The following is a 57,671-nucleotide window of genomic DNA, read 5'->3' on the forward strand; positions in this document are numbered from 1 at the left end:
TTTGGGGTGGGAGAGCCACTTGGTTTGGGTGGTAAATAAGGGTCTGGCAACCACGCTATCTGTATGCAAATCGCCTACCCGAAAGGCAAAATCTATGCCATCTTCCACCAAATCCAGCACACGGTCGGTAACTTCCAAATGCACACTAACCTTTGGATTTAACACGCAAAACTCATCAAGCAAATCCCACACTTCGCTCATCGCGGTTACCGTAGAAATGCGTAATTTGCCTGTCAGCTCGCTACTCTCGGCAGAAAAATGTTGGGCGATTTGGGTTAGGTTATCCACACTTAACGCAATTTGTTCATAAAACTGTTGCCCCGCCATTGTCGGCTTGACCCCTGTTTTGTGGCGGTCAAACAGTTGTACGCCCAGCGATTTTTCAAGCTCCACAATCTGACGGCTGATGGTGGCAATCGGCACGCCTGTCTGCTCGGCAGTTTTAGAAAGTGAGCCTGTTTGGATAATGTGGGTGAATAGGGGGAGGGTGTTGAGGTTCATAGAGTTTTCGCTTTTGATAAGATTGGGTTATTTTAATCAATTTACCTTTCATTTTTCAATGATTTTTTAAGTCAGTCCAATCATTAAATTTTCCAAATACGAAAACCATCTTCCCATTTTTCGTCATTCTCATTCCCTATCCAAAACCCTATAATACCTCTATCTATTTATCCAAAAGAGCAATGTTATGAACCGCATTACCCAAATTTTAAATATCAAGCACCCTATTATCCAAGCCCCAATGTCGTGGCTGACCGATGCAAAACTTGTGGCAAGCGTGGCGGAGGCTGGCGGACTGGGCTTTTTAGCCCCACACGCAGGACAGACGACCAACCCCACTTCAAGCGATGAAGTTTTAGAGCGTATGCGTAACGAAATCCGCAAAGTCAAAGCCTTGACCGATAAGCCGTTTGGCGTGCCGTTTATTTTGTCTTACGATTTTTCGCTGATTCCGTTAATGGTAGATTTGCTGATTGAAGAGCGTGTACCTGTGGTGCTGGATAATGGTTGGCTTGATAAAGAGATTTATACCAAATTCAAACAAGCTGGGATTAAAATCATCTGCCGCCTGCCTAACCCTAATTTGGCGGACGCTTTAAAGGCACAAGATCTGGGAGCAGATATTTTGGTTCTGACAGGCTTTGATGAAGGCGGTACTTTGCCGATGAAAGAAGTGGGCAGTTTTAGCGTTTTGGCGGAATTTGTCGGTAAGGTGGATTTGCCGATAATGCTGGCGGGTGGGATTGCCGACAAACGCAGTGTTCAGGCAGCCTTAAACTTGGGGGCGGAAGGCGTATGGGTTGGCACAGCGTTTATAGCCACGACAGAGTGCCGAGCAAGCGAAAAAGTCAAAGAATGGATTGTCAGTGCAACGGCTAATGATTTGTTATTGTTCCGCACCGAGCCGTATTATTACCGCTCTTTGCCAACCGAACTTGCCAAAAAATGCTTTGAAATGAGCGAAAACGGGGAAAATCGCTCTGAAATCGCCAAAGTGATGAACGCTGGCACAGGAATGCGTTTGGGTATGCTGGAAGGCGATTTTGATAATGGTTATGTGTCGGTGGGCAATGGCATTTCACAAATTAACAAAATCAAAAGCGTGAAAGAATTGATTGATGAGTTGATGGGGGATTTTAGATAGGTTTTAAACACCGTTTTTATTGGGTTAAAAGCGGTGGTTTTTTATCTAAATTTTGCAAAATTATTTTCAGACAGCCTGAAAATTAAAATTTCCAAATCCGAAAACCACCTTCCCATTTTTCGCCATTCAAATTTTAAAAAATTAAACCTTATAATACGCTTATCCTATTCAAGCAAAAGAGAAAATTGATGAAAAAACTCACCACCACCGTCCTTGCCCTAACCCTTGCCACGCTTGCTGTTGCTTGCACCCCAATCCTGCCAAAGTGGTCGCCACCACACGGCTTAATTATGGCGTGTTTGATAATCTGCATTGGGCGGGCGATAAGCTCGTTACCGCAGGTTCGCAGACGGTAACTTGTGGCGAGATGATGTCGTTTGACTGTTTAAAAGATTATCACATCACCACCATCACCCCTGATAATTTGGCGTTTCTACCGTTTTACCAGTTGGCAACACTTATTATTTAGGCTCGTTTTATCGGGATAAATTGGCGTATTTTGAAGGGAAGTGATGGATTTGGGATCCCGCAGGCAGAAAGAATGATAGAACTTTGTCATTTAGCTCGCAGTCAGTTCCTAGCATTGGAAAACTTGAATTTGAGTCAGCTAATGAAAGCAGAATAGCACTAAAATAAGCGGTCGTTTTTTAGCAAAATTTTGCAAAAAGTTGAGTAAAAATGACCGCTTGTTATGACTAGAAATGATATTAGTATTTTAATACTTCACTTTCATTTGGTACGGCAACACGTTTTTCAAATGCTTTGCCGCTGATGAAAGCTCGCATATCGGCTTTGCTGGTTTTGCCGTGATTTACAGTATCCATATGTACGGTAATAATTGAGGCATTTGGCATCACTTCTGCCATTTTTGCTACATCATTCGTACCCATAATAATGCTATTAGAAGAGTCTGCTAATTCTGCGTGTCCCATATTCATTACAATCACCTCAGGTTTATGTTGATTTAATGCCGTTTCTACCTGCTCATTCCAAATAGTATCGCCTACAATATAAAGGGTTTTCTCATTTTCAGATTTGAATACAACACCCATTGCATTACCTAATAATTCAGCTAAAGCTGGGTTGGAATACATCGCATCTTGCACAAAAATTGGTAAGTTTTTATCAATCAGCTTTTGAGCCACTTCGTCCCAATGATCATCGTGAGTGTGCGTAACTATAACCGCATCAATATCTTTTAATATTGATTCCACAGGCTCTGCAAGCTCAATTAGTGGGTTGCGTTGCTCACTATTTTTAGTGCCGGCAAAACCTGCATATCTACCTTTTTCAGCTAAGTAAGGATCAACTAAAAAAGTGGCATCGCCATAAGTTATTTTTGCCGTAGCGTTACGAATATGTTGATAACTGATCTCAGCATTTGCTGTGCTGATAAGCATTGAACTTAACGTGAGGGAAGCAAGAGTAGCTTTTAATTTCATTGTGTTTCCTTTTATGTATGTAAAATTTTAATAAAAAATGACCGCTTGTTGATAGAGGCTATTATCGGCAAAAATAGCAGTAAGAAATATTGACTCTTAGAGCAGTAATCGAAAGAATTGGGTCAATTTTATTTGTTAGGGGAAAATGATGTATTTACCTAAAGTTGCTTTCGTACTTTACCCAAATTTCAATCCGATTGTTCTTGTGCCGCCACAAATGATTTTTATGTCGGAGATAGACGGATTGCCACTTTTTGAATGCAAAATGGTTTCGGAGGGAGAGCTACAAGCGGTCGGAAATGGTGGAAAAATTACCATTTCTGCTGATGAGGATCTAAATTACTTTGATGAAGCTGATCTGATTGTTATTGCAGGTTGGGCGGATCTGGATACGCCACCTAGTTCTCTATTTAGAGATGCTTTACAACGAAACTATCAGCGTGGTGCAACAATTATAGGGCTGTGCTATGGCACTTATGCGTTGGCTTATAGCGGTTTATTAAACGGCAAAACGGCGGCAACACATTGGCTTGCAGAGGCAGATTTTAGCCAGTGTTTTCCACAAGTGAAATTAGATTTAAATACCCTTTATGTTGAGCAAGACAGATTAATTACCTCTGGGTTCAATGGCTAGTCTAGATTGTTGCTTGGCGATTTTACGAAAATTTCACGGTGTGAAAATAAGTAATCGTTTAGCCAGAATGCTGGTTTCTGCTCCTCATCGAGAAGGTGGGCAGGCACAATTTATTGAGCAGCCGATTGCAATGCGAACCAATAATCAAACTATTAATCAACTACTGGATTTTCTAAGGGAAAATTTAGATAGTCTCCATACTATCGATGAACTGACTGAACGTTTAGCAATGAGCCGCAGCACATTTACTCGCCATTTTCGTAAAGCAACAGGTATGGCGGTAGGAGAATGGCTAATTGAGACAAAATTACAAAAAGGTCGGGAATTGTTAGAAAGCAGTGATTTGAATATAGAGCAAATTGCGGAACAAATCGGCTTTCAAACGGCTATTTCTTTCCGCCAACATTTTAAAGCTAAACATTTTATTAGCCCAAGCCAATGGGGGCGGAATTTCGGCAGTTTAACCCTCTAGCACAATAAAAATTGCCATTAATAATGGTGCAGCGAGATTAACAATAAACCCAAAACTAATTGCCAATGGCACAATTTGAATACCGCCTGATTTTTGAATGATAGGGAGCATACAATCTAGCGAAGTTGCACCACCAAGCCCTACAGCCGTAGAGGGAAATCTTTTCATAAAAATAGGAATTAAAAATAGGCATAAAATTTCACGGGAAATATCGTTAAAAAAGGCGATACTACCGTAAATTGGGCCCCAAGCATCATTAACTAGCACGCTCGAAAGTGAATACCAACCAAATGCGGAAGCAAGGGTTAAGCCTTTAGCAAGAGATAAATCCAGTACAAATGATGCGATCACACCGCCAACCAGTGAGCTTGCGACCATCACAAGAGAGGTATAAATGCCTCGTTTGTTGAAAAATACTTCACGCAGGGGAATACCACTATTACGAAGCTGAATCCCTACGCCGAAAATCATTACTTCTAAAATGTAAGTACTTGAGTGTAAAGGAAAATCTACCGTACCTTTTGTGAAATAACCGATAATGCCACCGAGTAATGTTACCCCGATTAATTTTAAAGAGTCGAGCAATAGATGCAGGCGAGAAGGGAGTTCGTCTTGGCTGACTAGCTCTCTTTTCATTGGTTGTAGTTTGTCATAAATGATTAATCCTACAATATTGGCGAGGAGCAAAATAGCAAGTAAGCTAAATGCCATTCCACCGATTTGTGGGAGCTCAGTCAAGATATTATCAATTTGCCCGAGTGAGATCCCCATTACCAATAAAATCAGGTAAAGGCAGATATTCACCACTTTATTGACGATTGCCATATAGCGGTGATTTTTAACCCTAATTAAGTAGCCGAGAAAAAGCGGAATCAGCACAATGGCTAAACCGTAGAGCATTTTTTATCCTTATTATTTGTATTGATTTAAAACTTGAAATTGTAGCAATAAGGGCATAAAATAAAACTGTTTTTATATACAGTTATTTGGCTGTAAGCGGTCATTTTTAGGGAAAATTTTGCAGATGGCAACTCAATTTCAACGGAAAATTATTCACATTGATATGGACTGCTTTTATGCTGCGGTAGAAATGCGAGAAAATCCTTCGTTGGTAGGAAAACCTATTGCGGTAGGAGGAAGTCCGAATCAGCGAGGCGTGCTAGCCACTTGCAATTATGAAGCGAGAAAATTTGGTCTGCACAGTGCAATGGCAACCGCAACCGCCTTGAAAAAATGCCCGAATTTAGTGTTGCTGCCTGTTAATATGCCGTTATATAAAGCGGTTTCTGCACAAATCCACGAAATTTTTCACCGTTATACTGATGTGATTGAAGCCCTTTCGCTCGATGAGGCTTATTTAGACGTAAGCGACTGCGAGCTTCATTCAGGCTCTGCCACTTGGATTGCACAGGCGATTCGGAACGATATTTTCAATGAACTAAAATTAACCGCCTCTGCTGGCGTTGCTCCACTCAAATTTTTAGCAAAGATCGCCTCCGATCAAAATAAACCAAACGGACAATTTGTAATAAAGCCTGATGATGTGCAAAATTTTGTGAAAAATCTACCGCTTGCAAAAATTCCCGGCGTGGGCAAAGTAACCAATGAAAAGCTAAAACAGCTCGGTTTTGAAACTTGTGGCGATATTCAGCAAACAGAGAAAGCGATGATTTACCGTGAATTTGGTAAATTTGGGCAACGGCTATGGGATTTTAGTCACGGCATAGACGAAAGAGCAGTAGAGCCTTATCGCCGAAGAAAATCATTAGCGGTGGAAAACACGCTACTTGATGATATTTGGACGCTTGAACAAGCTAAGTTTGTTATTGCAGAACTATTTGATAAATTAACATTTAGGATTCAGCGAAATGTTCCTGATACTCCATTATCTGAATTTAAAAAATTAGGCTTAAAACTTAAATTTGATGACTTTACTCAAACCACGCTTGAACGGACTACAGAAGGTTTTTCCTACCCGCGGTTTGAAGAATTATTAGAGCAAATATTTGTGCGTAGAAATGAGCGAAAAATCCGATTAATCGGGCTAAATGTGCATTTCTCTGAGAAAAAAGTAAATAAACAGTTAAATTTGTGGGAATAATTGTGAACAAACTCTTGAATTAGCTGACAAAATCATTATCTTAATTAGGCATTAGTGCATCTATTATTTTTTGGAGACTTAACAGATTATGGCAAAACGTGTCATTCTATTTTTATTAACTAACTTAGCGATCACCTTTGTTTTAGGAATCGTTTTAAACATTATTTTTAATGTAACCGGCATTCAAGGTCAAAGTGTTGGCGGCATTTTAATTCTTTCTTTACTGTTTGGTTTTAGTGGTTCTTTAATTTCATTGTTCTTATCTAAATCAATGGCATTACGTTCTGTTGGTGCAGAGGTCATTAAACAGCCTCGTAATGAAGCAGAGCAATGGTTATTCAATACCGTTCAACACCAAGCACAGCAAGCAAATATCCCGATGCCGGACATTGCAATTTACCACTCAGCAGACGTAAACGCATTCGCAACAGGGGCAACGAAAAAGAATTCATTAGTTGCGGTAAGTACAGGCTTACTTAACTCAATGACCCAAGATGAAGCGGAAGCGGTTGTGGCACACGAAGTAGCACACATTGCGAATGGCGATATGGTAACAATGACATTGTTACAAGGTGTATTAAATACCTTCGTGATTTTCTTGGCTCGTATTATTTCAACCGCTGCGGCAAGTTCTCGTGACGAAAACGGTAACTCAAGCACCAACACATTAGTGTTTTGGGTTGTGGATATTGCGTTACAGATGATCTTCGGTGTATTAGCTACAATGATTGCAATGTGGTTCTCTCGCCAACGTGAATTCCGTGCAGATGCAGGCTCAGCTCAATTAGTGGGTAAAGAGAAAATGATTGCAGCTTTACAACGTTTACAACGTATCCATGAGCCACAAGAATTACACGGTTCTCTTGCCGCATTTATGATTAACGGCACACGTGGTAAAGAATTATTTATGAGCCACCCGCCGTTAGAAAAACATATCGAGGCGTTAAGAGCTTTATAGCCAAATACAAGCGGTTGTTTTTAGTAAAAAATTTACTAAAAACAACCGCTTTGTTCTTTATAAAAAATATTTCAAAACAGGGTAGAGCGTTGCCAGTAGAAAGAGGTATCGCAATAGCTTGCCAATCATAATCAAAATAATGCTTTGCCAAAGGCTAAACCTGAGCCAGCCTGCAATACCGCAGAAAATATCGCCAACAATGGGTAGCCAACTAAAAAGCAAGACTAAAACGCCATATTTTTTACTTTTTTCTAATGCCCATTTGGTGTAACGATTGTCTGCTTTTTTCGGACGGGGCAGTAATAAGCCCATTGCATAAGTAATTAAGCTTCCCAAGCTATTTCCTAAGGTAGCAACAATGACCAAAGCAGTTAGCGAAGAAGTTGGTATTTCATTTGTAACGATGTATTGGCTGGCAAGGGTGGTAAAAATAATTTCAGAATTTCCTGGCAATAGAGTTGAGCTGAGTAATCCACTCAAAAACATTGTGATGAGTTGATTTTGTTCAGAGAAAAACAAACTGAAAAATGAAGCCAGATATTCTGTCATAAATTTATTGTTAATTTGTTAAAACTTTGTTTGCTTAAATTTTATTAAATGTTATGTTTTTAGAGGATTTTGTTCTATGTCAAAAAAATGGGTAGAAGTACCTCTGATTGTGTAAGATTTTATTTAAAGATGAACTGAAGAGGTCTATAATTTCTACATAATATATCGGTTTTTCAATTCTCATTGTTAAGGTTGTCTGATGTTTTCTCCTGCTGAAATGGCAAAAATCGCAGAAGATGGTGCGGTTTATAAAGCAACAAAAAATCAATTATATTCCTTTCTCTCTGCCATTACTGCGGGCGGTTTTATTGCAATAGCATTCGTATTTTATACTACAACCCAAGTGGGTGCGAGCGAAATGCCTTGGGGTATGGCGAAACTAATTGGCGGTTTGGTATTCTCACTCGGCGTGATTATGTGTGTAGTGTTTGGGGCAGAACTTTTTACCTCATCAACACTTACGATTGTAGCCAGAGCGAGCCAAAGAATTAACTGGTTACAGATGTTTAAAAACTGGGTAGTGGTGTATTTCGGTAATTTTGTGGGGGCAATCTCCATTGTATTGTTGATTTGGTTTAGCGGTCAGATTATGGCGGCGAAAGGGCAATGGGGCTTGGTTATTTTAAATACGGCACAGCATAAAATTCATCACGCTTGGTTTGAGGCATTTTGCTTAGGTGTTTTTTGTAACATTATGGTATGTATTGCGGTGTGGATGTCTTACGCAGGTAAAAGCCTAACCGATAAAGCCTTTATTATGATGTTGCCGATTGCAATGTTCGTTGCTTCAGGCTTTGAACACTGCGTGGCAAATATGTTTATGATTCCAATGGGAATTACAATTTCTCACTTTGCCGGTCCTGAATTTTGGACGGCAATTAATGTTGATCCTGCACAATTTGCGGATTTAGATTTGTATCACTTTGTTTTTAAGAACCTGATTCCAGCCACACTGGGCAATATTGCTGGTGGTGTGTTTTTTATTGGTTTAATGCAGTGGTTCTTATACATTAGAAAGCACTAGATTTTAGAATCAAGCGGTCAAATTTTTGCAAAATTTTACCAAAAATTAACCGCTTTCCCGTTTTAACTTACTAACATAGAGGACTTAAAATGACTCAATTAACAGACGCTCAACAAAAAGCGTGGGAAGGTTTTGCCGGTGGCGATTGGCAAACTGAAGTAAATGTGCGTGATTTTATCCAAAAAAACTACACACCTTATGAAGGCGATGAATCTTTTCTGGCTGAAGTAACACCTGCAACAAGTAAATTGTGGGCAGATGTAATGGAAATGATCAAAGTAGAAAACAAAACGCACGAACCGTACGATATTGATTGCGACACGCCATCAACCATTACTTCACACGCACCGGGTTATATTGATAAATCATTAGAGAAAATCGTGGGTCTTCAAACTGATGCACCATTAAAACGTGCCATTATGCCGTTTGGTGGTATCAATATGGTAAAAGGTTCTTGTAAAGTTTATCGCCGTGAATTAAAACCTGAAGTAGAGCAAATTTTTACTGAATACCGCAAAACTCACAACCAAGGTGTATTTGATGTTTACACTCCAGATATTTTACGCTGCCGTAAATCGGGCGTAATTACAGGCTTACCAGATGCCTATGGTCGTGGTCGTATCATTGGTGACTACCGCCGTATGGCTCTTTACGGTGCAGATTTCTTAATGAAAGACAAACAACGTCAGTTTGCTTCATTACAGGCTCGTTTAGAATCGGGTGAAGATATTCAAGCAACCATTCAATTACGTGAAGAAATTGCCGAGCAACACCGTGCATTAGGCAAAATGAAAGAGATGGCGGCAAGCTATGGCTTTGATATTTCAGGCCCTGCAACCAACGCACAAGAAGCGGTGCAATGGACTTATTTTGCTTATCTTGCAGCAGTTAAATCACAAAACGGTGCGGCAATGTCATTCGGTCGTGTATCTTCATTCTTAGATATTTATATCGAGCGTGATTTAAAAGCGGGCAAAATTACCGAGCAAGAAGCCCAAGAGTTAATCGACCACTTAGTAATGAAATTGCGTATGGTACGCTTCTTGCGTACACCTGAATACGATCAATTATTCTCAGGTGACCCAATGTGGGCAACTGAAACCTTAGCAGGTATGGGTTTAGATGGTCGTACATTAGTAACGAAAAACAGTTTCCGTATTTTACACACGCTTTATACAATGGGGCCTTCGCCAGAGCCAAACTTAACGATTCTTTGGTCTGAGCAATTACCAGATGCGTTCAAACGTTATTGTGCGAAAGTTTCTATTGATACCTCATCAGTACAATATGAAAACGATGACTTAATGCGTCCTGATTTCCAAAACGATGACTATGCGATTGCGTGCTGTGTAAGCCCAATGATTGTCGGTAAAATGATGCAATTCTTTGGTGCTCGTGCAAACTTAGCGAAAACCTTATTATACGCAATCAATGGCGGTATTGATGAGAAATCAGGCGATCAAGTAGGGCCAAAATCTGAAGCAATCACAAGTGAATACTTAGATTACGATGATGTAATGACTCGCTTAGACAGCTTTATGGACTGGTTAGCAACCCAATATGTGACGGCGTTAAATATCATTCACTTTATGCACGATAAATATGCATACGAAGCAGCATTAATGGCTCTTCACGATCGTGATGTATTCCGTACGATGGCGTGTGGTATTGCTGGATTATCGGTTGCAGCAGACTCACTTTCAGCCATTAAATATGCGAAAGTAAAACCAATTCGTAGTGATATTGAAATTAAAAACAAAGCGGGTGAAGTTGTTGGTGTGACGAAAAACGTGGCGACTGACTTTGAAATTGAAGGCGAATATCCACAATTTGGTAACAATGATAACCGTGTAGACGAAATTGCTGTCGATTTAGTTGAGCGTTTTATGAAAAAAATTCAAAAACTCAACACATACCGCAATGCAACGCCAACTCAATCTGTACTTACTATCACATCTAATGTGGTTTATGGTAAGAAAACAGGTAATACCCCAGATGGTCGTCGTAGCGGTGCACCATTTGGACCAGGTGCGAATCCAATGCACGGACGTGACCAAAAAGGTGCGGTTGCTTCACTTACTTCTGTGGCTAAATTGCCATTTGCGTATGCGAAAGATGGTATCTCTTATACCTTCTCAATCGTACCAAATGCGTTAGGTAAAGATTACGAAGCACAAAAACGTAACCTTGCAGGTTTAATGGATGGCTACTTCCACCACGAAGCAACAGTAGAAGGTGGTCAGCACTTAAATGTGAACGTATTAAATCGCGATACATTATTAGATGCGGTAGAACACCCAGAGAAATATCCACAATTAACCATTCGTGTATCAGGTTACGCGGTACGTTTCAACTCTTTAACTAAAGAGCAACAAATGGACGTAATTACCCGTACCTTTACTGAAAGTATGTAATAGCAATTTGCAAAACTTTTAGCCACAAAACGCATTGCGTTTTGAACGTTGGCTTTGCCGACGGCTCCGTAGGAGCGAACAAAATTGGAAACAATTTTGTGAGTAATAATCAACCGCTTGTAGCATTTATGCCGCAAGCGGTTTTTTTGTGATCTCGCTCGAAAAATTGGCTATTCATTGACACAGCTCTTACAATATTGTTTATAATTACAGTATTCTATATGGGAGAAAGAGATGTCTAAGCAAGATTTAATTCGTTCCTCTGTGGCGGAATACCTCACTTTTATTACAGCCAGCGGCGAAAGCCAGGCTGATGCCATTTACGCCGATGAAAATGTCTGGCTCAGCCAAAAAATGATGGCGGTGTTGTATGATGTTGATGTACGAACCATTAGCTATCATCTCAAAAAAATCTTTAGTGACAATGAGTTAGCTGAAAATTCAGTTATCCAATTTTTTTGGATAACTGCCCAAGACGGCAAAAACTACCACACCAAGCATTATAATCTGTCGGCAATTATTGCGGTGGGTTATAAAGTCAATTCCGAGCGAGCAGTGCAGTTTCGCAAATGGGCGACCGAAATTGTGCAGAGTTTTGCGATTAAAGGCTTTGCGATGGACGATGAACGGCTGAAAAATGACGGCACGATTTTGGGCAAAAAATACTTTGAAGAACAGCTTGCCCGGATTCGGGAAATTCGCTTATCCGAACGCAAGTTCTACCAGAAAATTACTGACATCTACGCCACTGCCGTGGACTACGACCGCACTGCAACCGCCACCAAGCGTTTTTTTGCGACCGTGCAGAACAAGCTCCATTGGGCAATTCACGGACACACCGCCGCCGAACTGATTATGGCACGAGCCAACGCTGAAAAACCAAATATGTGGCTGACGAATTGGAAAGACGCTCCGCAAGGCAAAATTTACCCTTTCGATGTAGTGGTTGCCAAAAATTATTTATCGGATAACGAATTGGCACAATTACAACGGCTGGTCTCAGCCTATTTGGATATGGCAGAAGATATGGCAGAACGACAAATTCCGATGACAATGGCAGATTGGGAAACCCGCCTCAACCGCTTTCTTGCCGCCACCGACCGAGAAATCTTACAAGATGCTGGCAAAGTTACCGCTGAAATCGCTAAATCTTTCGCCCTCAGCGAATTTGAAAAATACCGAGTTAAACAAGATCTCACCTACGAAAGCGATTTCGATTTACTGGTAAAAGAGGTCGCCGCCAAGTACCACGCTGGCTAGGTTTGCAAAGTTTTCAGAAAAACCGACTGCTTGCAAGCGGTCGAAATAGTTTTAAAAAATGCAAAAATTTAAATATAGCGTATAATTCCAATATGTTATTAATTTGTTTATATAAGGTTTCTTTAATGTATCAAAATTTTTCTGCTGAATTAAATTGGGCAACACTACATATGACCCGTACACGTGCGGCTGTTGAGGCTTTACCTGATTTATCTCACGTCCGCTTGGCGTGCAATATGCACTTAGATTTGAAAATGGCTCCGTTAGTGAAAGGTTTGCTAGATAAAGGGGCAAAAGTGTTTTTAACCACTTGCAACCCAACCACCGTACAAGATGATGTTGTAGCCTATTTAGTGGAGCAAGGAGCAGAAGCCTATGCTTGGCGAAATATGTCACACTCGGATTGGCACGACAGTTTTCAAAAAGCGATTGATTGGCAACCAACTCATTTATGTGAGATGGGATCAGATTTAACCTCATTAATCCACTCTAAAGGTTTAAAAACAGCGGTAAAAGCAGGTTTAGAAGCAACCGGATCAGGCGTGAATCGTTTAAATGGCTTGAAGCCAAATTACCCCATTTTTAACTGGGACGACTTACCCGTAAAAGAGGGCTTACATAACCGCCATATGGTAGGTTTAACGGCGTGGCATACTTTCTTTAATACTACCCATTTAAGTTTACACGAGAAAACCGTTGTCGTAATTGGCTATGGCTTAGTTGGACAAGGTGTTGCAGCATCAGCCAAAGCCTATGGCGGAAAAGTGATTATTGCTGAAATTGATAAAGCTCGTGCATTACAAGCCGAATATGACGGTTGGCAAGTAATGCCATTAGCAGAAGCGGTAAAAATTGCTGATGTGATTGTCACTGCAACAGGGGCAAAAAATGTATTGAGTGGCAAGCTACTTGAGCAAGCAAAATCAGGTTTATTTATTTTAAATGTCGGACACGTTGCAGAAGAAATTGATGTACCTTTCTTAAAACAGTACCCGATGAGCGAGCCTATTCCCTATGTGAATGCTTACCGAGTCGGAGATAAAACGATTTACTTGCTGGCTGATGGCTCTATGTTTAACCTCACGGCAGGTTACGGCGATAGTATCAACGCCTTTGACGTTACCCTTGCGGTAATGACAAGCGGTATTGGACATATTGTCGGCGAAGGGGAAAAAGCAGAAAAAGAGGTTTATCTACTGCCGCAAGGCGTTTGGCAAAAAGTTCTTTAAAAATAACCGCTTGCAAGCGGTCGAAATAGCTTTAAAAATTGCAAAAATTTAAACATATTCGCTTGATATGTTGATGGCGTAAACATATCGCCAAAATAGGTTTAAAAAAGTCGATTTTTTAAAGATGAGGTTTGAAGTGTAAAGCAAAACAGCCCTGAATTGGGCTGTTTATTAAAATGAGAGCTAAATACAATAAACTTGTTTTACACCTTTAGCTTTGGGCTGATAGCACTGCCCTCTAAAGTTAGTAGGAATTCCTTTTAAGCGTTTGGTTTCTTTTGCTTCTTTCCCATTGATATAAACATCAGTTTGATAGCCATTTCCACCTGTTGTCATAGCTAAGTTTATATTGATAAAACTTACCATAGTAACATCATCAAAAGTATGGCTCTGTTCTTGCATTCCATTTGAACAATTTTCTACCTTGCTTTTGGTTAGCTTACCATTTTTAAGATAGTAACCTGTAGAGTAACGTTGACCCTGACCGTAATCTTCATCGCAGGCGAGGGCTTGGGTAGAGAGAGTAAAAGCAATTAGGCTCAGTAGATATTTTTTCATTAGCTATCCTTATATTAAAAAGTTAATTAAAAACTATCGTTTCAATAAATAACGACATTTTTTATAGGCTTCTAGTTTAGAGGCATATTTATGATCTTCAAGATATGCATCAACACAACGAGTTGTATCTGTTTTCCGAAAGGTAGCATTTACTATAGAATATATAGTTACACAAAATATAAGACTAATACCTAAGATGATTGCAATTTTTACATTGGGATTTTGTTGGTTAAAATTGAACATAGTATTCCTACTTAATCTTCAATATCAAAAAACTTATCAACAAATAAACCTAGACAAAGGCATATAAAATACCCTGTAAGTTTAAGCATACCTCAAAAGCCAAAATTTAGATCAAGTGATAAAAACCAAATAAATATACCAATGAAAGTAATAAACATTAGAGTTCTTACTACATTGATGGTAGTTTTTGTATGGCTGGGAGCTAAAAAGATAATTGGAAGTATAAAACCCGAACTAAAGATAATGCTTCTTAAACATTCATAGAAATAGGTATCAAAGCTGGTGATTTCATAGGAACCAGCACCGACTCGAAATAATCTTCCTTCATCGAATCCCACAAATATACTAGCAATTATATATAATATAAATGGACATATAATGCACATAAAAGGAAGTAATAACCAACGGATAGCTGGATTCCAAGATGTTAAAATTTTATCAGACATCTTTTATTTTCCTTTTGCAAATAGTGAAAAGAATAATCCAAGTAAAATATCTATTCCAAAACGTATCACGAATGCAATAATATAAACACCCATACTAAATCCAAGAAATCTAATAAAACTTTCTGGTTGAAAATAAGTATAAATTGCTGGAGCAAGAATAAATACTGCTATTCCTTCTGGAATAATACTGCTTGGGTAGCCTTGTATCAGATTTCCTAAAATAGAACCAATAAGTAATGCAACCAAGAATGAAGTAGAACTTGGTTCAATAAAATAAGCAATGGCTAATGTGATAAATGAAAGCATAATAAAAACTCCTATAATCCAAATAATTTTGTGAAAAATCCTTTTTTTTTTCTCTTTTTTAGGTAGTCCTGTATCAGGATGACCATAAGCTTGTTCTATATTTCCAATATATTTTTGTTCACCTGTAAAATTAATATAATCAGCTATAACTTCTCCTAAAAAAGAGCTGATCTCACTTTCAGGTAAGATATCGACAGATAATTCACCACAGTTATATCTGTGACCGTTAAAAAATAGTCCTATCATTATTGGTGGATTTTTTCCTAATATTTCTACTATTTGTTTATTATTTGGATGTTCTACATTCATTTGTTCTAATGTAGCTATAGCAATCGGAAGTAAAGATGCCTTTGGGTTAATATCCCTACGTTCGAAAACTGAAAGAGAATAAAGGTATTTTAAAGGAGAATCGCTAGTTCTTTTGGCATAGATTGGCAAGGGATTTTTTTGTAACTGTAACCAAAAATTCCCCCAACTGAATATTAAGCCACTATCATCGAAAGGATAACAAACAGGAGATGTTGGAAATTCTGTTTTAGATATAGGAATTAAATTTCTCATAGATAACACCATAAATGAATAATTTATTAAAATTTTAATCCTTTATGTTTCTTCTTGCAAGCATAAAAAACTCTAAGAATATGCAATTAATGAATAATTTTAGAGAGTATAGTTATGGCAAAGTTTGTGCCAAGTAACATAGATCGGCTAATAGGTCAACGCATTCAACAAAAACGTAGAGAAATGGGGTATTCGGCAGAAAGGCTGTCAGAGTATGTGGATATTTCCCAGCCGCAGCTTTCACGCTATGAGCGAGGGGCGAATAAGATCAATGTGGCACATTTGGTGGCGATTGCGACCTTTTTGAAAACACCGATTAGCTACTTTTTTGCCGATTGTATGGAAGGGTTTGATTGGAACAGCGATGAAGCCGACCGCTATTGGCAGGAATTAACCCAAACGCAAAAATCGTTATTTATTGATTTTCTGAAAGAGATCAAAAAATAGTATGAATTTCTCCTTTCTTAAAATATACCGGCGTGATTTATTTCTGCGAACAACATAAAAATTTGCTACAATTTCTCAAAATTTTTTGAGGGTTGAGGTGACAAATGTCTGTTGTTGGACGTATCCATTCTTTCGAATCCTGCGGTACGGTAGATGGACCGGGGATTCGTTTTATTCTGTTCTTGCAAGGCTGTTTGATGCGGTGCAAATATTGTCATAATCGTGATACTTGGGATCTTGATGGTGGCAAAGAAATTACGGTTGAAGAGCTGATGAAAGAAGTCACGACTTATAAGCATTTTATGAAAGCGACCGGCGGTGGTGTCACGGCTTCGGGTGGGGAAGCGGTGCTGCAAATGGAGTTTGTGCGGGATTGGTTCCGTGCCTGTAAAGCGGAGGGCATTAATACCTGCTTAGATACCAATGGGTTTGTTCGCCATTATAGCCCGGTGGTTGATGAAATGCTTGAAGTGACCGATTTGGTTTTGCTGGATTTAAAACAGCTCAATGATGAAGTTCACCAAGATTTAGTCGGGGTATCGAATAAGCGTACCCTTGATTTCGCCCGTTATCTGCACAAATTAAATAAACCGACTTGGGTTCGCTATGTGGTCGTGCCGGGTTATACTGATGACGATGATTCTGCCCATCGTTTAGGGCAGTTTATTCAAGGAATGGATAACATTGAGAAAGTGGAACTTCTGCCTTATCATCGTTTAGGGGCTCACAAATGGGAAACCTTAGGCTATAAATATGAGCTGGAAGGGGTAATGCCACCGCCTAAAGAGGATTTAGAGCGTATCCAAAAAATCATTGAAAGTTACGGGCATACAGTCAAATTCTAAAGACAAGCGGTCATATTTTGTGATTTTTTTGCAAAAAATTATTGAAATATGACCGCCTGTTTTCTTTTCTCTCTCACTTTGTGTATTATCTTGATACGAATTTTCATTTTGACCATAAAAGGAAAAAATAATGTCTAACCCTCTTTTAAATTACACAGGCTTGCCTGCGTTCTCACAAATCAAACCTGAACATATCAAACCGGCGGTAGAAGCGGTGATCAAAGAATGCCGTGAAACCGTTGAAAAAGTCGCACAAATTGAAAACCCGACGTGGGAAAATTTCTATATGCCACAAGCAATGGCAGGGGATAAATTCTCCCGTGCGTGGTCACCGGTAGGGCATTTGAATGCGGTGAAAAATTCCCCAGAGTTGCGTGAGGCTTACCAAGCGTGCTTGCCGTTATTATCGGAATACAGCACTTGGGCGGGGCAACATCAGGGGTTATATCAAGGCTACTTAAAATTAAAAAACAGCCCTGAATTTGAAACTTATTCGACTGCACAGAAAAAAGCGATTGAAAACAGCCTACAAGATTTTGAATTATCGGGTATTTCTCTGCCAGCAGATAAACAAAAACGCTATGGCGAAATTTCTGCACGCTTATCTGAACTCAATTCGCAATTTAGCAATAATGTGCTAGACGCAACGATGGGTTGGGATATTGTGATTACTGACGAAGCACAATTAAAAGGCTTACCAGAATCTGCATTAGAGGCAGCAAAATTATCGGCAGAAAGTAAAGGCAAAAAAGGCTATCGCTTTACCCTTGAAATTCCAAGCTATTTGCCAGTAATGACTTACTGTGAAAACAAAGCCTTGCGTGAAGAAATGTACCGTGCTTATGTAACCCGTGCCTCTGATCAAGGCCCGAATGCAGGCAAGTGGGATAACAGTGCGATTATTGATGAAATTCTTAAACTTCGCCACGAAAGATCGCAACTGCTTGGCTTTAAAACCTATTCTGACTACTCATTAGCCACTAAAATGGCGGAAAATCCGCAGCAAGTGCTGGATTTCTTAAATGATTTAGCCACTCGCTCAAAAGCACAAGGCAAAAATGAATTATGCGAGCTGAAAAAATTTGCGAAAGAGCATTTTGGCGTAGAACATCTGGATTTATGGGATATTACCTTCTACAGCGAAAAACAAAAACAAGCGTTATATTCAGTGAATGACGAAGAGCTTCGCCCATATTTCCCAGAAAACCGTGTTTTATCAGGCTTATTTGAAGTGATGAAACGTGTTTTCGGTATGCGAGTAGAAGAGCAACAAGGTGTAGATGTTTGGCACAAAGACGTGCGTTTTTTCAATATTTTTGATAAAAATGACCGCTTGCGTGGTTCGTTCTACCTTGATTTATACGCTCGTGAAAATAAGCGTGGCGGTGCGTGGATGGACGATTGCATCAATCAAAAACGCTTGGCAGACGGCACATTACAAAAACCGGTTGCCTATTTAACTTGTAACTTCAATAAACCGATTGGCGACAAACCAGCGTTATTCACTCACGATGAAGTAACCACTTTATTCCACGAGTTCGGACACGGTATTCACCATATGCTGACCGAAATTGATGTGGGCGATGTAGCAGGTATTAACGGTGTGCCGTGGGACGCGGTTGAATTACCAAGCCAATTCTTAGAAAACTGGTGTTGGGAAGAAGAGGCGTTAGCTTTCATTTCAGGGCATTACGAAACAGGTGAGCCATTACCGAAAGCAAAATTAGATCAACTACTTGCAGCGAAAAACTTCCAAGCAGCAATGTTCGTACTGCGTCAATTAGAGTTTGGTTTATTTGATTTCCGCTTACATACAGAATATGACCCGAACAAACAAGGACAAGTATTAGCATTACTTAAAGAAGTGAAAGATCAAGTTGCTGTTGCAAAAGGGGTAGATTGGGCAAGAACGCCACACAGCTTCTCCCATATTTTTGCAGGTGGCTATGCGGCAGGTTATTACAGCTACTTATGGGCGGAAGTGCTTTCTGCCGATGCTTATTCACGCTTTGAGGAAGAAGGTATTTTCAATGCAGAGACAGGACAGTCGTTCTTAGATAACATCTTAACGCGTGGTGGTTCAGAAGAACCAATGGTGCTATTTGAACGTTTCCGTGGACGCAAACCAACCCTTGATGCATTATTACGCCACAAAGGAATTTTAGGGAATGCTGAAAGAGTAGAGTGTGTTTCTTAATTGAACATAGGGAGAACAGCGTTCTCCCTAATTTTTACGAATATAGAAAGGGCGAAAAATTTGTCGCCCCTACGTTTTTTTATTTAATATTTAGTGGTATGAACCTACTTTCGGGTGGTTCGCTGGTTTTTCAAAGCCTTTTTCTTTCAAGCAAGCTTCAAATTTTGCACTATCTTCAACGCTCTTAACGCCTTTGTGGCATTCTTTCACGGCTTTCGCAAATTTAGGGTTTTTATGTTTATATTTGCCTTTCATTTTTGGGTGATTGGCTGGTTTTTTAAACCCTTTCTCTTTTAAGCATTGCTCAAAAGTAGGCATATCTTTTTTATCTTTCAGGGTGCTGTGGCACTCTTTCATTGCTTGCATTAATGCAGGATTTTTATGGTGTACATCAGGGTTATGTTTCTCGTGTTTATGGGGCTGTGTACAAGCCGCTAAAAGTGCTATACACGAAAGGGCAATCAGTTTTTTCATTGTGAACTCCTTGATTAAGTAATAATCTTTGGGTTAAAAGATAAACTATTCTAGCAAAAAAAGTAAAGGAATAAAGGTTGCTTTCTCTATTGATTTGATTAGATATTTGCAAATTTTTAGGCAAAAGCGACCGCTTGTCTTTTCTTTATTTTTGAACAGGTTATAATTCCGACATTCGTTATTATAAGAGAATATATTAATGTCTTTAGATTTATCCGATATTCGAACACAAATTACTAATCTTGATCGCAACTTATTAAAACTACTTGCAGAACGCCATCGCCTTGCTTTTGATGTGGTAAGAAGCAAAGAAATCACACAAAAGCCATTGCGTGATTTAGAGCGTGAGAAAGCCTTACTTCAAGAGCTGGTGAATTTTGCCGAAGCTGAAAATTATCAGCTCGATCCACAATATGTGACCCAAATTTTCCAACGTATTATTGAAGATTCCGTTCTTACCCAACAAAATTATCTGCAAAATAAACTAAATGCACAAAAAGAAGAGCAGATTGCTATCGCTTTTTTAGGAATGCGTGGTTCTTACTCGAATATGGCTTCTCGCCAATTTGCTAAAAAATATCAAGGTGCATTAGTTGAATTAAGTTGTGGCTCATTTGATGAGGTATTTGAGAAAGTTCAAAGCGGCGAAGCTGAGTTTGGCGTATTACCATTAGAGAATACTACCTCAGGCTCAATCAATGAAGTGTATGATTTATTGCAACACACAGACTTAACGCTGGTGGGGGAATTAGCATATCCAATCAAACATTGTGTATTAGCAAACGGAAATGTAGATTTAGCGGAAGTTGATACGGTTTATACCCACCCACAACCAGCTCAGCAGTGTAGCCAATTTTTAGCAACGCTTGATAAAGTCCATATCAAATATTGTGAAAGCAGTTCGCACGCAATGCAAATGGTGGCTCGCTTAAATAAGCCAAATATTGTGGCACTAGGCAATGAAGATGGCGGAAAATTATATGGCTTGACCAATGTTAAAACGGATATTGCAAATCAGCCAAACAATATCACTCGCTTTATTGTGTTATCAAAAGAGCCTGTGCAAGTTTCGCCACAGGTACAAACAAAAACCTTGCTCTTGATGACAACGAGTCAGCAAGCAGGTGCATTGGTTGATGCGTTAATTGTGTTTAAGAATCACAATATCCGAATGATGAAATTGGAATCTCGCCCAATTTACGGTAAGCCTTGGGAAGAGATGTTCTATGTGGAGCTTGAGGCGAATATTCATTCAGAAAATACGCAAAACGCATTGACAGAGCTTAAAAAAGTAACGAGCTATGTGAAAGTATTAGGCTGTTACCCAAGTGAAATTATTGAGCCAGTGAAGTTATAAAGATGATTAAAGGGCTACTTCTTCTAAGAAGTAGCCCTTTTGAATAAGGTTTAACATTTTTGTTCTTGTTGTGCTAAATAATCCAAATGTTGGCGACTTTGAAACGGTACAATAGACAGCTCGCCATTAGGCGAAATTAGCTGGTAAAACTGTGGGTGATTAAAACTACCGAATGAGGCTTCAGTTTCTGTTTTTAGCCGTTTATTGTGCTGTAACTTATTGATTTTTCTTATTTTCTCTTCTTTATTACCGGAACAATTATAGTAACTTTCCACACTATTTTTTTCATCAACCACATATACATTAAAACTACTGTCTTGGTTGTCTTCAAAGAAGAATTGTAAAAAGCCTTCGCTGGCAAATTCGCTGATTTTTTGAGGAAATACTTCTTTTACTGTATTAGCAGCTAGATTTGCAAAATTTTCACGATTTTCGACCGCTTGTTCGTCAATCTGCTTAATGCCTACCGTTTGTTTACGGAAAAGTACCTGCCAGGTTTTTCCTGCAATTTTTAAGTGGCGGAGTTCATCAGCTTGTAAGAAACAACCTGTTTGGATCGTAATACATTTATGTACTAAGTCGGAAACAAACTCACGCAAATTACTACGTAGATATTTACTATAGCAAAAAATATTCACTGAATTTGGTGATGCTGCACCTTGATAAATACGGTTAGAGACCAATTTAAGGGCTTTTAAAATTGCATCTTCGCCATCAAAATGCTGAGTACGGATTTCATTCCAAACATTGCGATAAATAATACTTACACTTCCTACTAAAGTTTTTTGTGTTTTACCGAAGTTGAATAAATCACTTTGGGAAACTTTTTTAGGTAAATCAGTAATGGTTTCTGTCGGATCTTGCACTAAATTAATTGCAATCGCTAAATTGCGAATTTTATTCGGGTGATGCATATCCTCATTTGTTATTTCTGGTGCTTGAATTGGGAAAGTTAAGCGTAAGTCAGTAATAAATTGACGTAATTTCTGCGTATTCAGATTATCGCTTACTGTGTGTAAATGGGTATTGGCATTTATAATGCCATTAAAAAGCCCCCAAGCAATCAGTTTAATAGGGCTTTTGTTGTAGTGAACATAGCGAAGGTTCGAATCATACTGACTTCTCGGTGCTTGGTTTACCAAATACCAGCCCGCTTGCATTGATGAACTGCCTGCTTTCACTTCAATAAAAGTTACCGCATTTTCTGCTAAATTTGATGATATTTTCGGATTAATTAGCTGCACTTTACCCGGTAAGGTTTCAAATACCGAATAAAGTCTTCGCATCAAAATATCGGTATCATTGGTCATAATACTTGGATTAAGATGGAATTTCCGAGCAAAGTGGATTAAGTTACGATAGCTTTGCAGTAGATGATCGATCAGCATATTTTCGTGATTCATCACTTGCTTAATTTTCCAATTTTGGCGGTTTTGTAGCAACAAAGTTTGTGCTTCGTTCCAAGACCATTGCTCAACCAAAGATTGTAATACTTCTGTACGCCAATTTTTTCTGATTTCCCCTTCAATTGCTTTGGCATAAAAACAGACACGCAAGCGGTCTAATTTTACCCATTCCTTGCGAATAACAAGTTGCTCGGTAACCAGCTCAAGCATTGCCAAATAAGGGTCAAAATGATATTCGATTGCCTCATCACTTAAAATTCTTTTCTTAAATTCTTTTGAAATTAATTTAGTTTTCGGGTAGGTGTGGGCGTAGCACTCTAACAACAAAATCTTAATAGCGGATTTATAAGGATTATTGATCCCTTTATAGAGTTGCCAAAGGCTTGCCCCAAAAAATTCGCTGGCAGAAAGACTCGAAAAGTCGCCAAAATCCACCCATTCAGTTAAATCAATTTCAGGATTATTATGGGCATTTTGATATTCATCTTTATGCAAGTGTAGCCACAGCAAGCGTTTACCCGCCAGTAATATGGCTGAACGGTAAAATTCATCAAGTAAGAAAAAGTGCTGAGCAGAGCCACTGTGTTCATTTGTTACACCGCTGCTGTAAGTTTGTGTTTTAAATTGCTCTGGGTTCATTAAGAAAATATTAATGTCCACATCAAAGGTTTTTGCCCATTCTTGTAGCTTAGTAATTTTAAGCTCCATTAATTTATATTGTTCAATAGTGAGCGTATTTGAATAGCAGAGCCATAAATCTAAATCTGACAGGCTGGTTTGGGTAATAGAACCTGTGCTGCCCATACAATAAAGTGCATCAAAATGGGTTTGATCTTTTAAACGATAGTCAGAGATTGCTTCATTGAAGCTATAAGACATCAATGAATTTTTTTGATAATCAGATAATTCAAAATACCAAATGCCTTGCGGTGCATTTTCAACATAGGCAGGAAGACTTGGGTGATTAAGATGAATAAGTAACGGAACTAATGAAAAAACGTGAACAAAACTTTGATTGTTGGCACTAATTGCTCGCTCAATACGATAAGCATTGAGTTTATCGATTCTTTGTTTCGTCAAAGCTAATTTTTGGGAAAAATTCGCCTCACTTGCTTTAATAGCAGTTCCTTCTACAATTGTTGCTGTATTAGCTTCAAGGGAGAGTGTTTTCACGTCAATTTCCTTCAAAAAATATGTTCTGCTTAACATTTTAGCTGAAAAGTCTAGATTATGTAATGAAATATACTAAAAAAGTTAAGAAATTGAGCAGATCCATTTTGCCTAAAAAACACCATCTTGTGGTTATTGTGACTGAAAAGAGTTCAGACCAGTCATAATTTTGTGTAAAATAAGCAAGTTTTAGTAGCTAATTTGAGCGAACAAGTGTAAGCTGAATTAACTATTTTTTCAGAACAAAATGATGGATGAAGGAAACAAAATGAAAAGAGTTGTTATTACAGGTGTAGGTGTTGTTTCAAGTATTGGTAACAATAAAGAAGAAGTGTTAGCTTCATTAAAAGAAGGTAAATCAGGCATTGAATTTGTACCTAGTTTTGCTGAAGTAGGTATGCGTAGCCAAGTTGCAGGTACAATTAAATTAAATCCTGCTGATTTGATTGACCGTAAAGTGTATCGTTTTATGGGGGATGCAGCAGCCTATGCTTATATTTGTATGAAAGAAGCAATCGAAGATGCTGGCTTAGCCGAAGAGCATATCTCGCACGAGCGTACTGGTTTAGTTATTGGTTCTGGTATCGGTTCAGCTCGTGGTCAAGTTGCGGCAACAGATGCAGTACGTGGACCTCGTGGAGTAAAAGGTATCGGTCCTTATGCGGTAACTAAAACAATGGCATCAAGCGTATCAGCTTGCTTAGCAACACCATTTAAAATCAAGGGTGTAAACTATTCGATTAGCTCTGCTTGTGCAACCTCCGCTCACGCAATAGGACACGCAATGGAGTTAATCCAATTAGGCAAACAAGACGTTGTTTTTGCCGGTGGAGCAGAAGAGCTTTGCTGGGAAGGTGCAACACAGTTTGATGCAATGGGAGCTGTTTCTTCTAAATATAATGACACACCAACCAAAGCAAGCCGTGCTTATGATGCAAACCGTGATGGCTTCGTGATTTCAGGTGGCGGTGCGGTATTAGTGGTGGAAGAGTTAGAACACGCTCTTGCTCGTGGTGCAAAAATCTATGCCGAAATCGTGGGCTATGGTGCAACGTCTGACGGTTATGATATGGTTGCTCCAAGCGGTGAAGGTGCAGAGCGTTGTATGAAGCAAGCAATGGCAACCGTAAACGGTGACATTGAATACATCAATGTACACGGCACATCAACTCCGGTAGGTGATGTCAAAGAACTTGGTGCAATCCGCAATGTATTTGGCGATAAAACTCCAGCTATTTCTTCCACCAAATCCATGACAGGGCATTCACTTGGTGCAGCAGGGGCCCACGAAGCAATTTATTCATTATTAATGCTAGATAACAACTTTATCGCACCAAGCATTAATATTGAAACGCTTGATGAACAAGCAGAAGGAATGAATATTGTGACCGAACGCCAAGATAAAGAATTAACCACGGTAATGTCTAACAGCTTCGGCTTCGGTGGAACGAATGCGTGTTTAGTATTCCAACGCTATTCAAAATAATCTCATCTTAATGATAAAAAGTGCGGTAACGCACTTTTTTATTGCCTGCAAGCGGCTGAATTGTGCTAAAAATTTACAAATTTATCTCTGTTTCGTATCTTTTCTATATTTTTAATAAAAAAATTAAATTTTATTTTTATCTGATTACGATTATATTTTTAGCATTAAATGTTGTTAAATTGTTTTTATTATCGTTATGTAAAATAGTTTCAATTTATTAAGTAGCATAATAATTTTAGCATTTTTTTAACAAAGATTTGAGGTGTCTATTTTTCACTTTATTTTATGGGTAGAATGGAAGTTCATTTAAGGTCTTACACGTATTTTGGAGAATATATGACACAACAGGCAGAACAATCTACTTGGCAAAGCAAATTTGCTGCAATGGGGCCAGGTATTTTAATGGCATCTGCGGCGGTAGGTGGCTCACATATTGTTGCTTCCACCCAAGCAGGGGCAATTTATGGCTGGCAATTAGCTATTATTATTATTTTAGCGAATTTATTTAAATATCCATTTTTCCGTTTTGGTGTGCAGTACACTTTATCTAGTGATAAAAGTTTATTAGAAGGTTATAAAGATAAAGGTGGAATTTATCTTGTTATTTTTTTCATTCTTAATGTGCTTGCTGGAATGATTAATACAGCTGCAGTTGGGATTGTTTGCGCTGCAATTTTAAAATTTATTTTCTCTGCATTAGGTGTTTCCTTTGATCTAAGCATACCGATGGCAGGCGCGATTGTAATTGCAGTAACTTGGGGAGTATTGATTTTAGGGCGCTATCGTTTCTTAGATTCACTATCTAAATGGATTATGATTGCATTAACTATTTCTACTGTTACAGCAGTAATTATTGCAGCATTAAAAGGTGGTATTCCGGTTGCACCCGATTTTATTGAACCATCACCTTGGAATTTAGCCGCACTTGGTTTTATTGTAGCGTTAATGGGTTGGATGCCTGCTCCGATTGAAATTTCGGCAATAAATTCAATGTGGGTAGTAGCAAAAAAACGTTTTAGAAAAATCAGTTTCCAAGATGGTATTTTTGATTTTAATGTAGGTTATATCGGTACTGCTATTCTTGCGATTGTATTCTTAGCTTTAGGGGCATTAGTGCAATATGGTTCTGGTGAAAAAGTAGAAGCGGCTGGCGTGGCTTACATTGGTCAGTTAATTAAAATGTACGCTTTCGCTATTGGCGATTGGGCTAAGCTGTTAATTGCATTCATTGCCTTTATGTGTATGTTTGGTACAACTATTACCGTTATTGATGGCTATTCTCGTGCGAATGCGGAATCATTACGTCTTTTAATGGGGCGTAAAGAGCATTCACAAGCTGAATTAAGCATTTGGATGACAGCAACTTCAATCATCGGAATCATCATTATTACCGTATCTATGAGAGATGTAGCAACTATGTTGAAATTTGCAATGATCTCTTCATTTGTTTCAACACCAATTTTTGCGTGGTTAAATTTCTCGTTAGTACTGAAAGGTGAACACCGTGCAACGGGCGGGTTATTCTGGTTAGCAGTAGTTGGTCTAATTTACCTAACTGCTTTTGCCTTACTATTCTTAGCACAGCAGTTTGGTATTATTGGGTAATTCAGTAAAGAAGATGAAAAAAAGCGAATTTAATTCGCCTTTTTCTTTGCTTTGCTTTGCTAAAATATTGTATTTATTTTAAGCATAAACTGGTAAACGTTTGCAGATTTCTAATACTTTCGCCTTCGTCTCTGCGATTACTTGTTCGTGGTTGTCTTTACCAATGCTTTCTAACACATCACACATCCAACCTGCTAATGCAACCACATCATCTTCTTTGAAACCACGGCGAGTTACCGATGGGGTACCTACACGAATACCTGAAGTGATGAATGGTTTTTGTGGATCGTTCGGTACGGAGTTTTTATTTACCGTAATGTTCGCTGCACCTAAAGCTGCATCTGCTGCTTTACCGGTTAAACCTTGTTTTACAAAGCTTACAAGGAATAGGTGATTTTCCGTACCATTTGAAACTACCTCAAAACCACGTTGTTTAAATACTTCCACCATCGCTTTTGCATTTTTCACCACTTGTTGTTGGTAAGTTTTAAACTCTGGCTCTAATGCTTCTTTGAAACATACCGCTTTTGCCGCAATAACGTGCATTAATGGGCCACCTTGACCTGCTGGGAATACTGCAGATTGTAGTTTTTTATATATTTCTTCATCACCCGATGAAGATAAAATTAAACCACCACGAGGGCCGGCTAATGTTTTATGGGTTGTGGTAGTCACAACGTGTGCGTGTGGAAGCGGGTTAGGATAAACACCTGCTGCAATTAAACCTGCAACGTGAGCCATATCTACAAATAAGTAAGCGCCTACTTCATCAGCGATTTCACGCATTTTCGCCCAATCCATCACTTGTGAATAAGCAGAGAAGCCACCAACAATCATTTTTGGTTTTACTTCAAGTGCTTGTTTGCGTAACGCATCGTAATCTACTAAACCTTCAGCAGTAATACCATATTGTTCTGCTTTATAAATTTTACCCGAGAAGCTTACTGAAGCACCATGTGTTAAATGTCCGCCATGTGCCAAGCTCATACCCAAAATGGTATCACCCGGATTCAATAATGCCATATACACGGCAGCATTTGCTTGTGAACCTGAATGTGGTTGAACGTTCGCATAATCTGCACCAAATAATTCTTTTGCACGATCAATGGCTAATTGTTCAACAATATCCACATATTCACAACCACCATAATAACGTTTACCTGGGTAGCCCTCAGCATATTTATTTGTTAATTGTGAGCCTTGAGCCTGCATTACACGCGGGCTTGCATAGTTTTCTGATGCAATTAATTCAATATGCTCTTCTTGACGACGATCTTCATCTTGAATTGCTTGCCATAATACTGCATCGTAATCGGCGATATTCATATCACGTTTTAACATTTTGGACTCCTATAAGCTTAAGTAAACGTTTGCGTAAGTTGATTTACCGATATTTTACGCATTTTTTAATAGAATAGATAGTGTTAATTTTAATAGTACTCTCTGATTCTAGACTAGAAAACAACAAGCGATCATATTTCGTAAAAAATTTACCAAAAATGACCGCTTGCATAGCTATAAATTAATGATTATGATCTTTTAGGTGTTTTGCTCATTGCATTGCAGCAAAACCAAGAGCTGCCAAAATAAGCAAGCCAACTGTTAATCCATCCATTTTACATCTCCTCTGCTGTTTCTCTAAATTCTCTTGCTGTAACTAAGTAAAGAATATACAACCACAAGTAATGTAGATAAATGTATGCATTTCATCAGCAATGAATACTGTCCATAAAGAATAACAGGAATTGCTAGAATTGCAACTTTTGCGACATCGTCCATTAATTTTGCCCACGCTTCAAATGAGCTTTTCTTAATCGGCTTTTTAAATAAATTTAGCATATTGCCCCTTTTTCTCCATTTTGAGATGAAAAAGAAAAATCAGCAAAGGGCAAAATTTATTTTTTCGATGCAGATCGCAAAATTAACCTTCTAGTTCTGCTCGTAAAATCGCTGTCCCTTGACTTAACGCATTGAGTTTGCCACGAGCCACTTCACGAGAAAGCGGAGCCATACCGCAGTTAGTGCTTGGCCAGAGTTTATCTGCATCAACAAATTGTAAGGCTTTGCGTAAAGTGTCAGCGACTTGCTCCGATGTTTCGATCACATTGGTCGCCACATCAATCGCCCCTAACATCACTTTTTTGCCACGCACTAACTCGATTAAATCCATCGGGACTTTCGAGTTTTGGCACTCTAACGAGATGATGTCGATGCTTGATTGTTGCAGTTTCGGGAAGCTCTCTTCGTATTGACGCCATTCGTTGCCGAGGGTCTGTTTCCAGTCGGTATTCGCTTTAATGCCATAGCCGTAGCAAATATGCACCGCCGTTTCGCATTTTAAGCCTTCCGCTGCTCGTTCAAGAGCGGCTACACCCCAGTCGTTTAACTCATCAAAGAACACATTAAACGCTGGCTCGTCAAACTGGATAATATCCACACCCGCCGCTTCTAACTCTTTCGCTTCTTGGTTGAGGATTTTGGCAAATTCCCACGCTAATTTTTCACGGCTTTTGTAGTGACCATCATAAAGGGTGTCGATCATTGTCATCGGCCCCGGTAACGCCCATTTGATTGGTTTATCGGTATGTTTGCGTAAGAATTTCGCATCTTCCACGAAAACCGATTTCGGGCGGCGAACCTCACCGACCACGCTCGGCACGCTCGCATCATAGCGATTACGGATACGCACGATTTCCCGTTTGGTGAAGTCCACTCCTTCTAAATGTTCAATGAAAGTGGTTACAAAGTGCTGACGGGTCTGTTCACCATCACTCACAATATCAATGCCGGCGGCAGTTTGTTCTGCCAATGACACTAACAGGGCATCTCTTTTCGCTTGTAACAGTTCGTGGCCGCTGAATTTCCATTCAGACCAGAGTTTTTCAGGTTCCGCCAGCCAAGCTGGTTTCGGTAAGCTGCCTGCGGTAGAGGCTGGGAGAAGGATTTTGCTCATAATGTATATTCCTGTATATGTAGGGGCGTGCATCGCACGCCCGAAAAAATTCAAATAGGCGTATGACATACGCCCCTACAAAAAATTATTTCTCATTCACCCAAGCTTCTAAAATCGCTTTATACGGCTTGATGAAATGTTCTTCGGCATATTTACCTTGCTGAATGGCTAATTGGGTGCGTTCCACACGGTCATATTCCACTTTGGTTAAAGAGTAATCTTCATAAGTCAGGCTAGGTTTGTAGGTTTCGCCTGCGACTGAGTTTGCATTATAAATTTCCGGGCGGTAAATTTTCTGGAAGGCTTCCATTGTTGCAATGGTGCTAATCAGTTCTAAGTTACTGTAATCATTCAGCAGATCGGCATTGGCTTCAAAATAGAACGCATACGGTGCAACTGATTTCGGCGGCATAAAGTAACGCACTTTTAAGCCCATTTTTGCAAAGTATTCATCGGTTAATGAATAGTCGTTTTGCACATATTCCACCCCTAAAATCGGGTGAACATTGGTCGTTTTGTGGTAAGTACGGGTGGTTGCCACACTTAAACAGAGTACCGGTGCTTTATTAAATTGAGCCTTGAACTCTGCGGAGGCTAACAGGTGCTTGTACAATTTACCATGCAAATCGCCATAGCCTTCCGGTACGGTAAAGCTTGGTTTGTCTTTGTTGAAATCAAGTAGTAACACGCTGAAATCGTAGTCACGCACGAAAGAAGAGAAGCTGTTGCCGAGAATACCATCAATCGTTTTGCCGGTTTTGTGATCCACCACGGAGGTTTTTAACCACTCTAACGCAGGGAAAAACTCGCCTGTGCCTTCCACATCAATATCCATCGATACAATGTCTAATTTCACTGCATAACGATCCGCGGACGGGTTATCCCAGTTGGCTAAATCATTGAAGCGGTTGTTGATCATCGCAATCACATTTTGCAGATTTTGCTTACGGTTTTCACCACGGGCAAGGTTAGCAAAGTTGGTAGTTAAACGAGTATTGTCTGCTGGTTCGTAGTCTTCGGTAAATTCAAGGGTATGCACTCGGCATTGGAAATTGGTTGTCATCTAACGTCTCCTTTTGAGCTATTATTGTTGTTGAGATGACTTATTGAACCATAAATTATTGTTGAAGAAAAATGATATGTTTTGAAGTTGAATATGAATATATTTCATATTCAACTTACAAAATGGTCAGAGAAAAGTGACCGCTTGTAAGCTAAATATCATATATAAGCAAGAATCTGTATTCAGGTTTCAGTAACAGCTCTATTTTCTCATTAGGTATAGTGTATGAAACAGGCCCAAACACAGATGGCAACAAGCTGCCTTGTCCGTACTTGAATTCTAATCCATCAGGGGTAAATTCAAAATCGCCACTGATTTCAAAATCGCTTTTTTCAATAGTGAATTCTTTCCCTTGTTCAGAATTTTGAAAAGTATTCCACAATAGCTCTTTTGCTTGAGCCAAGTTTGATGGCGTAAATAGCGAGTCTAATGAAAGGAGCAATTTTTTCTCTAAATCAATATATAACTTGTGATAAGCATCTATGATGTAATTACCACCAAAATACTGTTCAATATGGTTAGTAAAAACGGCGATATGATGTTTTTGCTCATCAAAGGTAATGCTTGATTTATTCCAATGTTCAGAAATTCCCCCGATATTCGCTATATATTCTTGGAAATCTTCTTCCATTTCTTTTTTAATTTCTTCACGAGTTGTTTTCTTTTCCCCATAAGGTGCAAGTAGAAAATCATCTAGCCATTGAATGCCCGTTGTAACAGTACTGAATGAATATGTTACGGCATAAGGCCCATATCCATCACCCTCTACAATTTCACGTTTATCAAAAATATAGACTCGCCTCACCTTGTCGTGAGTAATCACTTCGGTAGGGTTACTCTCCTTTTCAGCCGTTTCATCTGCTAAAGAAAGATTGTCTTTCATTGTTTCTAACTCGTGAGCTCTTTGCTCATTTTGCTGCATTAAGCATAACGAGGGATTATCTTTTGTTTTACACTCTTTATTGCGATTAGCGATCCACTCTTTTTGAGCATTTTCAAAATTTGATGCGATGACAGGATTCGTTTTTTGGAAGCGATCAAAAATTTCAAGGTAATATTCAGTAATATATTTTTTATAGAAATCAGAGGTTTTATCGGCACAAGTTGCTTTCGCTGTTTCGCTAGATGTGCCAGCTTGTTCTAAGCATTGTTGATAGAGCACTTCGCCTCTATCAGCTGCAAAAGTAGGGTAAGCGATCGCAATAGCGAAAGCTAGTAATAATTTTTTCATCGTATTTTCCTAAAATAACTTACTTGCCCAGCCCAATTTTGAGCCTAGCACGGTAAAATAGTTGTAATCTTTTAAATGCAGTAGTTGCAATTTATCAAGGCTTTTTCTAACTAGCACACGATCTTCAGGACTAAAGCTCATTTTTTCTTGCCCATCGCAAATTACTTCCAAATCAGGGGTGTTATATTTTGCAAAACGCAATGAAATTTGGCTATCTCCATCAATAACTAACGGGCGGGAAGAAAGCGTGTGCGGGTGCATTGGCACAAGGGCAATCGCATTCATATTCGGGGTAAGAATTGGGCCGCCAGCAGAAAGTGAATAAGCCGTTGAACCTGTTGGGGTTGCCACAATTAAGCCGTCTGCTCGTTGTGAAAAGGCAAATTTGCCGTCAATATAAACTTCAAATTCAATAATTCGAGCCACCTGTGTGGGGTGAACCACAATTTCATTTAACGCATTATTGGAAGAAATAATTTTGCCGTTACGCTCAATATAGGCTTCGAGTAAGAAACGCTCTTCAATGATATATTCATTTTTCACTAAGCAGTTATAAAGCTGTTCAAAAGCCGTTTGAGGGGCGATATCGGTTAAAAAACCTAAATTACCACGATTAATGCCAATCAGCGGTACACGATATTTCGCTAAAGCACGGGCAACACCTAACATATTGCCATCGCCGCCAATTACAATCACAAGTTCGGCACGTTGCCCGATTTCATCTAAGCTGTAGCTTTCAGTTAATTGCAACTGAGTAGCAACAGCAGCTTCTACCAAGATGGTGTAATCTCTGTCTTTCAGCCAGTTATACACAGCAAGATGTGTTTCAAAAGCAGTATCATGACGAGGTGTGCCAACAATGGCAATCACTTCAAACGGTTTTTGTTGGTTCATTGTCTATTCCTACTCAGATTAGAGAATATGGGTTTGGTACCATTGGTTAAGCAAAATACCGGTATTCACAGCCACATTTAAACCACTATTTAACGGATTGCTAAATGAAAGCTGAATAGTGGTATCTTCTGTATAGGCAATATCACTTGCAGGAATTTCACTTAATATAAAAACCACTTTCTCCGCCAATTTTGTTTTAGTTAAAGAAGGAGCTTGCTTGTGGCGAGTTAAATGCACAATTTGATAACCTGCTTGGCGTAACTGCACTAAGGCAATTTGCTTATTCTTCGTTTCTAAAGCACGCACAAACTCCAAACCACCTTCTGCCACACGAGCCGAAGCACTTGAATTTAAGCTATCCACATTTTCCGTGATGATCCCTGTCACACCATAGAATGCACAGGTGCGGATAATCCCCCCCACATTTTGTGCATTATTTACCCCATCTAGCAAGACCAAACAATCTTGTTTTTTCGGTACTTGCAGGTAGCCTTCTAACACAAACGATGGCGATTTTTTCACTAATAAACACATATCGCCGTGATGTTCTGTACCCGTTACACGTTCCATTTCTTCACGATCGATAACGTGATACGCCTTTTTATTTTCGGCTAAATAACTCATTACATCGCCTAGCTTCTTCGCCCCTTCAACCGTTGCCCATAAACGAACAATCGCTTCAGGACGCTGTTGGAATAACGTAATACACGCATTCTCGCCATAGACTTTCATCTCTTCCAAACGGTTTTTCTTGATTTTTTCCGGCGCTCGAGGCGAAAGTGGGCCTGTTTTTTTCTCTTTTGCTGAACCACCGCCTTTTACCCAAATTTGTACGCTGCCTTCGCCGCTCGCTTTTCTGCCTTCAGTTGGGTAGATATTTTGTGGCTTTTCAAATGCTCTATCTTCACGAAAGCCACGACGTTCAGGCTTACGCTCGCTTTCTTGGCGTAGCTTTCTATCTTGAGATTTGAATGATGAGCGTTCTTGGAATTTTTTCTCTTCCACTGTTTTGAAACGTGGAGCTTTGTTAAATTTGGTATTCATAGCAATTTCTCTCTTAAAAATTGAACGAAGTATAGCACGACAAGCGGTGTTTTATTTGCAAAATTTTACGAAAATCCAACCGCTTGTTTCCCTATTGAACTCGGGCTTTCCCCAAACTGCCGTTTATATTCTCTGCTGAACTGGCTAGGGCTTTCATAACCAATTTGGTAAGCGGTTTCACTTACCCCTAAACCTGATTGTAATTTCTCTCGAGCAACATTCAACCGCAGCGATTTTTGATATTGCAATGGCGTCATTGCTGTTACATTTTTAAAATGGGCGTAAAACCCTGCCACACTCATTCCTACTCGTCGTGCCAACTCTGTCATATTCAAAGGCTTTGCAAATTGCTGAGCCAAAATTTCTGTCGCTTGGGCGATTTTGGCAATATTTCCCTCTTTGGACAGTAATGAACGTAGGTAATCGCCTTGTTCCGACTGCAATAAATAGAAATACAATTCACGCAATATCAAGGGAGAAAGAAACTCGATATAATTTGGAAAATGAAGCAGATTGATTAGCCGAATAAGGCAATCTTCAATCTCATTCTCTAACCCCCATTTATGGCGAGATGATGTAGCTTCACTGATTTTTTTAGAGGGAAGTTGCCTGATAACTTGCGAAATCAACTCAAAATCCAACTGTAATGAAAGTGCAAGATAAGGCTGGTTTTCGCTGGCGGAAATACTTTGCGTGACAATCGGTAAATTCACTGGGCAGAACATCATCTCTTGACGAGAAAATATCTGACATTGCCCATTAGTACAAATTTGTCGTTCCCCTAACAGCACCACACACAAACTTGGCTCTTGCACATAACCACTAAATGCCAAGGCGTGATCTGCAGCGTGAATAGTTAGCCCCTTAATTGACGTACGCCAAACCTCATTTTTCGGGGCAAGTGTAAAAATAGAATGAATAATATCCTGAGAATGTTGCATTGTTTTTAGTATTTTAGAAAATTAGGCAAATATTATAGAGAATTTGGCAAGACAGCAAGTCGAAAAATCCGCATACTATACCTATTCAAAGCAAACATTAAAGAATGCAATATGAACCACACAAACCCTATTTCCACCTTGCAACATTGGCTTAATCAACATATTCCAGCTTGCGAAAGTTTAGGTCTAGCGTTGGAGCAAACAGATAGCGATTGCGTGAAAGTCAGTTGTGATTTTGACAAAAATCACAATCATCACGGCACAATGTTTGGCGGTAGCCAATCGCTGTTAGCCACCACTTGTGCTTGGCTGGCGGTGCATTTAAATTTCCCTCAAGCGAATGGGAATATCGTGATCCGCCAAAGCGATATGCGTTATCTTGCCTCTGCGAAAAGTCGAGTGTCGGCAATTTGCGGTAAGTTAGAAAGCAAAGAAGTGGGAAATTGCTTGGTAATGCTTCAAAAAAGCGGCAAAGGCAAAATTAACGTGCAATGTGAATTGGTTTGTGATGGAAAAATCGTTTGCGTATTCCACAGTGAATTTGTGATTTTTTGTAATAATTAGGAGTAACTCAATGAAAATTTTTTACCATACTTCAGCAACGGCAACAGGCGGACGTGACGGACACACTCGTGTGGACGATGACTCAATCGGCTTTGATTTAGTTGGTTTCCAAAATGAAAGTGGCAAAGTCGGCACTAATCCTGAGCAGCTTTTCGCAATGGGCTATGCAGCTTGCTTTGACAGTGCAATGAACCACGTTGCCCCAACACTTGGCATTAAACCGAGCAAATCTTCCACCACTGTTGGTGTGGGTATCGGACAGAAAGAAGGCGGTGCATTTAGTCTTGATCTTGATATCACGATTACAGTGGAAGGATTAAGTTTAGAAGAGGCGAAAAAGCTGATTGAAAAAGCCCACGAAGTTTGCCCATATTCCAATGCAGTGCGTGGCAATGTAGAATGTCGCTTGCACGTTAAAGTGGTAAACGAGTTTGGTTTATAAAAAGTAGAACAAAATACCGTCTAAATGAAAATTTAGGCGGTATTTTTATTCCGGTGCCAAGCCTATTTTTAATCGCATTTTCAATGATATACACATCATTATATGTAAAGGGCAATTCAAGCGGTCGTTTTCCATTAGAAATTTGCAAAAAAATCCGCAAAAACGACCGCCTGTCTATCTTTTTATCGCAATATTCTCTATAATCGCCTATCTTCTATGTTCTTTAAAATCTGGTGGAAATATGAACCCAATGTTAAACATTGCTATTCGTGCTGCACGAAAAGCAGGCAATATTATTGCCAAAGGCTATGAGCAATCGCCTCAAGATACTCAAGTTTCACAAAAAAATACAAACGATTATGTAACCGAAATTGATAAAGCGGCGGAAGCGGCGATTATTGATGTGATCCGTAAATCTTATCCTGATCACTCAATCGTAACCGAAGAGAGTGGCGTATTAAGCGGTAGCAATGAAAACGTGCAATGGGTAATTGATCCATTAGATGGCACCACCAACTTCGTAAAACGCTTACCGCATTTCTCTGTTTCAATTGCCATTCGTGAGAATGGTCGCACAACCGTAGGGGTAGTTTATGACCCTATCCGTAACGAGCTTTTCACCGCTGTGCGTGGCGAAGGTGCAAAATTAAATGAGTTCCGTTTACGCATTGATGCTGAGCGCCGTGATTTAAAAGGCACTATTTTAGCAACAGGTTTCCCTTTCAAAGTGTTAAGACATCGTGAAGCACATTTAAATATGCTTGAAGCGTTAATGAACAACGGTGTGGCAGATTTCCGCCGTACAGGTTCTGCAGCATTAGATTTAGCTTATGTTGCAGCAGCTCGTTTAGATGGTTACTTTGAAATTGGTTTAAAACCTTGGGATTGTGCCGCAGGTGAATTAATCGCTCGTGAAGCAGGTGCGATTGTAACGAACTTTGTTGGCGGAACTGATTACTTAAAATCAGGCAACTTAGTGGTTGGTAATGGTCGTGTCGTAAAAGAAATTTTAAACAGCATTCAGCCAACTTTAACCGAAGAATTAAAAGCTTAATTTTATAACAATAGTATTGATTGTTGTGGGTAATAAATATGATGGAAAATAAGTATCCTCTGTTAAATGAAATCAACTCTCCCGAAGATTTGCGTTTGCTGCCAACCGACAAACTGCAAGAGGTAGTTGATGAATTGAGATCCTATTTGCTGGAGTCTGTGAGCCGAACAAGTGGTCATTTAGCCTCTGGTTTAGGCGTGGTGGAGCTTACGGTTGCATTGCATTATGTTTATCAAACCCCATTTGACCAACTGATTTGGGACGTAGGTCACCAAGCATATCCACACAAAATCTTAACAGGTCGCCGTGAGCAAATGCACACCATCCGTCAAAAAGACGGTATTCACCCTTTCCCTTGGCGTGAAGAAAGTCCTTATGATGTATTAAGTGTGGGGCATTCTTCAACCTCCATTAGTGCGGGGTTAGGTATTGCCGTTGCGGCTGAAAAAGAAGATGCAGGACGCAAAACCGTTTGTGTAATTGGCGATGGTGCAATTACCGCAGGTATGGCGTTTGAAGCGTTGAACCACGCAGGTGCGTTGCATACCGATATGTTGGTTATCTTAAACGATAACGAAATGTCGATTTCGGAAAATGTTGGGGCATTAAATAATCATCTTGCTCGTATTTTCTCTGGTTCGTTTTACACCTCTGTGCGTGATGGCAGTAAAAAAATTCTTGATAAAGTGCCAACGATTAAAAACTTTATGAAGAAAAGTGAAGAGCATATGAAAGGTGTTATCTTCTCGCCGGAAAGCACATTGTTTGAGGAATTGGGCTTTAACTATATTGGGCCTATTGATGGGCATAATATTGAAGAGCTAGTTAAAACGCTAAGTAATATGCGTGAGCTGAAAGGCCCGCAGTTCTTACACGTCCGCACGAAAAAAGGGAAAGGCTACAGCCCAGCAGAAAACGATCCGATTGGCTACCACGGTGTACCTAAATTCGACCCAACAATAAATGAGCTACCAAAATCAAAAGCATTACCAACCTACTCTAATATCTTTGGAGATTGGTTATGTGAAATGGCGGAGCGTGATCCAAAAGTCATCGGCATTACCCCTGCAATGCGTGAAGGCTCTGGTATGGTGGAATTTTCCAAACGTTTCCCAGAACAATATTTTGATGTGGCGATCGCCGAACAACACGCCGTTACCTTTGGCGCAGGCTTAGCTATTGCAGGCTATAAGCCTATAGTGGCAATTTATTCGAGCTTCTTACAACGTGCTTACGATCAGCTTATTCACGATGTAGCAATTCAAAACTTACCTGTTATTTTTGCGATTGATAGAGCGGGCATTGTGGGAGCTGATGGTCAAACCCATCAAGGGGCATTTGATTTAAGTTTTATGCGTTGTATTCCTAATATGACGATTATGGCACCTAGCGATGAAAATGAAATGCGTCAAATGCTTTACACTGCTTATACGATGAATACGCCAACTGCAGTTCGTTACCCTCGTGGTAATGCAAAAGGTGTGGAATTACAACCGATGCAAGCCTTAGAGATTGGCAAAGCTAAAGTCCTCCGAGAAGGGAAAAAAGTCGCTATTTTAAACTTCGGGGCATTATTAGACGAAGCAAAAATTGTGGCAGAAAAGCACGATTATACTCTTGTTGATATGCGTTTCATCAAGCCTCTTGATGAAGCATTACTCCAAAAAATGGCGGATTCTCACGATCTGCTCGTTACACTGGAAGAAAATGCGATTCAAGGCGGCGCAGGTAGCTTTGTAAACGAATATTTGCAAAGTATTGGCAAAATTAAACCACTTGTAATGCTTGGTATTCCTGATTTCTTCGTGCCTCAGTCTACTCAACCAGAGGCGTATGCCGAACTTGGTTTAGATGCAAAAGGTATTGAAGCAAAAATCCAAAAATTCTATTCTTAATCATATAAAATCCCCTTTTAGTAGGGGATTTTTGACATAGTTCACATTTTTGACAAAATATTTCACACAAACCTCACAATTTATTTTACTTTATCTATACTCCTCCTTACAATGACACGCCTTTTTAGTATTTTCTACTAAAAATATTTCTTCATTCATTTAAGATTATAGGAATTCTACTATGTTGTGGTTCTTCTTCTGTGTAGCCATACTTGTTCTTGGTTACTTTACCTACGGAAAAATTATCGAAAAAATCTTCGTGATTAATCCAAATAAGGTAACACCCGCTAACTCAATGAGAGATGGTGTGGACTATATGCCAATGTCTAAAACCAAGATTTGGCTTATTCAATTATTAAATATTGCGGGTACAGGTCCTATCTTTGGACCAATTTTAGGGGCATTATACGGGCCGGTTGCGATGCTTTGGATTGTATTAGGCTGTATTTTTGCCGGTGCAGTACACGACTATTTCTGTGGTATGTTAAGTATCCGTAATGGTGGTGCAACAATGCCAAACCTTGCAGGTAAATTCTTAGGTCGCCCCGTTAAATTATTTATCAACGTAATGGCATTAATTCTACTTTTATTAGTGGGCGTAGTATTCGTTGCCAGCCCTGCTCAATTATTATCTACCATTACAATGGATATTGCAGGTGTAACTCAAGGGGCAATGGAATTAGGTGATGTGGAAGCTGTAAAAGAAGCTGTTGTAGCAGGTGGTGTAACCGTTTGGGGTATGGATAAAGCTCAGGTTATCTCTGTTTGGACATTAATCATTTTCGGTTACTACATTTTAGCGACTTTATTACCAGTTGATAAAATCATCGGGCGTGTGTACCCAATCTTTGGTGCATTATTGCTGTTTATGTCTGTAGGTATGGTTTACGGCTTAGTCTCTGCACATTTAAGTGCGGCTGATCCGATTGATTTCTTCCGTACGGTAAATGCTGATGGTCAAGGTTTAACCTGGGAAAAATTCACACAAAACTTCCAAGTAAAAGGTGATGTACCAATTTGGCCTTTACTATTCTTAACTATTTCTTGTGGTGCGTTATCAGGCTTCCACGCAACCCAAACTCCATTAATGGCTCGTTGTGCTGAAAATGAAAAAGAAGGTCGCTTTATTTTCTACGGTGCAATGATCACTGAAGGTGTGATCGCATTAGTATGGTGTGCAGTTGGTCTTTCATTCTATGAAAACCCACAAGCATTACAAGATGCAATCTCAGCAGGCTCACCGTCTAAAGTGGTTTATGATAGCTCATTACACTTCTTAGGCTTTATCGGTGGTATCTTCGCAGTATTAGGTGTGATTGTATTACCAATTACTTCAGGCGACACTGCATTCCGTGCTGCACGTTTACAATTAGCGGAAATCTTTGGTATCGAACAACGTACATTAGTAAAACGTTTATACATTGCTGTACCGTTATTCGTAATTGGTTTCCTTGTATCAAAAGTGGACTTCAGCGTATTATGGCGTTACTTTACTTGGGCAAACCAAATGACAGCAATGGTAATGTTATGGACAGCAGCAGGTTACTTATATCGCTACAACAAACTCCACTGGGTATGTTCAATCCCGGCGTGGTTCATCACAACCGTGTGTGCAACTTACTTAGCTTATAACAAAATCGGCTTTGGTTTAGATTACCAATTATCGGTGTACATCGGTTTAGCGATTACAGTAGTATGTATCATCTGCTTCTTCACATTACTTAAACCATATAATGTGCGTGATGAGGATGAGTTAGCAACTAGCTAAACTTGATTAAAAATGCAAAAGTGGGGACAATAGTCCCCATTTTTATTGGTTAGGTAGCTTTAACTATGAGATTTTTTGATACTCACACTCATCTTGATTACCTTTCAGAAAGCCTTGAATTAAGTATTTCTACGCTGGTAGAAAATGCTCGAAAACATCGGGTGAAAAAAATATTAGTGGTTTCTATTTTTGCAAAAAATTTTGAAAAAGTAACCACTTGTGCTAATGAGAAGCCAGAAAATATTGTTTATGGTTTAGGCTTACACCCACTTTATATTCAACAACATCAACTTTCTGATTTAGATTTATTAGAAAATAGATTAAGTCAAAAAGATCCACTTTGTACTGCAATTGGTGAAATAGGGTTGGAAAAAGCCGTGAGCGAAGTGTCTTCTCCCGAATTATGGAAAAAACAGTGCGAGTTTTTAGAGGCACAGCTTGCTATTGCGAAAAAATTCGATTTACCCGTTAATCTCCATTCACGCAAAAGCCACGATCAGCTTTTCGTCTTTTTGAAAAAAGCCCAGCTCCCGAAAAACGGTGTTGTTCACGGCTTCGCAGGCAGTTATGAGCAGGCAAAACGCTTTGTCGATCTCGGCTATAAAATTGGTGTGGGTGGCACAATTACTTATCAACGAGCCAACAAAACCCGTGAAGCAATCCGAAAATTACCGCTCGAAAGTTTATTGTTGGAAACTGACTCGCCCGATATGCCTGTTTTCGGTTTTCAAGGGCAGCCTAATCGTCCAGAACGACTTATTGCCACATTCAATAGCCTATGTTCATTAAGAACCGAACAGCCCGATCTGATTGCGGCAACCATTTGGAAAAATAGCAAAAGGTTATTTTCTCCTAACTTATACTAACTTTTTTGCCTAAAAGAGATTTAGCCGTTACAATGCTATTCATTCTGTAAAACTCATATTAAGGAAAAATCATTGAATAGCACTAAATTTTACTCCCTTTATGCAGGTATCTTTTTTCTGTTTTTCGGCTATGGTTTATTTCTAAACTCAGCCGGGATTAAACTTGCCGAAATGGGGATAACGGATATTATCATCGGTTTACTTAATGCCGCTTTCTTTATTGGAGCTGCATTAAGCACCATTTTTGCCCACCGAATTGTCTCCAGTGTCGGGCATATCCGCTCTTTTAGTGTATTCTGTGCTGTTTTCGCGATTGCAGCACTCAGCCATATGATGGTGGATAATTTATGGGTTTGGGGCGTATTACGCATTATTTTAGGCTTCTGCCATTACAGTTTGCTGCTTTTAGTAGAAAGTTGGTTAAGCGAAAAAACCAATGTTGATACCAGAGGTAAAGTGCTTGCTACCTATAATATTATCTTCTACCTTGCCTTTGTTTTAGGAGTGAGTTTGTTAAGCCTAGAACTCAGTAGCCAAAACATTTTTACCTTGTCTACCATTTTAGTTGTGATGTCGATGATCCCCATTGCTTTAACTAAAATGGTGCAACCCGATATTCCAGCTCGTGAACGCATTAGCATTCCTAAATTATTTGCGATTTCGCCATTAGCCTTAGTTACCAGTTTTATTAGCGGAATGTTGGTCAATGGTTTTTTCACAATGGTGTCGGTATTTCTGCTGAAATTTAGTTTTTCACTAAGCGAAATTTCGCTTTATTTGATGATCTCGATGATTGGTGGTTTTATCAGCCAAATGCCAATGGCGATATTATCTAACCGCATTGGTAGACGTAATGCCATTTTAGCTTGTGCAGTGGTTGCGACCCTTACTGCACTTGTTGGGCTATTTGCAATTTTTCAAGAAAATTTAACCGCTTGGATACAATATATCATCGCCTTTTTATTGGGCTGTAGTCTGTTTAGTTTATATGCGTTCAGTATTGCCCGAGCCAATGATGAATTGCCGAATAATATGAATACCGTTGAGGTAAGTAGAGGCTTACTATTCTGTTATGGTTTAGGGGCATTGATTGCTCCACCACTGATTGGTTTTGCGATGGGGATTTCTGCTGAATATGGATTTTATTCTCTATTTGGGCTGTGTTCGTTAATTCTACTTGTTTGTGCTATCTTGACTAAACCAATTCCGAAAGCAGAACGCGCAGAAATGCAATATGCTACCCCTATTGCAACAGCAAGCCCACTTGAAGAAATCGAAATAATTGAAGACGAGCTTATCCCATTTGATGAAGAAGCGGTGCAAGAATACCAAGCTCAACTTGAAACACTTGAAGAAGAGCTACAAAGCGAAAATGAAAATAGTGAACTTGATGAAGAAAAATCTGCAGATCGCTTAACTGATACGGAAAACAGTAAGGTTTAATTTTCCGTTGTTTTATGCTAAAATTTCCGCGCTTTTATTCCCCACTTGTAAGGGAAATAATAAGCAAATTGCAAAATTTTAATCAAAAAAGACCGCTTGTAAGCGGTTTTTTCATTCTCAAACTCAACAAGTAATCTCTCGTATGGATTACCACTGTAAGGATTTATTATGCCAATTATTACTTTACCAGACGGTTCACAACGTTCATTTGACAACCCGGTTTCCGTAATGGAAGTTGCCCAATCTATCGGTGCCGGTTTAGCAAAAGCAACCATTGCAGGCCGTGTAAATGGCGAACGCCGTGATGCGTGCGATATTATCAGTGAAGACAGTACGCTTGAAATCATCACTGCTAAAGATGAAGATGGTTTAGAGATCATTCGCCACTCAACGGCGCACTTATTAGGGCACGCCATTAAACAATTGTTCCCAGATGTCAAAATGGCGATCGGTCCGACCATCGAAAACGGCTTCTACTACGATGTGGATTTAGATCGTTCTTTAACGCAAGAAGATATTGATGCCCTTGAAAAACGTATGTTAGAGCTGGCGAAAACTAACTATGACGTAGTAAAATGCCCTGTAAGCTGGCAAGAAGCTCGTGATACTTTCGAGCAACGTGGCGAGCCATACAAAATGGCAATTTTAGATGAAAACATCGCTCGCACAGATACGCCAGCGTTATATCACCACGAAGAATATATTGATATGTGTCGTGGTCCACACGTGCCAAATATGCGTTTCTGCCAACATTTCAAACTGCAAAAAGTAGCAGGTGCTTACTGGCGTGGCGATAGCAAAAATAAAATGCTACAACGTATTTATGGTACAGCTTGGGCGGATAAAAAACAGTTAAGCGAATACTTAACCCGTTTAGAAGAAGCGGCAAAACGTGACCATCGCCGTATCGGCAAAGCATTAGATTTATACCATATGCAAGAAGAAGCACCGGGTATGGTGTTTTGGCACAATGACGGCTGGACAATTTTCCGTGAGCTTGAAACCTTCGTTCGTACAAAATTAAAAGAGTACGATTACCAAGAAGTAAAAGGCCCATTTATGATGGATCGTGTGCTTTGGGAGAAAACAGGGCATTGGCAAAACTATGCAGATTTAATGTTCACCACCCAATCTGAAAACCGTGAATATGCGATCAAGCCAATGAACTGCCCGGGACACGTTCAAATCTTCAATCAAGGTTTGAAATCTTACCGTGATTTACCAATTCGTATGGCGGAATTTGGTTCTTGCCACCGTAATGAACCATCAGGTTCTTTACACGGTTTAATGCGTGTGCGTGGCTTTACTCAAGACGATGCACATATTTTCTGTACTGAAGAACAAATTGAATCTGAAGTAACAAGCTGTATCAAAATGGTGTATGACATCTACAGCACGTTCGGCTTTACCAACATTGCAGTTAAACTTTCAACCCGCCCGGAAAACCGTATCGGTGATGATGCAATGTGGGATAGAGCGGAAGAAGGCTTAGCAAATGCACTTCGCAATAACGGCTTAGAGTACCAAATTCAAGAAGGCGAAGGAGCATTCTATGGCCCGAAAATTGAGTTTGCTCTTCGTGACTGCTTAGGTCGTGAGTGGCAATGTGGTACAGTTCAATTAGACTTCGCATTACCAGGTCGTTTAGAAGCCTCTTATGTGGCGGAAGACAATGATCGCCGTACACCTGTAATGATTCACCGTGCGATTTTAGGTTCGATTGAGCGTTTCATCGGTATCATTACTGAAGAATACGCAGGTTTCTTCCCAACCTGGCTTGCACCAACCCAAGCGGTAGTGATGAACATTACCGATAGCCAAGCAGACTATGTGCAACAAGTGGTCAAACAGCTTTCAGATGCAGGTATTCGTGTAAAAGCGGATCTTCGTAACGAGAAAGTGGGTTTTAAGGTGCGTGAACACACCCTACGCCGTGTGCCTTATATGCTAGTTTGTGGCGACAAAGAGATTGCAGAAGGCAAAGTGTCTGTGCGTACTCGTAAAGGGGCTGATTTAGGCACTTATAAGGTAGAAGAATTAGTTGAAATTCTGAAAAACCAAATCAAAGCTCGTGAGTTAGCTTTATTAGGCGAAGCCCAAGAGTAAATATTGTTAAAGATGAAACACCCTCAAAAGTATGACTTTTGAGGGTGTTTTTTTACTCTAGAGAAAATCTAATTGGCACAGTTATCGAAGACGGGAAACCCGCTGGCGGCGGTGGCATACTGACTGCCTGTGCACTTCTTACTGCGGCATTGTCCAAATTGCTGTTTCCTGATGAATTAACCACCGAAACATTTGAGATTGCACCAGATGAGGTAAGAGTAAATTTAATGGTTACTGTACCTGTTTTACGCATCATCTTTTCACGCTGAGGATATGAGTTATTCGCCTTGCGTTGTAACGCACGTTGTAATGCGGTTTTATAGGCTGAAAGCTCGCTCGCATTGCCTCCTGCTACATTACTTCCCGTAGTAGAGGTTGAATTTAATGAGCCACCTTTTTGTCCGCCCACAACGCCAGCAACCATTTTTTCGCCTTGTACCGCATTAGGAATAGCTTTTGCGACAATACCTTGTTTGACTTCAGGTCCACGCTCTAAGGCTTTGATTGGTTCTTGCTGAGGCTTCTCTTTGCGTTTCTTTTCTTTTGGTTTCTCTTTTTTCTGTTTGGGACGTTCTTTAGGCTTTTCTTGCTTTGGTTTTTCCTTTTTCGGCTCTTCTTTCTTCGGCTTTAGAACGGGCTCAGGAATAGCTTCAGGCTCAGGTGTTGGCTCAGGTTGAGGCTCTGGCTCTGGTTCAGGCTGTGGCTCAATTTCCTTTACTTCTTCCTCAATAGGATCAGGCGAAGCTGCCACTTGCGGCTGTTCTAATAAAGCCGCAACCATTTCCATTGATAGCGAATTTTGCTCCGCTGCATTTTCGATTTTTTGTTCATTAAGCAAAGCGAAGCTACCACCAATCAATGCACCGTGAATGGCTAATGAGGCAATTAATCCAATTCGAGAATGGTGTTTTTTCATCTCACTTATCCTATTAAGGGGTTACCGGTGCTTGAGTTGGTGTATCCGGTGTATTGGGAACAGGTGTGGCTGCGGTTTCTTTTTTCGTAATAATTGCCACATTTTTGATCTCATTTGCTGATAACACATCGGTTAATTCCACAAATTTTTCAAAAGCAACTGCACCATCAACTTTAAGCGATACTTTCTGGCTTTTATCCCAAGTGGAAACTTCCGCCACAAGCTGCTCTTTTGTGATAGGTTTATCATTAAAGAAAAACTCATTGTTTTCAGTAATGGTCAAAAGTTTAGCAAGTTCATCTGCTTGCATTGGCTGTGTTGTTGTCGCTTTTGGTACATTCACTTGAATTTTACCTTGTGAGATAAAAGAGGCAGTAACTAACACAATAGCGAGCAATACCAACATTATATCAATAAATGGAATGATGTTGATTTCATCAAATTTTTTCATCTTTATATCTTCTTAATGTGCAAAAATGGAGTAAATTAGACCGCTTGATGATTTTTAGCTCGTAGAGCTAACCATTTCAACTTGTTTTCTTCTACTTTACGACCAAAACCGTTATAGAAAACCATTGCAATAATTGCCACTAAAATACCTGCGGCAGTAGCTTTTAATGCTAAAGAAAGGTTTACCATAATTGCCGCAGCATTAATATCGCCGCCCGATTGCCCTAAATTGTAGAAAGTAAGAAGAATACCGATAACTGTACCTAATAAGCCGATATAAGGTGCATTTGAACCAATGGTAGAAATAGTAGTTAGGTTGTGGGTTAAGTCGATTTCTAAGTCTTCTAAGGTGCTGTATTTGGAAATATCGACTTTTGAATAGAACATAATACGTTCAATCGCTTTCCACACACAAATAACGCTTAATAAACCTAATAAGCCTAAAATAACGAAGTCAGTATAACGCTCTAAAAAATGAAAAAGTTGATCCATAAAGTCCTCAAAAAGTATCTGTTTTATAAAATTTATGCACTTGAAAAGTGTTCGCAATTATATCTAATAAGCATTGAATTTTCAACTTGAAATAATAGTCATTCTCTTCGCTATTTTATGATATAGTTTCGCCATTTTTATGAAGGATAAAATTTATTATGTCAGAAATCACATTTAAAGAAATTACCCCCCAGCAAGCGTGGGAACTAATGGAAAACGAAGGTGCGGTGCTTGCTGATATTCGTGATACTCGCCGTTATGTTTACAGCCACCCACAAGATGCGTTTCATCTAACCAACCAAAGCTACGGCAAATTTTTAGATGAAGTCGATTATGATGAGTCTGTTTTAGTGATTTGTTATCACGGGGTAAGCAGTCAGAGTACCGCTCAATTTTTGATTGAACAAGGCTTTGAAAACGTGTACAGCGTAAAAGGTGGTTTTGAAGCGTGGGAGAGAAACGGACTACCTATCGAAACTTCTTATTAATGCTATAATATAGAATGTAATTTTTAGCTTAAAGAAGGTTTTATGGACTACTTTGTAAACGTAAACGAACAAAACTTTAGCGAAGTATGGAGTGCGGCTGGACAAATGCCAACAGTGTTCCATTTTATTTCACCTCGTGAAATTGCCTCGCTAGAAATGGAAGCATTACTCCGCCGCATTTCAGACGAAAAACCGGGGCAATTTTTGCTTGCAACGGTAAATTGCGATGAACAGCAAGCATTAGCTGCTCAATTTCGTATTCAGCAAGTGCCAACGCTTTATCTTTTTGCAGATGGTCAGCCGATTGATGCGATTCAAGGTGCAGTAAGTGAGCAAGAATTGCGAATTCGCCTTGCCAATATTTTACCGAAAGAGGAAGAGCTGAAATTCAACCAAGCCTTAGAGCTTTTGCAAGATGAACGCTATGAAGAGGCATTAGTGCTGTTGAAATCTGCTTGGGAAATGACGGATAAGAAAAACAGCGATTTTGCCTTGCTCTATGCGGAAACTTACATTGCAATGAAAAATGTTGAGCCAGCTCGTGAAATCTTAAAAGCGATTCCAATTCAAGACAGAGATAGTCGCTGGCACGGTTTACAAGCTCAAATTGAATTATTAGAGCAAGCAAGTGAATCACCTGAATTACAACAGCTTCAAGCCGATTATGCTCAAAACAAAACCCCTGAAATTGCGATAAAATTAGCCAACCAATTACATCAATCGCACAAAAATGAAGAGGCACTCACGCTGTTATTCGATTGGTTAAAATCGGATTTAAATGTTGCAAATGGCGAGGTAAAAATACAATTTTTAGCGATATTATCTGCATTGGGAACTGATCCCATCGTGCCAAAATTCAGAAGACAACTTTATTCACTTTTATATTAATTTGCAAAATTTTTGCAAAAAACGACCGCTTGTAATAATAAAAGCGGAAGAAAATAAGGATTTATGATGACAACTAAACACGCAAAACTCTTAATTTTAGGTTCAGGTCCTGCCGGTTATACCGCAGCGGTGTATGCCGCTCGTGCAAACTTAAACCCTGTGTTAGTAACAGGTATGCAACAAGGCGGACAATTAACTACAACCGATGAAATTGAAAACTGGCCAGGCGAATTTGAACAAATCACCGGCACAGAATTAATGAATAAAATGCTCAAACACGCTGAAAAATTTGGTACCGAAATTGTGTTTGACCATATCCACAGCGTCGATCTTTCTAAACGCCCATTCACATTAAAAGGCGATTTAAACACCTTCACTTGTGATGCGTTAATTATCGCTACAGGGGCTTCAGCAAAATATTTAGGTTTACCCTCTGAAGAGCAATTTAAAGGCAGAGGCGTTTCCGCTTGTGCAACCTGTGATGGTTTCTTCTATCGTAATAAACTTGTTGCGGTGGTAGGGGGCGGTAATACTGCAGTTGAAGAAGCCCTTTATTTAGCGAATTTAGCAAGCGAAGTGCATTTAATTCACCGCCGTGATAGCTTCCGTGCTGAGAAAATTTTGCTTGGTCGCTTACAAAAACGTATCGAAGAAGGCAAAATCATTCTGCATACAGACCGCACGGTGGAAGAAGTGTTAGGCGATAATATGGGCGTAACAGGTTTACGTTTAAAATCGACCAAAGAAGAGCTAACCGAAGAAATTAAAGTTGATGGCTTCTTTGTGGCAATCGGGCACGCACCGAATACGGCGATGTTTGATGGTCAATTAGCGCTTGAAAATGGCTACATTAAAGTGAAATCAGGCTTAGACGGTAATGCAACGGCAACTTCTGTTGAAGGTGTATTTGCGGCAGGTGATGTAATGGATCACAACTACCGCCAAGCAATCACATCAGCAGGTACAGGCTGTATGGCAGCACTTGATGCAGAACGTTTCTTAGATGCTCAAGAAGCATAAGGATAAATGATGAACTTCACCGTGATTATTCCGGCTCGCTACGCTTCTAGCCGATTACCTCGTAAGCCGTTGTTGGATATTGCAGGCAAACCGATGATTCAACACGTTTGGGAAAAAGCACAACAAGCAGGGGCAAGCCGTGTGATTATCGCCACCGATCACCCCGAAATTGAAGCAACAGCAAAAGCCTTTGGGGCAGAAGTGTGTATGACTTCAGACAAACACAATTCAGGCACAGAGCGTTTAGCTGAAGTGATCGAGAAGATGCAGATTGCAGATGAGGAAATCATCGTAAACATTCAAGGTGATGAGCCATTAGTTCCACTTGTGATTGTGGAGCAAGTGGCTCGTAATTTAGATGCTTATCAAGTGAATATGGCAACGCTTGGCGTGAAGTTAGAAAACTGTGAAGAGTTATTTAACCCAAATGCGGTGAAAGCGGTGGCGGATAAAAACGGTATGGCATTATATTTCTCCCGTGCTTCTATTCCGTTTGCTAGAGACAGTTTCCCAGATTGCGATGATAACTTTGTTGCGTCACAAGGCTACTTACGCCACATCGGCATTTATGCTTACCGTGCAGGATTTGTAAAACAGTATGTGGCTTGGGAACCAACAGCATTAGAGCAGCTTGAATCCCTTGAGCAGTTAAGAGCCTTATGGTACGGCGAAAAAATTCATATCGAACTGGCAAAAGAAGCCCCACAAGTTGGGGTAGATACGCCGGAAGATTTGGAAAGAGTGCGAGCGATTTTAGCTCGTTAAGCTAACAAGCGGTTTAAATTGTACAATTTTTTGCAAATGTTGAAAAATAGGGCTGAGAGAAATCAGCCCTATTTTTATAAAGATTTCCCCGCTTCAGGCAGTAACTCAGGAATACCATTTTTAATTGGGTAAGCAATATTGAGCTTACGATTGATTAATTGATTGTTCTCTTTATCCCATTCTAATTTTTCATTTGAAACAGGGCAGACAAGGTTGTTGAGTAGTTTTTCGTTCATACTATTTTCCTAGTTTTTGTAGAATTGGGGCTAACAAACAAGCGGTCGAATTTTCTGAAAATTTTGCAGAAACAGGCACATACCACCAATTTGCTTGGGCGAATACTTTGCATTTTACCGCATCTTTCTCCGTCATTAATAGTGGCGTTTGGTTATCGGCTAATGCGGTAAGTTGGGTTTTATCGAAATCTTGATGATCAGCAAACCCTTCTGTTTTTCGAAGATTAATGCCTAATTTTTCTAACATCGTAAAAAAGCGAGGCGGATGCCCGATTCCTGCGATCGCCATACAAGGTTGTGTAAATTTACTTAACGGCTTGCGTTCATTAGTAAGCAGATTAATGGCATCAGAAGGTTCAAGCGTCATCAAATGTTCATTTGGTTTTGGCTCTCCACTATTGCAAATAATGGCATTAACGGATTTCAAACGACTTGGCAGCTCACGCAAACCACCTGCAGGTAACACGAAATTGTTGCCAAAACGCCTTACTCCATCAACTACCACCCATTCCATATCACGCCGCAGTGCATAATGCTGTAAACCATCATCGGTAATAATGATGTCTAGTTCAAACTGATTTAACAGCAATTCAATGCTTTGCTGGCGATTTGGCGAAATCGCCAAAGGCACATTGGTTCGCTGAACAATCAACACCGGTTCATCGCCCACCATTTCAGCCGAGCTTTCTTTGGTAACTAATTGTGGAAAAGTTTTCGCTTTACCGCCATAGCCTCGAGAAATCACGCCTACTTTCACACCACGTTGTTGCAGTTGTTCTACTAGCCAAACTACCACAGGCGTTTTACCGTTACCCCCAACCGAGATATTACCCACCACCAACACAGGCACAGGCGAACGATACGATTGCAAAATATTTAGAGAATATAACCGCTTGCGAACGTGGCTAATCAACCAAAAGATCAGCGAAAATGGCGAAAGCAGCCAAGTAATAAGGGATTTTTGTTGCCAGATTTTCATTTATTGTTACTCAATATAATAAACTCTACTTTTTTTCTCGCCTTCGGCAGTAAGTAAGCCAAGCTGAACGAATTTCACTAAGTATCTTCTTGTTGCTGATGGGCTGAGTTCTAGTAATTTTGTTGCTTTTTGATTAGTTAGGAAAGCATACTCAGATAAATATTGTTTAATTTTTTTGTATATTAATTGTTCTTTATCGCTCAGTTTATCGCTTGATTTATCGCTCATTTCTATTGTTGAATAGGATTTTACTGTGGCTAAAATCGCTTCAAGCATAAATTCGATAAAGTCAGTAGAATCATTTTTCCGATTGCTTGAGTTAAGTGCTTGATAGTAACGTTGCTGATGTTGGTGAACAATAGTTTCAATAGGCAACCATTCAAAAAGAGCGTTCCATTTGCTTAAAATTAAACTTTGCCAAAGTCTGCCAATTCGCCCGTTTCCATCTGCAAAAGGGTGAATAATTTCTAATTCAAAGTGAATAATGCAACTTTTAATTAAAGCGTGGATTTCACTTTTTTCTGCCCATTTAAATAGATCTTTTACTAATTTAGGTACAAATTCTGCTTTAGCACCAAGATGGATAATATCTGAGCCACTATAAATACCCACTTCTTTTGTTCTAAATTTACCTGATTCTTTGATGAGATCTTGGGTAAGTAATTTATGTGCAAGTAACAAATCTTTGATCTGATAAGGATTTAAGCCAAAAGCAATATCATAGGCTTGGTAAGCGTTTTCAACTTCTCTAATATCTTTAGGGTGAGCTAATATACGCTTACCATTTATGATTCCTGTAACTTGTTCAAGTGTTAGGGGATTACTCTCAATAGCGAGAGAAGATTGAATGGAGCGAATACGTTGATCTTTGCGTAATTGCAAATCACGTTTTTCGAATGATAAACGTCCAACAATGGAAGAAATTTCCACAATATCATTTAACATTTTATGCGTAATGGTAAATTTCGGTTCCATTCAACTTCCTTAATCAGTTATTAACAAAAAGGTGCATAATGCACCCTTTTATCAATGATTATTCCACCTTCAGCTTATCACCGTTTTCAACACAGCCTTTGCCGATAGTAACCTTTTTCGCATTTAAGGTTGGTAGGTCGTACATTGTATCAAGCAGCAAGTTTTCTACGATTGAACGTAAGCCTCGAGCCCCTGTTTTGCGAGCAATGGCTTTGCCTGCAATGGCGATTAATGCCTCTTTGGTAAAGTGCAACTCAACCCCTTCCATTTGGAATAAAGCTTGATATTGCTTGATAATCGCATTTTTTGGCTCGGTTAAGATCTGAATTAAGGCTTCTTCGTCTAACTCTTGCAGTGGTGTAACTACAGGTAAACGACCGATTAGCTCAGGGATTAAACCGAATTTAACTAAATCTTCAGGCTCAACTTGTTTGAATAATTCAGTTAAATCTTGACGATCTTTGTCTTTCTTCAATGCCGCACCAAAGCCGATACCACCTTGCGTATTAGTACGAGATTCCACAATTTTATCTAAGCCTGCAAATGCACCGCCACAAATAAATAGGATTTTTGAGGTATCAACAGGGATAGTTTCGCCTTTCGGGTGCTTGCGACCGCCTTGTGGATTGATATTTGCTACCGTGCCTTCAAGCAGTTTTAATAACGCTTGTTGCACACCTTCGCCTGAAACATCACGGGTAATTGAGGCACTTTCCGATTTACGGGTGATTTTGTCAATTTCATCAATAAACACAATACCTCGCTCGGCTTGTTCGGCTTCAAAATCGCATTTCATCAATAATTTTTGAATCACATTTTCAACGTCTTCACCCACATAACCTGCTTGAGTCAGGGTAGTAGCATCAGCTACCGCAAAAGGCACGTTTAAACGGCGGGCAAGGGTTTCGGCGAGTAAAGTTTTGCCGCTACCGGTCGGCCCGATTAATAAAATATTACTTTTGCCTAACTCTACGCCGTTGGTGGCATCAAAGTTTGACAATGCACTTCTTAAACGTTTGTAGTGATTATAAACTGCCACAGAAAGCACTTTTTTGGCGTGTTCTTGCCCGATAACATAATCATCTAAATGTGCGTGTAACTCGTGCGGTGTTGGCACATTTGTGAAGAAACTCGCTTCATCGTTTTGGTTTTCATCAATTAATGGTTCTTCTTCTCCATTTAATAGAGCGTAAGATTCCTCAATACATTCGTTACAAATATAGCCTTCAGTACCTTCGACTAATTGATCAACTTCAGTGCGTTTTTTACCGCAAAAACTGCAATGTGGTTCTTTTTCAAACGCCATTATGCCACCTCGCTACGAGAGGTTAACACTTTGTCGATTAAGCCATATTCAGCTGCTTCTTCCGCAGACATAAAATTATCACGCTCGGTATCAGCTAATACTTTCTCATAATCTTGTCCGCTATGTTCTGCCATACGGCGGGTAAGGGTGGCTTTTAAGCGTAAAATTTCTTCCGCTTGAATTTGAATATCGGTTGCTTGACCTCTCGCACCACCTAAAGGTTGATGAATCATAATGCGTGCGTGAGGGAGTGCAAAACGCTTGCCTTTTGCCCCGGCTGAAAGCAAAAATGCCCCCATTGAAGCAGCTTGCCCGGTACAAAGGGTTGCTACATCCGGCTTGATGAAATTCATTGTATCGTAAATTGCCAAGCCTGCCGTTACTACACCACCCGGTGAGTTAATGTATAAATAGATGTCTTTTTCCGGATCTTCGGCTTCTAAAAACAGAAGTTGTGCCACAATCAGGTTTGCCATATTGTCTTCCACCTGACCGTTTAAAAAAATAATACGCTCTTTTAATAAGCGTGAATAAATGTCGTAAGAACGTTCGCCTTTTGAGGTCTGTTCCACCACCATTGGGACTAATGCCATTATTATTTCCTCTATCGTAATACGAAAATCGGTCTATTCTAGCAAATTTTCAGAAAATCATTAACAACAAGCGGTCAGATTGTTAAAATCTTTTGCAAATTTATTGAGGACAGTATGAAACTAGCAGAGATTTACCAAAAATTTGAAAATTGCAAATCGTGGGAAGAAAGATACCGCTTGTTAATTCAATTTAGCCGTCAGCTACAAAAAACAACGGAACAGGAGCTTGTAAACTTACCCGAAATTGAAGGCTGTGAAAGCCGATTATGGTTTCAATTCCAAGCCGAACCACGAAAAGTGGTTGCATATAGCGATGCCCGCTTAATGCAAGGGATTTTATTTATTGTAACCGTAGTTCTAACCGAAAAAACAACAGAAGAGCTGAAAGGGTTTGATTTAAAAACGATGTTTGATGAGCTAAAAATTTCACAGAATTTAACCAGCACAAGGTTAAATGGGTTGGGGCAGTTACAGAAATATATAATGATGAATTTGTAATTTACCCTCGCCCCTTGTGGGAGAGGGTGAATAAAATCCGCAGGATTTTATTCGGGAGAGGGGAATACAAAAAAGCCTCTGATTTCTCAGAGGCTTAAATTTAGTGGCGGAACGGACGGGACTCGAACCCTCGACCCCCTGCGTGACAGGCAGGTATTCTAACCAGCTGAACTACCGCTCCGTACTGGTATTTGAATAATAGTGCGTTCATAGAAATTGAGCAATCAAATTTTAAAAAAATAGCGTTTGATTGATGGTAAAATAACCACATCGAAAATGAACCATTTACTATTTTCGCTTTTGTACTTTTACAAACAGCAATGGTGGGCGATGTTGTAAGTCTTTAAATTCATTATGCCATTCGGGTTGATCGGCAAGCATTGGTTCTTCTACTTGCATAATCTCAAAGCCTGCTTGGATTAAGTTATTTAATATGGTTGCCGTTGTGCGGTGATAGGTTTTAAACGGTTGCTGAAACCAACTTCTATCTCGTTCGCCTTCATCTCGATAATAATTTAACCTATAAGCAACTTGCTGTTTTGCTTCGTTTTTCTCCCAACGGTAGCCCTCTTTATAACAGGTTACAATCGGGTGTTCTTGAGAGAAAATTAACCTACCGCAAGCGGTCATTTTTGCTGAAATTTTTGCAAGTAAGTCGGCAAAATTGGCAATGTAGTGAAAGGCAAAGGAGCTGGTTACCACATCAAAATCGCTTTCCTCAATTTCATTTAGCCTTTCCATCGGCAAGCAGTAGAGAGAAAAATCGTTGCCTTTTTGCCAATGAGCAGAAAGCTCGGTTTCCGCCTGTTGTAGCATTAATTCAGATAAGTCCAGCCCTACCACTTTTTCCGCCCCAAGCGTTAAATAATGAGCTAAATGAACCCCTGTGCCACAGCCAAGATCTAGCACTTTTTTTCCTTTCAAATCGGGCAGAAGTGAAAACATTGTCGGCTTTTCCACTACTTCATTCATACTGATTGGATTTTGGCGAAGTTGTTGGTAACGCTCGAAGAAAATAGGGGTGTCGTAAATGCTTTTTTTCACGTAATAGCCTTTAAACAAATATAAAATAAGGCGGAGTAAAACCCGCCGCTACGATATGATTAATAAGTCGATAATTTTCGCAAAGTTTCAAACGCTTTTCCACTCTCAAGCGTTTCTTTTACTTTTTGCACGTTGGCTTTTAAATCATCTTCCCCAAAGGTTTTCATTAATAAGGCGACATTTGCCGCCACTGCATCAATATGAGCAGGTTTGCCTTTGCCTTGTAAGATAGCGGTAACTTTTTCGGCATTTTCTGCAGGTTCACCGCCTTTGAGATCTTCTAACAAGTGGCGTTTAATGCCAAAATCTTCAGGGGTTAATGTGTAGTATTCAATCTGCCCGTTTTTGATTTCAGCCACCTGAGTTTCGCCGTGAACCGCCACTTCATCTAAGCCTGCACCGTGTACCACAATGGTATGCTCACAGCCTAAGGCTTTTACTGTTTCAGCATACACTTTCACTAACTCTGGCGAATACACACCGAGTAGCTGGCGTTTAGCGTGAGCAGGGTTTACTAAAGGCCCTAAAATATTAAATAACGTGCGAGTTTTTAAGGCTTGGCGAACGGGAGCTGCGTATTTAAAACCGCTGTGGTAAGTTGGGGCGAATAAAAAGCAGATGTTGGTTTCATCTAAAGCAAGGCGAGCCGTTTCAGGCGTAACGCCAACATTAATGCCTAAATGGCTTAATACATCGCTTGAGCCTGTTTTGCTTGATACGCTGCGGTTGCCGTGCTTAGCAATTTTATAGCCCATTGTAGCGGCAACAATCGCACTGGTGGTAGAAATATTGATAGTATTATGCCCATCGCCCCCTGTGCCTACAATATCGGCAAAAGAGTAATCTGGTGTTGGGAACGGATTGGCATTTTCCAGAGCGGCTTTTGCAGCCCCTGCAATTTCATCAACGGTTTCGCCACGCAATTTTAGGGCGATTAAAGCTGCGGCAAGTTGTTCGTTCGAGACATTGCCTTTAATCACTTCACTGAAAAACGCATTAGATTCCGCCTCGCTTAAGGTTTGGTTTGCGAATAATTTATCTAAAAGTGCTTGCATAGAGATTCCTTTTTAGTTTGTTATTTCTAGCGATGTACTTGATATTCCAAATCGGTTGCTTCATTACCGGTCATTCCACGAAAGCCCCAGCAATGCTCAGGTTGCTCTTTAATAGTAATTTCAACGTCCATTGGCATAATGCCGACTTTCGATTGTAGGGTGCTAAACAACCCTTTGATCAGGCGTTTTTTGATTTGCTCGCTCCGCCCTTGCATTAGGTTAATTTCAATCACGATGAAATTTTCGCTGCGGTTAATTGGCGGATAGAAATCCTTTCGATCTAATAACTCAAAACGCAAAGCGTGGCGTTGTTTTGGTACACCTAAGCTCATTTCCATACAGTAAAAAATGGCTTCTGCGATTTTTGCTCGGCGGTCAGCTAAGGCGTGTCTTAAACCATAGATACTAATCATTTTCTCTCTCCTAATAACCATTCAACCGATTGTTTTAATAATTTTGTGCCTTGGACGGTTAAAATCGATTCTGGGTGGAACTGGAAGCCACAAATCGGCAGAGTTTTATGGCGAATTGCCATCACAATATGTTCAAATTTTGCATTCACGATAAATTCATCAGGCAATTCATCGCCCATTAACGAGTGATAACGTGCCACAGGCATTGAGTTGTTAATATCGGCAAACATCGCTTGGTTGTCGTGTTCAATGCGAGAGACCTTGCCGTGTAATACCGTGCCAGTATGCACCACTTTGCCACCAAAGGCTTCAATCAGGGCTTGATGACCTAAACAGATGCCAATCATCGGCACTTTATCTTTGAGCTGTCGGATAATTTCCAGCATATTCCCAGCTTCAGCAGGATTTCCCGGCCCTGGAGAAAGTGCTACCAAACAGTTTGGTGTGTTTTGTGCTTTAG

The 57,671-nt window shown here is 39.7% G+C and carries 57 protein-coding genes and 1 tRNA gene (2 of these 58 running past the window's edge); 29 read left to right on the top strand and 29 right to left on the bottom strand.

Annotated elements, in window-relative coordinates:
- Positions 1 to 501, bottom strand: the 5' portion of a protein-coding gene (locus ACERCG_RS02790) for a LysR family transcriptional regulator (protein WP_373610556.1). Its footprint begins 360 nt before the window's first position; 501 of the gene's 861 nt are visible here — the first part of the coding sequence; it begins with the start codon at positions 499 to 501; its stop codon lies off the left edge, out of view.
- Positions 502 to 688: 187 nt separating this feature from the next.
- Between ACERCG_RS02790 and ACERCG_RS02795 the strand changes: the two genes are divergently transcribed.
- The gene (locus ACERCG_RS02795; protein ID WP_373610557.1) at positions 689 to 1,645 is read left to right on the top strand and encodes an NAD(P)H-dependent flavin oxidoreductase; all 957 of its coding nucleotides are present in this window, start codon (positions 689 to 691) and stop codon (positions 1,643 to 1,645) included.
- Between the two features lie 244 nt (positions 1,646 to 1,889).
- Entirely contained in the window at positions 1,890 to 2,114 is a 225-nt protein-coding gene (locus ACERCG_RS02800; RefSeq protein ID WP_373610558.1) for a hypothetical protein, read from the top strand.
- Positions 2,115 to 2,352: 238 nt separating this feature from the next.
- Here the strand turns inward: ACERCG_RS02800 and ACERCG_RS02805 are convergent, their stop codons facing one another.
- The gene (locus ACERCG_RS02805; RefSeq protein WP_373610559.1) at positions 2,353 to 3,087 is read right to left on the bottom strand and encodes an MBL fold metallo-hydrolase; all 735 of its coding nucleotides are present in this window, start codon (positions 3,085 to 3,087) and stop codon (positions 2,353 to 2,355) included.
- A gap of 145 nt (positions 3,088 to 3,232) precedes the next feature.
- Between ACERCG_RS02805 and ACERCG_RS02810 the strand changes: the two genes are divergently transcribed.
- Positions 3,233 to 3,721, top strand: coding sequence for a DJ-1/PfpI family protein (locus tag ACERCG_RS02810; RefSeq protein ID WP_373610560.1), 489 nt, complete (start codon positions 3,233 to 3,235; stop codon positions 3,719 to 3,721).
- Positions 3,714 to 4,193 carry a helix-turn-helix domain-containing protein gene (locus ACERCG_RS02815; protein ID WP_373610561.1) on the top strand — a complete coding sequence of 160 codons (480 nt, stop codon included), beginning with the start codon at positions 3,714 to 3,716 and terminating at the stop codon, positions 4,191 to 4,193. The genes ACERCG_RS02810 and ACERCG_RS02815 overlap by 8 nt, the downstream gene beginning before the upstream one ends.
- On the opposite strand, the gene ACERCG_RS02820 is transcribed toward ACERCG_RS02815, so the two are convergent.
- Entirely contained in the window at positions 4,182 to 5,093 is a 912-nt protein-coding gene (locus ACERCG_RS02820; protein ID WP_373610562.1) for a lysine exporter LysO family protein, read from the bottom strand. The two genes, ACERCG_RS02815 and ACERCG_RS02820, sit on opposite strands and share 12 nt — an antisense overlap.
- 124 nt (positions 5,094 to 5,217) lie before the next feature.
- Between ACERCG_RS02820 and dinB the strand changes: the two genes are divergently transcribed.
- Positions 5,218 to 6,294, top strand: coding sequence for a DNA polymerase IV (gene dinB, locus ACERCG_RS02825; protein ID WP_373610563.1), 1,077 nt, complete (start codon positions 5,218 to 5,220; stop codon positions 6,292 to 6,294).
- Positions 6,295 to 6,382: 88 nt separating this feature from the next.
- Positions 6,383 to 7,252, top strand: a complete 870-nt coding sequence (gene htpX / locus ACERCG_RS02830; protein ID WP_373610564.1) for a protease HtpX — start codon at positions 6,383 to 6,385, stop codon at positions 7,250 to 7,252.
- A 57-nt stretch (positions 7,253 to 7,309) separates the two neighbouring features.
- Here htpX and ACERCG_RS02835 read toward each other — a convergent pair whose 3' ends face one another.
- Entirely contained in the window at positions 7,310 to 7,801 is a 492-nt protein-coding gene (locus tag ACERCG_RS02835; protein ID WP_373610565.1) for a YqaA family protein, read from the bottom strand.
- A 199-nt stretch (positions 7,802 to 8,000) separates the two neighbouring features.
- Here ACERCG_RS02835 and focA point away from each other — a divergent pair, with 199 nt between their 5' ends.
- From focA to ACERCG_RS02855, 4 genes are all read left to right on the top strand, one after another.
- Positions 8,001 to 8,825 carry a formate transporter FocA gene (gene focA, locus ACERCG_RS02840; RefSeq protein WP_373610566.1) on the top strand — a complete coding sequence of 275 codons (825 nt, stop codon included), beginning with the start codon at positions 8,001 to 8,003 and terminating at the stop codon, positions 8,823 to 8,825.
- Between the two features lie 89 nt (positions 8,826 to 8,914).
- Entirely contained in the window at positions 8,915 to 11,239 is a 2,325-nt protein-coding gene (gene pflB, locus ACERCG_RS02845; RefSeq protein WP_373610567.1) for a formate C-acetyltransferase, read from the top strand.
- Between the two features lie 234 nt (positions 11,240 to 11,473).
- Positions 11,474 to 12,499, top strand: coding sequence for a virulence RhuM family protein (locus ACERCG_RS02850; RefSeq protein WP_373610568.1), 1,026 nt, complete (start codon positions 11,474 to 11,476; stop codon positions 12,497 to 12,499).
- Between the two features lie 125 nt (positions 12,500 to 12,624).
- Positions 12,625 to 13,728, top strand: coding sequence for an adenosylhomocysteinase (locus tag ACERCG_RS02855; protein WP_373610569.1), 1,104 nt, complete (start codon positions 12,625 to 12,627; stop codon positions 13,726 to 13,728).
- Positions 13,729 to 13,911: 183 nt separating this feature from the next.
- On the opposite strand, the gene ACERCG_RS02860 is transcribed toward ACERCG_RS02855, so the two are convergent.
- The 3 genes from ACERCG_RS02860 to ACERCG_RS02870 all read right to left on the bottom strand — a co-directional run bounded on the left by ACERCG_RS02860 (position 13,912) and on the right by ACERCG_RS02870 (position 15,842).
- Positions 13,912 to 14,286, bottom strand: coding sequence for a hypothetical protein (locus ACERCG_RS02860; RefSeq protein WP_373610570.1), 375 nt, complete (start codon positions 14,284 to 14,286; stop codon positions 13,912 to 13,914).
- 335 nt (positions 14,287 to 14,621) lie between these two features.
- Entirely contained in the window at positions 14,622 to 14,975 is a 354-nt protein-coding gene (locus ACERCG_RS02865) for a hypothetical protein (RefSeq protein ID WP_373610571.1), read from the bottom strand.
- Between the two features lie 3 nt (positions 14,976 to 14,978).
- Entirely contained in the window at positions 14,979 to 15,842 is an 864-nt protein-coding gene (locus tag ACERCG_RS02870) for a hypothetical protein (RefSeq protein WP_373610572.1), read from the bottom strand.
- Between the two features lie 114 nt (positions 15,843 to 15,956).
- Between ACERCG_RS02870 and ACERCG_RS02875 the strand changes: the two genes are divergently transcribed.
- From ACERCG_RS02875 to prlC, 3 genes are all read left to right on the top strand, one after another.
- Positions 15,957 to 16,289, top strand: a complete 333-nt coding sequence (locus ACERCG_RS02875) for a helix-turn-helix domain-containing protein (RefSeq protein WP_373610573.1) — start codon at positions 15,957 to 15,959, stop codon at positions 16,287 to 16,289.
- A gap of 104 nt (positions 16,290 to 16,393) precedes the next feature.
- Positions 16,394 to 17,134: a pyruvate formate lyase 1-activating protein gene (gene pflA / locus ACERCG_RS02880; RefSeq protein ID WP_044426939.1), complete on the top strand. Its 741-nt coding sequence runs from the start codon at positions 16,394 to 16,396 to the stop codon at positions 17,132 to 17,134.
- Positions 17,135 to 17,264: 130 nt separating this feature from the next.
- Positions 17,265 to 19,331, top strand: coding sequence for an oligopeptidase A (gene prlC / locus ACERCG_RS02885; RefSeq protein ID WP_373610574.1), 2,067 nt, complete (start codon positions 17,265 to 17,267; stop codon positions 19,329 to 19,331).
- 90 nt (positions 19,332 to 19,421) lie between these two features.
- Here prlC and ACERCG_RS02890 read toward each other — a convergent pair whose 3' ends face one another.
- A complete protein-coding gene (locus ACERCG_RS02890) occupies positions 19,422 to 19,805 on the bottom strand; it encodes a hypothetical protein (RefSeq protein ID WP_373610575.1) in 384 nt (127 codons plus the stop codon).
- Between the two features lie 199 nt (positions 19,806 to 20,004).
- Here ACERCG_RS02890 and ACERCG_RS02895 point away from each other — a divergent pair, with 199 nt between their 5' ends.
- Complete coding sequence (locus tag ACERCG_RS02895) at positions 20,005 to 21,162, top strand: chorismate mutase (protein ID WP_373610576.1); 1,158 nt, start codon at positions 20,005 to 20,007, stop codon at positions 21,160 to 21,162.
- Between the two features lie 50 nt (positions 21,163 to 21,212).
- Here the strand turns inward: ACERCG_RS02895 and ACERCG_RS02900 are convergent, their stop codons facing one another.
- Positions 21,213 to 23,741, bottom strand: a complete 2,529-nt coding sequence (locus tag ACERCG_RS02900) for a class I adenylate cyclase (RefSeq protein ID WP_373610577.1) — start codon at positions 23,739 to 23,741, stop codon at positions 21,213 to 21,215.
- 265 nt (positions 23,742 to 24,006) lie between these two features.
- Between ACERCG_RS02900 and fabB the strand changes: the two genes are divergently transcribed.
- Both fabB and ACERCG_RS02910 read left to right on the top strand, forming a co-directional pair.
- Positions 24,007 to 25,224 carry a beta-ketoacyl-ACP synthase I gene (gene fabB, locus ACERCG_RS02905; RefSeq protein ID WP_373610578.1) on the top strand — a complete coding sequence of 406 codons (1,218 nt, stop codon included), beginning with the start codon at positions 24,007 to 24,009 and terminating at the stop codon, positions 25,222 to 25,224.
- Between the two features lie 336 nt (positions 25,225 to 25,560).
- Positions 25,561 to 26,829 (top strand): NRAMP family divalent metal transporter, encoded by a 1,269-nt coding sequence (locus tag ACERCG_RS02910; protein WP_373610579.1) that lies wholly within the window; start codon positions 25,561 to 25,563, stop codon positions 26,827 to 26,829.
- 78 nt (positions 26,830 to 26,907) lie between these two features.
- On the opposite strand, the gene glyA is transcribed toward ACERCG_RS02910, so the two are convergent.
- The 7 genes from glyA to ACERCG_RS02945 all read right to left on the bottom strand — a co-directional run bounded on the left by glyA (position 26,908) and on the right by ACERCG_RS02945 (position 34,955).
- Positions 26,908 to 28,170: a serine hydroxymethyltransferase gene (gene glyA, locus ACERCG_RS02915; protein ID WP_373610580.1), complete on the bottom strand. Its 1,263-nt coding sequence runs from the start codon at positions 28,168 to 28,170 to the stop codon at positions 26,908 to 26,910.
- Positions 28,171 to 28,750: 580 nt separating this feature from the next.
- Positions 28,751 to 29,782 (bottom strand): methionine synthase, encoded by a 1,032-nt coding sequence (locus ACERCG_RS02920; protein ID WP_373610581.1) that lies wholly within the window; start codon positions 29,780 to 29,782, stop codon positions 28,751 to 28,753.
- An 85-nt stretch (positions 29,783 to 29,867) separates the two neighbouring features.
- Entirely contained in the window at positions 29,868 to 30,845 is a 978-nt protein-coding gene (locus ACERCG_RS02925; protein WP_373610582.1) for a DUF1852 domain-containing protein, read from the bottom strand.
- A gap of 151 nt (positions 30,846 to 30,996) precedes the next feature.
- Complete coding sequence (locus ACERCG_RS02930) at positions 30,997 to 32,076, bottom strand: lysozyme inhibitor LprI family protein (RefSeq protein ID WP_373610583.1); 1,080 nt, start codon at positions 32,074 to 32,076, stop codon at positions 30,997 to 30,999.
- 9 nt (positions 32,077 to 32,085) lie between these two features.
- A complete protein-coding gene (locus tag ACERCG_RS02935) occupies positions 32,086 to 32,970 on the bottom strand; it encodes an NAD(+) kinase (RefSeq protein ID WP_373610584.1) in 885 nt (294 codons plus the stop codon).
- 18 nt (positions 32,971 to 32,988) lie between these two features.
- The gene (locus ACERCG_RS02940; RefSeq protein ID WP_373610585.1) at positions 32,989 to 34,014 is read right to left on the bottom strand and encodes a TrmH family RNA methyltransferase; all 1,026 of its coding nucleotides are present in this window, start codon (positions 34,012 to 34,014) and stop codon (positions 32,989 to 32,991) included.
- A gap of 65 nt (positions 34,015 to 34,079) precedes the next feature.
- Complete coding sequence (locus ACERCG_RS02945; RefSeq protein WP_373610586.1) at positions 34,080 to 34,955, bottom strand: AraC family transcriptional regulator N-terminal domain-containing protein; 876 nt, start codon at positions 34,953 to 34,955, stop codon at positions 34,080 to 34,082.
- 111 nt (positions 34,956 to 35,066) lie between these two features.
- On the opposite strand from ACERCG_RS02945, the gene ACERCG_RS02950 reads away from it, so the two are divergent.
- The 8 genes from ACERCG_RS02950 to thrS all read left to right on the top strand — a co-directional run bounded on the left by ACERCG_RS02950 (position 35,067) and on the right by thrS (position 45,093).
- On the top strand, positions 35,067 to 35,519 hold the full coding sequence (locus ACERCG_RS02950; RefSeq protein WP_373610587.1) for a YiiD C-terminal domain-containing protein: 453 nt from the start codon (positions 35,067 to 35,069) through the stop codon (positions 35,517 to 35,519).
- A 10-nt stretch (positions 35,520 to 35,529) separates the two neighbouring features.
- Positions 35,530 to 35,961 (top strand): organic hydroperoxide resistance protein, encoded by a 432-nt coding sequence (locus ACERCG_RS02955; protein WP_373610588.1) that lies wholly within the window; start codon positions 35,530 to 35,532, stop codon positions 35,959 to 35,961.
- A 241-nt stretch (positions 35,962 to 36,202) separates the two neighbouring features.
- Positions 36,203 to 37,015: an inositol-1-monophosphatase gene (gene suhB, locus ACERCG_RS02960; RefSeq protein ID WP_373610589.1), complete on the top strand. Its 813-nt coding sequence runs from the start codon at positions 36,203 to 36,205 to the stop codon at positions 37,013 to 37,015.
- A gap of 41 nt (positions 37,016 to 37,056) precedes the next feature.
- Positions 37,057 to 38,910 (top strand): 1-deoxy-D-xylulose-5-phosphate synthase, encoded by a 1,854-nt coding sequence (dxs, locus tag ACERCG_RS02965; RefSeq protein WP_373610725.1) that lies wholly within the window; start codon positions 37,057 to 37,059, stop codon positions 38,908 to 38,910.
- Between the two features lie 181 nt (positions 38,911 to 39,091).
- Entirely contained in the window at positions 39,092 to 40,678 is a 1,587-nt protein-coding gene (locus tag ACERCG_RS02970) for a carbon starvation protein A (protein WP_373610590.1), read from the top strand.
- Between the two features lie 65 nt (positions 40,679 to 40,743).
- Positions 40,744 to 41,544, top strand: a complete 801-nt coding sequence (locus tag ACERCG_RS02975) for a TatD family hydrolase (RefSeq protein ID WP_373610591.1) — start codon at positions 40,744 to 40,746, stop codon at positions 41,542 to 41,544.
- Between the two features lie 72 nt (positions 41,545 to 41,616).
- The gene (locus tag ACERCG_RS02980) at positions 41,617 to 42,987 is read left to right on the top strand and encodes an MFS transporter (protein ID WP_373610593.1); all 1,371 of its coding nucleotides are present in this window, start codon (positions 41,617 to 41,619) and stop codon (positions 42,985 to 42,987) included.
- Between the two features lie 168 nt (positions 42,988 to 43,155).
- Entirely contained in the window at positions 43,156 to 45,093 is a 1,938-nt protein-coding gene (gene thrS / locus ACERCG_RS02985) for a threonine--tRNA ligase (protein ID WP_373610594.1), read from the top strand.
- A gap of 52 nt (positions 45,094 to 45,145) precedes the next feature.
- Here thrS and ACERCG_RS02990 read toward each other — a convergent pair whose 3' ends face one another.
- From ACERCG_RS02990 to exbB, 3 genes are read right to left on the bottom strand one after another with little or no spacing between them, the layout of a single operon-like run.
- Complete coding sequence (locus tag ACERCG_RS02990) at positions 45,146 to 46,009, bottom strand: TonB family protein (RefSeq protein WP_373610595.1); 864 nt, start codon at positions 46,007 to 46,009, stop codon at positions 45,146 to 45,148.
- Between the two features lie 13 nt (positions 46,010 to 46,022).
- Positions 46,023 to 46,460 (bottom strand): TonB system transport protein ExbD, encoded by a 438-nt coding sequence (gene exbD / locus ACERCG_RS02995; protein ID WP_373610596.1) that lies wholly within the window; start codon positions 46,458 to 46,460, stop codon positions 46,023 to 46,025.
- Positions 46,461 to 46,495: 35 nt separating this feature from the next.
- Positions 46,496 to 46,951 (bottom strand): TonB-system energizer ExbB, encoded by a 456-nt coding sequence (exbB, locus tag ACERCG_RS03000; RefSeq protein WP_373610597.1) that lies wholly within the window; start codon positions 46,949 to 46,951, stop codon positions 46,496 to 46,498.
- Positions 46,952 to 47,109: 158 nt separating this feature from the next.
- Here exbB and glpE point away from each other — a divergent pair, with 158 nt between their 5' ends.
- From glpE to kdsB, 4 genes are all read left to right on the top strand, one after another.
- A complete protein-coding gene (gene glpE, locus ACERCG_RS03005) occupies positions 47,110 to 47,439 on the top strand; it encodes a thiosulfate sulfurtransferase GlpE (protein ID WP_373610598.1) in 330 nt (109 codons plus the stop codon).
- 42 nt (positions 47,440 to 47,481) lie between these two features.
- Positions 47,482 to 48,327 carry a co-chaperone YbbN gene (locus ACERCG_RS03010; RefSeq protein ID WP_373610599.1) on the top strand — a complete coding sequence of 282 codons (846 nt, stop codon included), beginning with the start codon at positions 47,482 to 47,484 and terminating at the stop codon, positions 48,325 to 48,327.
- Between the two features lie 66 nt (positions 48,328 to 48,393).
- The gene (trxB, locus tag ACERCG_RS03015; RefSeq protein ID WP_373610600.1) at positions 48,394 to 49,347 is read left to right on the top strand and encodes a thioredoxin-disulfide reductase; all 954 of its coding nucleotides are present in this window, start codon (positions 48,394 to 48,396) and stop codon (positions 49,345 to 49,347) included.
- A 9-nt stretch (positions 49,348 to 49,356) separates the two neighbouring features.
- On the top strand, positions 49,357 to 50,112 hold the full coding sequence (gene kdsB, locus ACERCG_RS03020; RefSeq protein WP_373610726.1) for a 3-deoxy-manno-octulosonate cytidylyltransferase: 756 nt from the start codon (positions 49,357 to 49,359) through the stop codon (positions 50,110 to 50,112).
- Between the two features lie 74 nt (positions 50,113 to 50,186).
- Here kdsB and ACERCG_RS03025 read toward each other — a convergent pair whose 3' ends face one another.
- From ACERCG_RS03025 to clpP, 5 genes are read right to left on the bottom strand one after another with little or no spacing between them, the layout of a single operon-like run.
- On the bottom strand, positions 50,187 to 50,348 hold the full coding sequence (locus ACERCG_RS03025; protein ID WP_373610601.1) for a Trm112 family protein: 162 nt from the start codon (positions 50,346 to 50,348) through the stop codon (positions 50,187 to 50,189).
- 1 nt (position 50,349) lies between these two features.
- A complete protein-coding gene (gene lpxK / locus ACERCG_RS03030; RefSeq protein WP_373610602.1) occupies positions 50,350 to 51,327 on the bottom strand; it encodes a tetraacyldisaccharide 4'-kinase in 978 nt (325 codons plus the stop codon).
- Positions 51,328 to 51,333: 6 nt separating this feature from the next.
- Positions 51,334 to 52,302 carry a Fic family protein gene (locus ACERCG_RS03035; protein ID WP_373610603.1) on the bottom strand — a complete coding sequence of 323 codons (969 nt, stop codon included), beginning with the start codon at positions 52,300 to 52,302 and terminating at the stop codon, positions 51,334 to 51,336.
- A 58-nt stretch (positions 52,303 to 52,360) separates the two neighbouring features.
- A complete protein-coding gene (gene clpX / locus ACERCG_RS03040) occupies positions 52,361 to 53,608 on the bottom strand; it encodes an ATP-dependent protease ATP-binding subunit ClpX (RefSeq protein ID WP_373610604.1) in 1,248 nt (415 codons plus the stop codon).
- Positions 53,608 to 54,201 (bottom strand): ATP-dependent Clp endopeptidase proteolytic subunit ClpP, encoded by a 594-nt coding sequence (gene clpP, locus ACERCG_RS03045; protein ID WP_373610605.1) that lies wholly within the window; start codon positions 54,199 to 54,201, stop codon positions 53,608 to 53,610. Before clpP ends, clpX begins: the two co-directional genes overlap by 1 nt.
- A gap of 114 nt (positions 54,202 to 54,315) precedes the next feature.
- Between clpP and ACERCG_RS03050 the strand changes: the two genes are divergently transcribed.
- Positions 54,316 to 54,699, top strand: coding sequence for a SufE family protein (locus tag ACERCG_RS03050; protein ID WP_373610606.1), 384 nt, complete (start codon positions 54,316 to 54,318; stop codon positions 54,697 to 54,699).
- Positions 54,700 to 54,803: 104 nt separating this feature from the next.
- Here ACERCG_RS03050 and ACERCG_RS03055 read toward each other — a convergent pair.
- The 5 genes from ACERCG_RS03055 to ACERCG_RS03075 all read right to left on the bottom strand — a co-directional run.
- Positions 54,804 to 54,880: transfer RNA gene (locus tag ACERCG_RS03055), tRNA-Asp, on the bottom strand.
- Between the two features lie 107 nt (positions 54,881 to 54,987).
- On the bottom strand, positions 54,988 to 55,743 hold the full coding sequence (locus ACERCG_RS03060) for a class I SAM-dependent methyltransferase (protein ID WP_373610607.1): 756 nt from the start codon (positions 55,741 to 55,743) through the stop codon (positions 54,988 to 54,990).
- Positions 55,744 to 55,802: 59 nt separating this feature from the next.
- Positions 55,803 to 56,798 carry an anthranilate phosphoribosyltransferase gene (gene trpD / locus ACERCG_RS03065; protein ID WP_373610608.1) on the bottom strand — a complete coding sequence of 332 codons (996 nt, stop codon included), beginning with the start codon at positions 56,796 to 56,798 and terminating at the stop codon, positions 55,803 to 55,805.
- 26 nt (positions 56,799 to 56,824) lie between these two features.
- Entirely contained in the window at positions 56,825 to 57,211 is a 387-nt protein-coding gene (locus ACERCG_RS03070; protein ID WP_373610609.1) for a tautomerase family protein, read from the bottom strand.
- Positions 57,208 to 57,671, bottom strand: partial view of an aminodeoxychorismate/anthranilate synthase component II gene (locus ACERCG_RS03075; RefSeq protein WP_373610610.1) — the 3' portion only. Its footprint extends 124 nt past the window's final position; the window shows 464 of its 588 coding nt (coding positions 125-588); its start codon lies beyond the right edge, outside the window — the gene reads right to left on this strand; its stop codon occupies positions 57,208 to 57,210. The genes ACERCG_RS03070 and ACERCG_RS03075 overlap by 4 nt, the downstream gene beginning before the upstream one ends.

The organism is Mannheimia sp. E30BD (assembly GCF_041807785.1).
In the GTDB taxonomy this organism is placed as follows: Bacteria; Pseudomonadota; Gammaproteobacteria; order Enterobacterales; family Pasteurellaceae; genus Mannheimia.

Coding starts and splice junctions, on each gene's coding strand:
- ACERCG_RS02855 (WP_373610569.1), top strand. CDS start 12,625: ATGTATCAAAATTTTTCTGCTGAATTAAATTGGGCAACACTACATATG.
- ACERCG_RS02890 (WP_373610575.1), bottom strand. CDS start 19,805: ATGAAAAAACTGATTGCCCTTTCGTGTATAGCACTTTTAGCGGCTTGT.
- ACERCG_RS02805 (WP_373610559.1), bottom strand. CDS start 3,087: ATGAAATTAAAAGCTACTCTTGCTTCCCTCACGTTAAGTTCAATGCTT.
- ACERCG_RS02865 (WP_373610571.1), bottom strand. CDS start 14,975: ATGTCTGATAAAATTTTAACATCTTGGAATCCAGCTATCCGTTGGTTA.
- trpD (WP_373610608.1), bottom strand. CDS start 56,798: ATGCAAGCACTTTTAGATAAATTATTCGCAAACCAAACCTTAAGCGAG.
- htpX (WP_373610564.1), top strand. CDS start 6,383: ATGGCAAAACGTGTCATTCTATTTTTATTAACTAACTTAGCGATCACC.
- trxB (WP_373610600.1), top strand. CDS start 48,394: ATGACAACTAAACACGCAAAACTCTTAATTTTAGGTTCAGGTCCTGCC.
- ACERCG_RS02930 (WP_373610583.1), bottom strand. CDS start 32,076: ATGAAAAAATTATTACTAGCTTTCGCTATTGCGATCGCTTACCCTACT.
- ACERCG_RS02970 (WP_373610590.1), top strand. CDS start 39,092: ATGTTGTGGTTCTTCTTCTGTGTAGCCATACTTGTTCTTGGTTACTTT.
- ACERCG_RS03010 (WP_373610599.1), top strand. CDS start 47,482: ATGGACTACTTTGTAAACGTAAACGAACAAAACTTTAGCGAAGTATGG.
- ACERCG_RS02860 (WP_373610570.1), bottom strand. CDS start 14,286: ATGAAAAAATATCTACTGAGCCTAATTGCTTTTACTCTCTCTACCCAA.
- glyA (WP_373610580.1), bottom strand. CDS start 28,170: ATGTTAAAACGTGATATGAATATCGCCGATTACGATGCAGTATTATGG.
- pflA (WP_044426939.1), top strand. CDS start 16,394: ATGTCTGTTGTTGGACGTATCCATTCTTTCGAATCCTGCGGTACGGTA.
- exbD (WP_373610596.1), bottom strand. CDS start 46,460: ATGAAAAAATTTGATGAAATCAACATCATTCCATTTATTGATATAATG.
- dinB (WP_373610563.1), top strand. CDS start 5,218: ATGGCAACTCAATTTCAACGGAAAATTATTCACATTGATATGGACTGC.
- ACERCG_RS02875 (WP_373610573.1), top strand. CDS start 15,957: ATGGCAAAGTTTGTGCCAAGTAACATAGATCGGCTAATAGGTCAACGC.
- pflB (WP_373610567.1), top strand. CDS start 8,915: ATGACTCAATTAACAGACGCTCAACAAAAAGCGTGGGAAGGTTTTGCC.
- thrS (WP_373610594.1), top strand. CDS start 43,156: ATGCCAATTATTACTTTACCAGACGGTTCACAACGTTCATTTGACAAC.
- dxs (WP_373610725.1), top strand. CDS start 37,057: ATGGAAAATAAGTATCCTCTGTTAAATGAAATCAACTCTCCCGAAGAT.
- prlC (WP_373610574.1), top strand. CDS start 17,265: ATGTCTAACCCTCTTTTAAATTACACAGGCTTGCCTGCGTTCTCACAA.
- ACERCG_RS02925 (WP_373610582.1), bottom strand. CDS start 30,845: ATGACAACCAATTTCCAATGCCGAGTGCATACCCTTGAATTTACCGAA.
- ACERCG_RS02975 (WP_373610591.1), top strand. CDS start 40,744: ATGAGATTTTTTGATACTCACACTCATCTTGATTACCTTTCAGAAAGC.
- ACERCG_RS02950 (WP_373610587.1), top strand. CDS start 35,067: ATGAACCACACAAACCCTATTTCCACCTTGCAACATTGGCTTAATCAA.
- ACERCG_RS03025 (WP_373610601.1), bottom strand. CDS start 50,348: ATGAACGAAAAACTACTCAACAACCTTGTCTGCCCTGTTTCAAATGAA.
- exbB (WP_373610597.1), bottom strand. CDS start 46,951: ATGGATCAACTTTTTCATTTTTTAGAGCGTTATACTGACTTCGTTATT.
- ACERCG_RS02815 (WP_373610561.1), top strand. CDS start 3,714: ATGGCTAGTCTAGATTGTTGCTTGGCGATTTTACGAAAATTTCACGGT.
- kdsB (WP_373610726.1), top strand. CDS start 49,357: ATGAACTTCACCGTGATTATTCCGGCTCGCTACGCTTCTAGCCGATTA.
- ACERCG_RS02920 (WP_373610581.1), bottom strand. CDS start 29,782: ATGAGCAAAATCCTTCTCCCAGCCTCTACCGCAGGCAGCTTACCGAAA.
- fabB (WP_373610578.1), top strand. CDS start 24,007: ATGAAAAGAGTTGTTATTACAGGTGTAGGTGTTGTTTCAAGTATTGGT.
- ACERCG_RS02935 (WP_373610584.1), bottom strand. CDS start 32,970: ATGAACCAACAAAAACCGTTTGAAGTGATTGCCATTGTTGGCACACCT.
- glpE (WP_373610598.1), top strand. CDS start 47,110: ATGTCAGAAATCACATTTAAAGAAATTACCCCCCAGCAAGCGTGGGAA.
- ACERCG_RS02870 (WP_373610572.1), bottom strand. CDS start 15,842: ATGAGAAATTTAATTCCTATATCTAAAACAGAATTTCCAACATCTCCT.
- clpX (WP_373610604.1), bottom strand. CDS start 53,608: ATGGCGTTTGAAAAAGAACCACATTGCAGTTTTTGCGGTAAAAAACGC.
- ACERCG_RS02945 (WP_373610586.1), bottom strand. CDS start 34,955: ATGCAACATTCTCAGGATATTATTCATTCTATTTTTACACTTGCCCCG.
- ACERCG_RS02990 (WP_373610595.1), bottom strand. CDS start 46,009: ATGAAAAAACACCATTCTCGAATTGGATTAATTGCCTCATTAGCCATT.
- ACERCG_RS02820 (WP_373610562.1), bottom strand. CDS start 5,093: ATGCTCTACGGTTTAGCCATTGTGCTGATTCCGCTTTTTCTCGGCTAC.
- ACERCG_RS02835 (WP_373610565.1), bottom strand. CDS start 7,801: ATGACAGAATATCTGGCTTCATTTTTCAGTTTGTTTTTCTCTGAACAA.
- lpxK (WP_373610602.1), bottom strand. CDS start 51,327: ATGAAAATCTGGCAACAAAAATCCCTTATTACTTGGCTGCTTTCGCCA.
- clpP (WP_373610605.1), bottom strand. CDS start 54,201: ATGGCATTAGTCCCAATGGTGGTGGAACAGACCTCAAAAGGCGAACGT.
- ACERCG_RS02940 (WP_373610585.1), bottom strand. CDS start 34,014: ATGAATACCAAATTTAACAAAGCTCCACGTTTCAAAACAGTGGAAGAG.
- ACERCG_RS02810 (WP_373610560.1), top strand. CDS start 3,233: ATGATGTATTTACCTAAAGTTGCTTTCGTACTTTACCCAAATTTCAAT.
- ACERCG_RS02910 (WP_373610579.1), top strand. CDS start 25,561: ATGACACAACAGGCAGAACAATCTACTTGGCAAAGCAAATTTGCTGCA.
- ACERCG_RS03050 (WP_373610606.1), top strand. CDS start 54,316: ATGAAACTAGCAGAGATTTACCAAAAATTTGAAAATTGCAAATCGTGG.
- ACERCG_RS02955 (WP_373610588.1), top strand. CDS start 35,530: ATGAAAATTTTTTACCATACTTCAGCAACGGCAACAGGCGGACGTGAC.
- suhB (WP_373610589.1), top strand. CDS start 36,203: ATGAACCCAATGTTAAACATTGCTATTCGTGCTGCACGAAAAGCAGGC.
- ACERCG_RS03070 (WP_373610609.1), bottom strand. CDS start 57,211: ATGATTAGTATCTATGGTTTAAGACACGCCTTAGCTGACCGCCGAGCA.
- ACERCG_RS03035 (WP_373610603.1), bottom strand. CDS start 52,302: ATGGAACCGAAATTTACCATTACGCATAAAATGTTAAATGATATTGTG.
- ACERCG_RS02850 (WP_373610568.1), top strand. CDS start 11,474: ATGTCTAAGCAAGATTTAATTCGTTCCTCTGTGGCGGAATACCTCACT.
- ACERCG_RS02795 (WP_373610557.1), top strand. CDS start 689: ATGAACCGCATTACCCAAATTTTAAATATCAAGCACCCTATTATCCAA.
- ACERCG_RS02895 (WP_373610576.1), top strand. CDS start 20,005: ATGTCTTTAGATTTATCCGATATTCGAACACAAATTACTAATCTTGAT.
- focA (WP_373610566.1), top strand. CDS start 8,001: ATGTTTTCTCCTGCTGAAATGGCAAAAATCGCAGAAGATGGTGCGGTT.